At 60.0% G+C, this 47,696-nt stretch carries 43 protein-coding genes and 1 pseudogene; 20 read left to right on the top strand and 24 right to left on the bottom strand.

The window, feature by feature from the left end:
- The 4 genes and pseudogenes from B2M20_RS00665 to B2M20_RS00650 form a co-directional block, all read left to right on the top strand.
- Positions 1-748: hypothetical protein (locus B2M20_RS00665; RefSeq protein ID WP_210189112.1), on the top strand; the 748-nt coding region annotated here is incomplete at its 5' end.
- A 66-nt stretch (positions 749-814) separates the two neighbouring features.
- Positions 815-3,763, top strand: coding sequence for a plasmid replication protein, CyRepA1 family (locus B2M20_RS00660; protein ID WP_079445184.1), 2,949 nt, complete (start codon positions 815-817; stop codon positions 3,761-3,763).
- A gap of 84 nt (positions 3,764-3,847) precedes the next feature.
- Positions 3,848-4,756 (top strand): annotated as a pseudogene (locus B2M20_RS00655) (YifB family Mg chelatase-like AAA ATPase); the annotation flags it as partial.
- A 333-nt stretch (positions 4,757-5,089) separates the two neighbouring features.
- Positions 5,090-7,348 (top strand): response regulator, encoded by a 2,259-nt coding sequence (locus tag B2M20_RS00650; RefSeq protein WP_079445182.1) that lies wholly within the window; start codon positions 5,090-5,092, stop codon positions 7,346-7,348.
- Between the two features lie 64 nt (positions 7,349-7,412).
- Here the strand turns inward: B2M20_RS00650 and coaA are convergent, their stop codons facing one another.
- From coaA to hisB, 7 genes are all read right to left on the bottom strand, one after another.
- Positions 7,413-8,369, bottom strand: a complete 957-nt coding sequence (gene coaA, locus B2M20_RS00645) for a type I pantothenate kinase (protein ID WP_079445181.1) — start codon at positions 8,367-8,369, stop codon at positions 7,413-7,415.
- Between the two features lie 83 nt (positions 8,370-8,452).
- Positions 8,453-8,776, bottom strand: coding sequence for a phosphoribosyl-ATP diphosphatase (locus B2M20_RS00640; protein ID WP_079445180.1), 324 nt, complete (start codon positions 8,774-8,776; stop codon positions 8,453-8,455).
- Positions 8,777-8,854: 78 nt separating this feature from the next.
- Complete coding sequence (gene hisF, locus B2M20_RS00635; protein ID WP_079445179.1) at positions 8,855-9,631, bottom strand: imidazole glycerol phosphate synthase subunit HisF; 777 nt, start codon at positions 9,629-9,631, stop codon at positions 8,855-8,857.
- Positions 9,632-9,646: 15 nt separating this feature from the next.
- Positions 9,647-10,396 (bottom strand): 1-(5-phosphoribosyl)-5-[(5-phosphoribosylamino)methylideneamino]imidazole-4-carboxamide isomerase, encoded by a 750-nt coding sequence (gene hisA, locus B2M20_RS00630; RefSeq protein WP_079445178.1) that lies wholly within the window; start codon positions 10,394-10,396, stop codon positions 9,647-9,649.
- Complete coding sequence (gene hisH, locus B2M20_RS00625; protein WP_079445177.1) at positions 10,384-11,034, bottom strand: imidazole glycerol phosphate synthase subunit HisH; 651 nt, start codon at positions 11,032-11,034, stop codon at positions 10,384-10,386. Before hisH ends, hisA begins: the two co-directional genes overlap by 13 nt.
- Positions 11,031-11,555, bottom strand: a complete 525-nt coding sequence (locus B2M20_RS00620; RefSeq protein ID WP_079445176.1) for a DUF2628 domain-containing protein — start codon at positions 11,553-11,555, stop codon at positions 11,031-11,033. The genes hisH and B2M20_RS00620 overlap by 4 nt, the downstream gene beginning before the upstream one ends.
- Positions 11,556-11,581: 26 nt before the next feature.
- A complete protein-coding gene (gene hisB, locus B2M20_RS00615; RefSeq protein WP_079445175.1) occupies positions 11,582-12,175 on the bottom strand; it encodes an imidazoleglycerol-phosphate dehydratase HisB in 594 nt (197 codons plus the stop codon).
- Between the two features lie 362 nt (positions 12,176-12,537).
- Here hisB and hslV point away from each other — a divergent pair, with 362 nt between their 5' ends.
- Positions 12,538-13,092: an ATP-dependent protease subunit HslV gene (gene hslV, locus B2M20_RS00610; protein ID WP_079445174.1), complete on the top strand. Its 555-nt coding sequence runs from the start codon at positions 12,538-12,540 to the stop codon at positions 13,090-13,092.
- A gap of 147 nt (positions 13,093-13,239) precedes the next feature.
- Positions 13,240-14,541: an ATP-dependent protease ATPase subunit HslU gene (gene hslU / locus B2M20_RS00605; RefSeq protein ID WP_079445173.1), complete on the top strand. Its 1,302-nt coding sequence runs from the start codon at positions 13,240-13,242 to the stop codon at positions 14,539-14,541.
- A 214-nt stretch (positions 14,542-14,755) separates the two neighbouring features.
- Here hslU and B2M20_RS00600 read toward each other — a convergent pair whose 3' ends face one another.
- Genes B2M20_RS00600 through B2M20_RS00590 form a run of 3 tightly spaced genes read right to left on the bottom strand, consistent with a single transcriptional unit; the run spans position 14,756 to position 17,518 of the window.
- Positions 14,756-15,334, bottom strand: a complete 579-nt coding sequence (locus B2M20_RS00600; protein ID WP_079445172.1) for a Smr/MutS family protein — start codon at positions 15,332-15,334, stop codon at positions 14,756-14,758.
- Positions 15,331-16,839: a murein transglycosylase A gene (mltA, locus tag B2M20_RS00595; RefSeq protein WP_244553365.1), complete on the bottom strand. Its 1,509-nt coding sequence runs from the start codon at positions 16,837-16,839 to the stop codon at positions 15,331-15,333. Before mltA ends, B2M20_RS00600 begins: the two co-directional genes overlap by 4 nt.
- Complete coding sequence (locus tag B2M20_RS00590; protein ID WP_079445170.1) at positions 16,817-17,518, bottom strand: Tim44/TimA family putative adaptor protein; 702 nt, start codon at positions 17,516-17,518, stop codon at positions 16,817-16,819. The genes mltA and B2M20_RS00590 overlap by 23 nt, the downstream gene beginning before the upstream one ends.
- Before the next feature lie 424 nt (positions 17,519-17,942).
- Between B2M20_RS00590 and secB the strand changes: the two genes are divergently transcribed.
- Complete coding sequence (gene secB / locus B2M20_RS00585; RefSeq protein WP_079445169.1) at positions 17,943-18,428, top strand: protein-export chaperone SecB; 486 nt, start codon at positions 17,943-17,945, stop codon at positions 18,426-18,428.
- Between the two features lie 49 nt (positions 18,429-18,477).
- Here secB and dnaQ read toward each other — a convergent pair whose 3' ends face one another.
- From dnaQ to B2M20_RS00565, 4 genes are all read right to left on the bottom strand, one after another.
- A complete protein-coding gene (dnaQ, locus tag B2M20_RS00580) occupies positions 18,478-19,212 on the bottom strand; it encodes a DNA polymerase III subunit epsilon (RefSeq protein ID WP_079445168.1) in 735 nt (244 codons plus the stop codon).
- 124 nt (positions 19,213-19,336) lie between these two features.
- Complete coding sequence (gene coaE / locus B2M20_RS00575; RefSeq protein ID WP_079445167.1) at positions 19,337-19,936, bottom strand: dephospho-CoA kinase; 600 nt, start codon at positions 19,934-19,936, stop codon at positions 19,337-19,339.
- Between the two features lie 16 nt (positions 19,937-19,952).
- Positions 19,953-20,561 carry a Maf family protein gene (locus B2M20_RS00570; RefSeq protein WP_079445188.1) on the bottom strand — a complete coding sequence of 203 codons (609 nt, stop codon included), beginning with the start codon at positions 20,559-20,561 and terminating at the stop codon, positions 19,953-19,955.
- A gap of 7 nt (positions 20,562-20,568) precedes the next feature.
- A complete protein-coding gene (locus B2M20_RS00565; protein WP_079445166.1) occupies positions 20,569-21,411 on the bottom strand; it encodes a pyruvate, water dikinase regulatory protein in 843 nt (280 codons plus the stop codon).
- 426 nt (positions 21,412-21,837) lie between these two features.
- On the opposite strand from B2M20_RS00565, the gene hemJ reads away from it, so the two are divergent.
- A complete protein-coding gene (gene hemJ, locus B2M20_RS00560; protein WP_079445165.1) occupies positions 21,838-22,260 on the top strand; it encodes a protoporphyrinogen oxidase HemJ in 423 nt (140 codons plus the stop codon).
- 279 nt (positions 22,261-22,539) lie between these two features.
- Positions 22,540-23,805: a transcription termination factor Rho gene (gene rho / locus B2M20_RS00555; protein WP_009796565.1), complete on the top strand. Its 1,266-nt coding sequence runs from the start codon at positions 22,540-22,542 to the stop codon at positions 23,803-23,805.
- A gap of 171 nt (positions 23,806-23,976) precedes the next feature.
- Here rho and B2M20_RS00550 read toward each other — a convergent pair whose 3' ends face one another.
- Positions 23,977-26,007: a thioredoxin domain-containing protein gene (locus tag B2M20_RS00550; protein WP_079445164.1), complete on the bottom strand. Its 2,031-nt coding sequence runs from the start codon at positions 26,005-26,007 to the stop codon at positions 23,977-23,979.
- 104 nt (positions 26,008-26,111) lie between these two features.
- Between B2M20_RS00550 and mnmE the strand changes: the two genes are divergently transcribed.
- The 6 genes from mnmE to B2M20_RS00515 all read left to right on the top strand — a co-directional run bounded on the left by mnmE (position 26,112) and on the right by B2M20_RS00515 (position 32,843).
- The gene (mnmE, locus tag B2M20_RS00545; protein ID WP_079445163.1) at positions 26,112-27,482 is read left to right on the top strand and encodes a tRNA uridine-5-carboxymethylaminomethyl(34) synthesis GTPase MnmE; all 1,371 of its coding nucleotides are present in this window, start codon (positions 26,112-26,114) and stop codon (positions 27,480-27,482) included.
- Between the two features lie 164 nt (positions 27,483-27,646).
- Positions 27,647-29,521 (top strand): tRNA uridine-5-carboxymethylaminomethyl(34) synthesis enzyme MnmG, encoded by a 1,875-nt coding sequence (gene mnmG, locus B2M20_RS00540; RefSeq protein WP_079445162.1) that lies wholly within the window; start codon positions 27,647-27,649, stop codon positions 29,519-29,521.
- Between the two features lie 258 nt (positions 29,522-29,779).
- Positions 29,780-30,481, top strand: coding sequence for a 16S rRNA (guanine(527)-N(7))-methyltransferase RsmG (gene rsmG / locus B2M20_RS00535; protein WP_173815862.1), 702 nt, complete (start codon positions 29,780-29,782; stop codon positions 30,479-30,481).
- A complete protein-coding gene (locus B2M20_RS00530; RefSeq protein WP_079445161.1) occupies positions 30,478-31,335 on the top strand; it encodes a ParA family protein in 858 nt (285 codons plus the stop codon). The genes rsmG and B2M20_RS00530 overlap by 4 nt, the downstream gene beginning before the upstream one ends.
- A gap of 148 nt (positions 31,336-31,483) precedes the next feature.
- Positions 31,484-32,365 carry a ParB/RepB/Spo0J family partition protein gene (locus B2M20_RS00525; protein ID WP_079445160.1) on the top strand — a complete coding sequence of 294 codons (882 nt, stop codon included), beginning with the start codon at positions 31,484-31,486 and terminating at the stop codon, positions 32,363-32,365.
- Between the two features lie 190 nt (positions 32,366-32,555).
- Complete coding sequence (locus B2M20_RS00515; protein ID WP_079445158.1) at positions 32,556-32,843, top strand: GIY-YIG nuclease family protein; 288 nt, start codon at positions 32,556-32,558, stop codon at positions 32,841-32,843.
- 46 nt (positions 32,844-32,889) lie between these two features.
- Here B2M20_RS00515 and holA read toward each other — a convergent pair whose 3' ends face one another.
- From holA to leuS, 3 genes are read right to left on the bottom strand one after another with little or no spacing between them, the layout of a single operon-like run.
- Entirely contained in the window at positions 32,890-33,918 is a 1,029-nt protein-coding gene (holA, locus tag B2M20_RS00510; RefSeq protein ID WP_079445157.1) for a DNA polymerase III subunit delta, read from the bottom strand.
- A gap of 10 nt (positions 33,919-33,928) precedes the next feature.
- Entirely contained in the window at positions 33,929-34,513 is a 585-nt protein-coding gene (gene lptE / locus B2M20_RS00505) for an LPS assembly lipoprotein LptE (RefSeq protein ID WP_079445156.1), read from the bottom strand.
- Positions 34,500-37,136, bottom strand: a complete 2,637-nt coding sequence (leuS, locus tag B2M20_RS00500) for a leucine--tRNA ligase (protein ID WP_079445155.1) — start codon at positions 37,134-37,136, stop codon at positions 34,500-34,502. The genes lptE and leuS overlap by 14 nt, the downstream gene beginning before the upstream one ends.
- A gap of 142 nt (positions 37,137-37,278) precedes the next feature.
- Between leuS and B2M20_RS00495 the strand changes: the two genes are divergently transcribed.
- Both B2M20_RS00495 and B2M20_RS00490 read left to right on the top strand, forming a co-directional pair.
- Complete coding sequence (locus tag B2M20_RS00495; protein WP_079445154.1) at positions 37,279-37,983, top strand: glutathione S-transferase N-terminal domain-containing protein; 705 nt, start codon at positions 37,279-37,281, stop codon at positions 37,981-37,983.
- Positions 37,980-38,654 (top strand): YggS family pyridoxal phosphate-dependent enzyme, encoded by a 675-nt coding sequence (locus tag B2M20_RS00490; RefSeq protein ID WP_079445153.1) that lies wholly within the window; start codon positions 37,980-37,982, stop codon positions 38,652-38,654. The genes B2M20_RS00495 and B2M20_RS00490 overlap by 4 nt, the downstream gene beginning before the upstream one ends.
- A gap of 42 nt (positions 38,655-38,696) precedes the next feature.
- Here the strand turns inward: B2M20_RS00490 and B2M20_RS00485 are convergent, their stop codons facing one another.
- On the bottom strand, positions 38,697-39,245 hold the full coding sequence (locus B2M20_RS00485) for a L,D-transpeptidase family protein (protein WP_079445152.1): 549 nt from the start codon (positions 39,243-39,245) through the stop codon (positions 38,697-38,699).
- Positions 39,246-39,480: 235 nt separating this feature from the next.
- Between B2M20_RS00485 and B2M20_RS00480 the strand changes: the two genes are divergently transcribed.
- Together B2M20_RS00480 and B2M20_RS00475 are read left to right on the top strand one after the other, a co-directional pair.
- The gene (locus B2M20_RS00480) at positions 39,481-40,167 is read left to right on the top strand and encodes a response regulator transcription factor (protein WP_079445151.1); all 687 of its coding nucleotides are present in this window, start codon (positions 39,481-39,483) and stop codon (positions 40,165-40,167) included.
- 154 nt (positions 40,168-40,321) lie between these two features.
- Entirely contained in the window at positions 40,322-40,771 is a 450-nt protein-coding gene (locus tag B2M20_RS00475; protein ID WP_079445150.1) for a cyclic nucleotide-binding domain-containing protein, read from the top strand.
- 145 nt (positions 40,772-40,916) lie between these two features.
- Here B2M20_RS00475 and B2M20_RS00470 read toward each other — a convergent pair whose 3' ends face one another.
- From B2M20_RS00470 to B2M20_RS00450, 4 genes are all read right to left on the bottom strand, one after another.
- Entirely contained in the window at positions 40,917-41,732 is an 816-nt protein-coding gene (locus B2M20_RS00470) for an exodeoxyribonuclease III (RefSeq protein ID WP_079445149.1), read from the bottom strand.
- A 93-nt stretch (positions 41,733-41,825) separates the two neighbouring features.
- Positions 41,826-42,578 (bottom strand): outer membrane lipoprotein carrier protein LolA, encoded by a 753-nt coding sequence (locus B2M20_RS00465; protein ID WP_079445186.1) that lies wholly within the window; start codon positions 42,576-42,578, stop codon positions 41,826-41,828.
- Between the two features lie 510 nt (positions 42,579-43,088).
- A complete protein-coding gene (locus B2M20_RS00455; protein WP_079445147.1) occupies positions 43,089-45,578 on the bottom strand; it encodes a DNA translocase FtsK in 2,490 nt (829 codons plus the stop codon).
- A gap of 12 nt (positions 45,579-45,590) precedes the next feature.
- On the bottom strand, positions 45,591-46,841 hold the full coding sequence (locus tag B2M20_RS00450; protein WP_079445146.1) for an aminotransferase class I/II-fold pyridoxal phosphate-dependent enzyme: 1,251 nt from the start codon (positions 46,839-46,841) through the stop codon (positions 45,591-45,593).
- Between the two features lie 248 nt (positions 46,842-47,089).
- On the opposite strand from B2M20_RS00450, the gene B2M20_RS00445 reads away from it, so the two are divergent.
- Positions 47,090-47,350 (top strand): hypothetical protein, encoded by a 261-nt coding sequence (locus tag B2M20_RS00445; RefSeq protein ID WP_079445145.1) that lies wholly within the window; start codon positions 47,090-47,092, stop codon positions 47,348-47,350.
- A 65-nt stretch (positions 47,351-47,415) separates the two neighbouring features.
- Here B2M20_RS00445 and B2M20_RS19925 read toward each other — a convergent pair.
- The coding region (locus B2M20_RS19925; protein WP_210189111.1) for a hypothetical protein at positions 47,416-47,696 on the bottom strand (281 nt) is incomplete at its 5' end.

Below are 47,696 nucleotides of genomic sequence, written 5' to 3'. Positions count from 1 at the left end.
TCCACGATCAGCATCCCCGACCACCTGCTTCATGACAAAGCAGGCAGCGCAACAGCCAACCTGTAGGGGGTCAATTTTGGACGCCGATCCCCCGGCTTACGGGGTCAATTTTGCATGCCGAATGACACAAAACGGCATTAGACGAACGATTCCAAAGGGAGAGCCTCCGAAGCGGTTCGACCTAACCGACGCGTTCAGGGCTCAAGCCAGCTGGGGGGATGGTTCTCAAGAGCAAGAGTCAGAACAGGACACGGGTGTGGTAGTCGTCCGGATGATGCGATCCATTGATCCTGAAGATTATAATCGTCGATGCAATTGGCTCGAAGCCATCAATCTCGAACGCACAAAGGAAGATTACTCAGAGTTCGTTCGAGTCAATCGCGAATACATGCGTGATAGACTTTATGAACTGCGACCGCCGGGTCTTGATTTCATTCACGCAGGCCGCGCGATCGTTGAAAGCGCGGGTTTTGAAATCGAATCAGCGTTAGTCCAGCATTGCCTCCACCTCACGGAAGCAGATTCCGATATTGAAAAGGCGTTCTATTGCGCGATCACAGCAGCCGTGAACAGCTGCCCCGGACCAGCAGACTGGGATATGATTGCCCTCGCGTTAGCGACATTCGTGCACACTTTGCCACACTTCAAGTCGATCGTTCAGCCAGGCGAGTTTCATCAGCCGTTTGGAGACAAGACCGGTTGGCGAATGGCAAAGAACCCCTGTAGCTCCACTCGGCTGCAACCCTAAATCCAACCACAACCTCTCTACGAAACTGTCCGGACGCTTTTCCGCGTCCGGACAGAGGGATGTGTCATGTCACAACGAAAAGATATCAAGGCTAAAACCACGCCCGTCATTCCACGGATGAGCCTCAGCATCAATACCGCGCTGATCGATAAGCCTGATCAAGGCGTCATGAAAGCGCACAGCGCAAGTGGCTGGGATTCAAAGGAGCTCAATGTCGCCGAACTTATCCAGCATGTCACCGACGGCCACGCATTTGCACCGCAATTCAAAGATGGGCAGCGAAAGGGAAAAAAGTTTCTCGCCGCTGGCTTTCTCGCCGCGGATTTAGACGGGACTTTGAGGATCAATGAAGCCCGAGATAATGCGTTCATAAACGGAAATGCGGCGTTCATCTACACAACAGCGTCGCACACCGACGCGGAGCATCGCCTGCGGGTTGTCTTTGCGTTGGAACGATCCATCTTAGCAGCACAGGATTGGGCCGATGCCAATCTAGCCCTCGCATTTCGACTAGGTGCAGACCTGTCGATCAGCGATAAGGCGCGATGCTTCTTCGGCTCCAGCAAAGCGTCAACGTGGAGCTATGACAACGTGATGCCTCGTGAGGTTCTCGATGATCTCATCGAGAACGGCAGGGAGCTCCGAAGCGTCCAAAAAAGCAAGCTGGCGATCAACTCGTCCAAGAGAGTCAAGAGCGAAACGCCGCTCATGCTTGCCAGCGGCGATACGGCATTTCTCGGTGACCTTGAGCCCGGGACGAGCGTCCATTGTCCGCATCACGATGATCGCCATGCAAGCGCTTTCGTCGTCCCTTCGTGGACTCGGGGCGGCTTGGGAATTCACTGCCGTGCATGCGGGCTGACCTACTGGGAGCTTGAGCCCGATCAGTATGATTTTGGAGCATTCGAGCGGATGGTTCAGCGGCGGCTTGAAAATCCGGAACGCACGTCGGAACCCAAGACCCTGTTTGAGGAATTCTTCCCGCCAGATTCCCACTGCACCGTGATTCAGGAGAGATTCCTGCCGGCCCTCAAATTTGAACCGGGCATAACCCTGGTTAAGAGCCCAAAGGGCAGCGGCAAAACAACTGCCCTGAAACAGCTTATCCATGAAATCGAGAAGAACGCTGGAAAGAATGGCTTTCCAAAATCCATCCTATTAGTCGGCCATCGACGCGCGCTGCTCAGAGAAGCGGCAAGTCGTCTGGGCCTGGCTTACTATCTTGATCTGGGACATGTCATGAAGAACCCCAGCAGGCTGGCCGTCTGCATCGACAGCCTTCCGAATTTCACCGAGAGCTACGTCTATCGATGTCAGGGTAAGCGACCATTCTTTCGGACAGACCCGCCATTTGAACTCGTGATCATCGACGAATCGGAGCAGCTGTTTTCGCATTTGGTGGGCGATACGATCACAAAAACCAAAGGTGGCTTGGAGCGATGCTACGACGCGCTGGCTTTCGAGATCCAAGGGGCAAAGTCCGTCGTCGCGCTCGATGCCGACTTAGGTATGCTCACCTCCCACGTGCTGGGGTATCTTCGACCACAAGACTGGCGTGACAACACCAGCATCATTTTGAACAAGCCACTTACTCAGAAATCAGAACGGAAGCTGCAACTCTATGCCAGTGAGAAGGTGCTCAGGGAGGAGCTTATCTCCAGCATTCAGAGTGGAGAGCGATGCTTTGTGACCTCAAACTCAAAAAAGCAGATCAAAGTGCTCGCGGAAATACTGCGAGAAAAATGTGGTTCATCCCTCAAGATGAAAGTCATCACCTCGGACAATTCACAGGACCCTGCAGAAATCGATTTTGTACAAAATGTCTGTGAGGAGATTCTCAAGATTCAGGTCTTAATGTGCTCCCCGTCTCTCGGAACCGGTATTGACATCACGTTTCCCGATCCACAGGGCCTTGAGGAGAGCGGTCTATGCAAGGTCGACCGTGTGTTTGGTTTCTTTTACCCCAAGGTCAACACCCACACCGATATGGACCAGCAGTTGTGGCGCGTCCGAAATCCCGGGCAAGTCAAAGTATGGATCAGCCCCACCCGGTTTCAGTACGCGTCCAATTTTGACGTGATTCGCGACGATCTGGCGCGCGCAAGGGTCGTCCCTCGCGCGGTCACCGGCTACGCCCCGGATGGTTTGACAAAATATAATCCCACCGACCCGCTGCTGTTGATTTATACGCACGTGGTGGCAGCACAGCGCGCATCAAAGAATAATCTCATTGAATTGTTCTGCGATCTTAGACGATCCCAAGGTTGGGAGATCGAAAAGAACGACGAACAGTCACTACCCAACAAGGACCGGTCTGAGGCCGAGAAGCGACTTTGGAGCGATCACGTTCGCGGGCTACTTGAGGCTGACGATGTGGATGACGACGAATATTTGGATCTTTGCATTCTCCATGAAAATCAGACGTTGTCTCCCGCGGAGCGCCTCCGCTACGAGCGCAATTTTCTTCAGCGGGCTCTTTCGGTCGACCTGACCTACGACATTTTGGTCTTGAATCACGACAACAGGCTGCTGGAGCGCGTTGAAGCGTTGTCTAAGCTTCAGAACCGCTGGAAAGATCTTCTGAAAACCGTCCGGATGATTCTCGTGAGCCTGGACGATGAGCTTTCTCGCCTCTCCGGGGATAAGACGATTCTCATGGCTGTGCTCGCGGTTGCAGCAGGCATCGCTGACGAATCGGGATTTCGATCTGACGTCCGAATCACCGTTCAACAGCTGTCAGCGTTCGCTGATCTCTGTGAACGGAATCGTAATTTCATTCACGAGCGTACTGGGGTTCCCATTCGTCGGGACGTGCGCTCCAATCCTGTCCGGCAGCTGAATGGGCTCCTCAAGACCCTGGGCCTTAAGGTGAATCCCGTCGCCCGAGAAAAGCGAGCGAAACGGGCCACCCGGTACTACGCGTTGGATCCGGCAAAACTCGAACTCATGGCGCGATTGGCGTCGGCGTATCGCTGCAACAAGGACATCAAGGCTGAAATCGTGGCGGCAGCATAGGGGCCAGTACCCCGATATTTTAGGTTAAGTATCCTCCCTCGATCTATTGGTCCCATTACCCCAAAATGGCTCGGGTTAATTGTTCATAATATCCTGATGGTCGGCTCTCCCGGCAGCGGCAAATCAATGCTCGCGGCACGCCTGCCTTCGATTCTCCCACCGCTGTCGCCGGCCGAGCTGCTGGAAGTGTCGATGATCGCGTCGGTTGCCGGCGCAATCGACGGCGGTGCGCTCACCTCGCACCGGCCGTTTCGCGCCCCGCATCATTCCGCCAGCATGGCCGCGCTGACGGGGGGCGGCACGCGCGCCAAACCTGGTGAAATCTCGCTCGCGCATAACGGCGTCCTGTTTCTCGACGAGTTGCCGGAGTTCGATCCGCGCGTGCTGGATTCGCTCCGGCAGCCGCTCGAGAACGGCGAGATCGCGGTGTCCCGCGCCAATCATCGCGTGACCTATCCTGCGCGTTTCATGCTGGTGGCGGCGATGAATCCATGCCGCTGCGGCCATGCCTTTGAGCCTGGCTATGCCTGCAAGCGCGGCCGCATCGATCGCTGCACCGCTGACTATCAAATGCGCATCTCGGGACCTCTCCTGGACCGCATCGATCTGCGCATCGAAGTGCCGGCTGTGACCGCCTCCGATCTCATTCTGCCGCCTTCGTCGGAAGGTTCAGCCGAAGTCGGCGCTCGTGTTGCCACGGCACGGGACATTCAGGCAGCGCGCTATGCTGCGCTCGGCCTTACGAATGTCCGGACCAACGCCGAAGCCCCGGCGGCCGCGCTGGAAGACATCGCGCAACCGGATGCACAAGGGCTGAAGCTGCTCCGCGACGCCGCGGAAAGCATGCGTTTGTCGGCGCGAGGCTATCACCGGGTACTACGCGTCGCCCGCACGCTCGCGGACCTCGATGCCGCTGACAAGATCGGCCGGCTGCACCTTGCCGAAGCTCTGTCCTATCGCGCGCTCGCCGACGACATCAAACGCGCGGCCTGACATTATAGCGTTTTCGAGCGAAGCATGTCCTCGGACTTGACCCGAGGATGGTGACCTGCTCGCGTGAAGAAAACGCTTCAAAATAACAATACAGTTCGCCTCCGTCCGCGACGGATCCGCAAGTTGCCGCCCCGATCTGCCTCGCGACACCGGTCCTGTGATGTCTCGATAAGACCTCGTTAACCTTGTTCGCATCCGAACCGTTTCCGGTGTGGCCCTCGAGGACTTCCGCAATGTCATGCTTTCATGCTGACAGGGACACACACACGCTGCGCGTACTTTCGTTGGCGGCAACCGCCTCCGACGAACGCTGCAGGAAATTCGGGAAGGTCGATGGCAGCGCGATTATTCTGGATGAGGGCACGCCTGCGTGGGCTGATCCGGCAACATCCCCGGCTGAATGTTGCTTTTCGAGCCTTCATGACCTTTTCAATCGCGTTCGGAGGTGCCTACGGTTTCATTTCCGGAAGCCGAAGCGCCGATTACGACCCTCACGCCTTCGCAATCGGCATCAGCTTTCTGTTCGCGCTCGCTTGTGTCGCGCTGGCGATCCAGAGCATACGCTTGCGCAGGATGCGCAAGAAAATTCGCAAAGTTGCTCTCCACAATGAAGCGCTCGCTGATCGCAATTGGGAGCTGAAGGAAGCGGAGGAGCGCGCGCGCTGCCTTTTCGAGTCGCAGGGCGATCTGATCGTTTTGCGCGATGGGACCGGCGCCATCACCTCGGTCAATGATGCCTATTGCATCCTGGCTCAGCGATCACGGGCGGAGCTGCTTGGAACCCGGTTCGCGCTCCCCGTTCTCGAGCAAAGCGAGAGCATGATTGAATCGAACGGCACGCGAATTTGCGATCAGCGCGTCGAAACCGCACGAGGCCCCCGTTGGATTGCATGGCGCGAAGCCCTGATGCGGATCGACGCCAACCATCCGGCAGAACTACAATGCGTCGGCCGCGACGTCACCGATCGTACCGAGACCGAGCGCGTGCTCGGTGAAGCGCGGGATCACGCGAACGCGGCCAACCAGGCGAAATCGCGCTTCCTGGCGATGACGTCGCACGAGTTTCGCACACCACTTAACGGCATCATCGGCATGAGCGGATTGCTGTTGGAAACCTCGCTCACGCCCGAACAGACGACATATGTCAAGGCAGTGAAGGCATCCGGAGATGCATTGTTATCGCTGATCGAGGAGTTGCTCGACTATTCCAAGATCGAGGCCGGGAAGATCGACCTGGAACGCCGCCCTTTCATCCTGTGCGATCTGATCGAGGACATCACCGAACTGCTGGCGCCGCGTGCGCAGGCCAGGCAGCTTGAAATCGCCGCCTATATCGATGAGACCCTGCCAACCGAAGTGATCGGAGACGCCGCGCGCTTGCGCCAGGTGCTGCTCAATCTTGCAGGCAACGCAATCAAATTTACGGCGTCCGGCGGCGTTGCGCTGACCGTCGCCCCCGGCGTCGGGCACGACGATATTCGCTTCATGGTCCGTGACACTGGAATTGGCATTGCGCCGGATGCGCAGGCTCGGATTTTCCGTGATTTCGAGCAGGCCGACGACCAAATTGCGCGCAATTACGGCGGATCGGGACTGGGGTTAAGTATCAGCAATCGCATCGCTAAACGGATGGGCGGGCGCATCACGCTGCAGAGCAAGCCGGGTGCCGGTTCGACATTCGAGGTCTCAATCCCTCTTCCTGCTCACGAGAGCGCACCAGAACGAAAGCGCTTTGTCACGCCGGATCTGGCGGGACATCCAGTCATGCTCGTGGCGCCTCAGACCATCGAGACATCGCTGCTCGCCCGGCGCCTGGAGCGATGGGGGGCCGAGACTTGCACGACATCGGACCTCGCAGTTGCTCACGCGCTGCTTCCGGAGCGAGCGTGGCACGCCGTGCTTGTCGATCATGCGATGGGCAGAGATGAGATCTGGCGGCTCGGTCAGGTTGCCCGCCAACATTCGGCGCGCCGGATCGTCATGGTCACGCCATCCACAAGGCAGGACCTTCAGGCCACCGGCGCCGCGGCGTTTACGGGCTATCTTGTCAAGCCTTTGCGAGCTGCGTCGATCGCAGCGCGATTGTCTGCGCCGATCGAGGACTCGACCTTCCTTCGCACCACCAACGGCCAACCTGATTGCGACAGGCCTGAACGATCCGAGACATCGACCACGACGTCCGCACCAAGCCTTTCAATTCTCGTCGCGGAGGACAATGAGATCAATGCGCTCTTGACGCGATCACTCCTGACCCACCTCGGGCATGCCGTCATCGTCACCGCAAACGGAGAGAAAGCGCTGGAATCGTGGGACGCCGCCCTAGCCGCGGGTAAGCCCTACGATCTCGTCCTGATGGACGTCCAGATGCCGACCCTCGACGGCATTGAGGCCACCAGGAAAATTCGCGAACGAGAAGCCGCCCAGTTCGGCCGCCGCACGACCATCTTGGCGTTGACCGCCAACACGCTGACTGACGATCGTTATGCCTGCTTCGAGGCCGGCATGGATGGCTTTCTCGTCAAGCCGCTCGATCGCGACAGGCTGGCCGAAGCGCTTGCGGGATTGACGGCCGCTCGTCACGTCCCCGCCTGAGGTAACATGCACCAGTGCGCACGTCTCGTTGCCAATGAGACCTACCTTTGCGCACGAGAAATCTCTAAAGCCGCCTTAGCGCGACCTGCTCGACGACATGATCGGCCCCCTTCTTGAGGATCAGGTTCGCACGGGGCCGCGTCGGCAGAATGTTGTCCTCCAAATTGGCACGGTTGGTGCGCTCCCAGATTGCAATCGCCGTTGCGATCGCTTCATCGTCCGACAGCAGCGCGTACCGATTAAAATAGGACCGTGGGTCCTGAAAGGCCGAATCCCGCAGGGCAAGGAAGCGGGTCACGTACCAGTCGCGCAGCACCGGCTCTTCGGCATCGAGATAGACAGAGAAGTCGAAGAAATCGGAGACGACCGGAACGGCCCTGCCGTCGCGCGGGAGCGGACCGGTCTGCAGAACATTGACGCCTTCGACGATCAGAATATCGGGCTGACTGATCTCGATCCACTTATGAGGGACGATGTCGTAAGTCAGATGCGAGTAAACCGGTGCGCGCACCGGCGCACGGCCGGCCTTGATGTCACTGAGAAACGACAGCAGAACCGGCAAGTCGTAACTCTCCGGGAAACCTTTTTTCTGCATCAAGCCGCGTCGCTCGAGCACCGCGTTCGGAAACAAAAATCCGTCAGTCGTGACGAGTTCGACTTTGGGGCGCGGCGACCATCGTGCGAGCAGCGCCTGCAACACGCGCGCCGTCGTTGATTTTCCAACCGCAACCGACCCGGCAACACCGATGATATACGGCACCTTGCGATCATGAATGCCGAGAAACTGACGCTGAGCAACAAAGAGACGCTGCATCGAGGCCACATAGATCGACAGCAGTCTGGACAAAGGCAGATAAATTTCCTCGACCTCCACGAGATCTAACCGATCATGCATCGACCGTAACGCGGCGATTTCATTCGCCGCCAGCGTCATCGGCATATCGTGGCGGAGTTTTGCCCATTCGGCACGGGGGAAAACCCGATACGGATTATATTGCTGCTGTTCTGCCCGCGAATCCATGAAGCTTGCCTCGGGGCTGGAGCATGATCCCGAAAAGTGGAAACCGGCTTTCGGAAAAGATCATGCTCAAGTTGAATCGGACGCTAGTCGCGATTGCGTGCGGCTTTCTCTTCAAGTCCCGATCTCGTCGTGCGTTGCGCCAAAACAGCTTCGACATCTTCCAGCGTCACATCCCTGGCCTTCAACAGCACAAGGAAATGAAACAGGAGATCCGCACCTTCGGCGATCAAATGATGCCGATCATTCTCGACTGCCGCGATGACCGTCTCAACAACTTCCTCGCCGAGCTTCCTGGCGCAATGTACGGGGCCCTTGTCGAGCAGCTTTCGCGTGTAGGACGCATCGCCCCCGGATGCAGCCCGGGCGTCAATGATGGCAGCAAGATCATGGATCGTGAAACGCGGCATAATCCGTCTACTCGTCCGGTCGCACTTTTAGGCACACGGCAACTGTTGAATACCTAGCACTTATGCGATCCAAAGTCGTTAGGGATCGAGCCGCATGGCCAACCCGGCACGAACCATATGCTCCTTGGCTTCGCGAATGGTAAATTCCCCGAAGTGAAAGATCGATGCCGCAAGGACCGCCGTGGCATGGCCTTCGCGAATTCCATCGACCAGGTGATCGAGATTGCCGACGCCGCCGGACGCGATCACGGGCACGGAAACGCCATCGGCCACGCGCCGGGTCAGCGGCAGATCGAAGCCCTGGCGGGTGCCGTCGCGATCCATCGACGTCAGCAGGATCTCGCCCGCGCCGAGCGACACCACTTCCTGCGCATATTCGATCGCATCGATGCCGGTGGATTTGCGCCCACCATGAGTGAAGATTTCCCAACGGTCCGCGCCACCGGCCCTCGACACCCGTTTGGCATCGATGGCGACCACGATGCACTGGTCGCCAAACTTTTCCGCGGCCTCTTTGACGAACTCACGCCGGCTCACCGCTGCGCTGTTGATCGAGACCTTGTCCGCTCCGGAGCGCAGCAAGGTACGGATATCCTCGATGGTGCGAACGCCGCCGCCCACGGTCACCGGCATGAAGCAGGCTTCCGCGGTACGCCGAACCACATCCAACATGATGCCGCGATTTTCGTGCGTTGCGGTGATGTCGAGAAAGGTGAGTTCGTCGGCGCCGGCGGCATCGTATGCGACCGCCGCTTCCACGGGGTCGCCTGCATCCCGCAGGTCCACGAAGTTGACACCCTTGACGACCCGGCCATCCTTTACGTCAAGACATGGTATGACACGGACCTTGAACATCGTCGCCCGATACTCTCAAGCCGCCGCACGCGCGGCGTGAATCAGCTTCAGCGCTTCAACCGGATCGAGCCGGCCATCGTAGAGCGCCCGTCCAGCAATGGCGCCCGCGAGCTTCTTCGCACGCGGCGCGAGCAGCGCCTTTACATCCACGATGGAGGCGAAGCCACCCGACGCAATCACCGGAATTGAAATGCTGTCGGCAAGCGCAATCGTGGCATCGAGGTTCAGGCCCTTCAGCAAGCCGTCCCTGGCAATGTCAGTGAAGATGATCGCCGCGATTCCAGCGTCCTCGAACCGTCGCGCGATGTCGAGTGCCGACACTTCCGACGTCTCGGCCCAGCCGTCCACCGCGACTTTGCCATCACGCGCGTCGAGACCGACCGCAACGCGTCCCGGAAACGCCCTGGCGGCTTCCTTGACCAGAACAGGATCGCGTACCGCGGCCGTGCCGATGATGACGCGCGCAACACCCTTGCCGAGCCAGGCTTCGACCGTTTTCAGATTCCGAATGCCGCCGCCGAGCTGAACCGGCAGGGCAACGGTTTTCAAGACCCGCTCAACCGCATCCGCATTCACGGGCTTACCGGCGAACGCGCCGTCGAGATCGACCACATGCAGATACTCGAAGCCTTGTGCGGCGAATGAGCGCGCCTGCTCCGCGGGATCAAGATTGAAAACGGTCGCGCGCGCCATATCGCCCTGCTCGAGGCGAACGCACTGACCGTTCTTGAGATCGATGGCGGGGAAGAGGATCACGGTTTCCATCTCAGGAAATTGGCGATTAGAGCCAGCCCGAATCGCTGGCTCTTTTCGGGATGAAACTGAGTGCCGACCGCGGTGTCCTTGCCGACGATCGCCGTCACCGGACCACCATAATCAGCGCGCGCGAGCACGTCGGTCTCGTTGGCGGCGTTCAGGTGGTAGGAGTGCACGAAATAGGCGTGACGGCCCTTCGGTCCCAATGGCAGACGCTCGAGCACCGGATGCTCCCGCACCGGATCAAGCGTATTCCAGCCCATGTGGGGAATCTTCAGTCTCTCGTCACGCGGCGAAATTTTCTCGACGTCACCGGCGATCCAGCCTAGCCCGTCCGTTGTCACGTGCTCCCTGCCCCGTGTCGCCATCAGCTGCATCCCGACGCAAATGCCCAAAAACGGACGCGCTTTATCGCGCACCGCCTCCGTCATGGCCTCCACCATGCCGTCGAGCGCATCAAGGCCCTTGCGGCAATCGGCGAACGCGCCGACGCCGGGCAGTACCACGCGATCGGCCCGGAACACCACATCCGGATCGCGCGTCACGATGATCTTTTCCGAACCTTCCATGTTGCGCGCCGCGCACTCAAATGCCTTGGCGGCCGAATGAAGATTACCGGAGCCATAGTCGATAATCGCGGCCGTCACCGCCTGAACCCGGGTTGAGGAAACAGGCCGACGATGTCGCCGCGCAGCGTCGACGGCGGATGGGAGTGGTCCGAAGCGCCTCGGGTCGGAGGCGGCGCGCCGCGATCGATCGCCAAGGGATCGAAATCCGCGCCCGGCATCGCTCGCCAGCGATCGAAAAAACGCCGCTCAGCGGCTTCCTCGTCGTCTGCGACAACGACGTCGAGCGGACGCCACTTTTGCCGCGACAACGTCCAGCGCCGCAAACTCGCCGCTTCCAATCCCATCAGCACGGCGATCACGGCCATCACCGCAATGCGTGTTCCCCCGCTGACGCGCAGCAGCGTCATCGTGGCTTCCACCGCGATCGACAGAACCAAATACCCACCGAGCGCCAACCAAAGTCGTTGGTAAAGCAGCCACAATGGACCGAACACAAAAGCCCCAAACGAAAAGCCATCGCGAACGAACACGAAATTGTCCGTGGTGCCGCGCACGTCTGGCCCGTCGACCGGTGGCGCATGGACTGTATAGACCGACATTGCACTCTCCGCTGACAACGGAACGGTCAGCCGCCGAGCTGACCCTTTGTTGATGGCACTTCGTCCGCAGCGCGCGGATCGATCGCTACCGCTGCACGAAGCGCTCGCGCCAGACCCTTGAAGCAGGATTCGGCGATATGATGGCTGTTCTCGCCATATAGCGTCTCCACGTGCAAAGTCACTCCCGCATTGACGGCAAAGGCATTGAACCATTCGCGCACCAGTTCGGTGTCGAACTCACCGATCTTGTCGCGGGGGAAATCGACCTTGAACACGAGCACCGGCCGGCCGGAGATATCGATCACGATCCGGGACAACGTTTCGTCCATTGGCATATAGACGCTGGCATACCGGCTGATGCCAACCATCGAGCCGAGCGCCTGCTTCACAGCCTGGCCCAGCGCGATGCCGACATCCTCCGTCGTGTGGTGGTAATCGACGTGGAGATCGCCGACGGCTTTGACCGTGATGTCGATCCGCGAATGGCGGGCGAGCAGATCCAGCATGTGGTCAAAAAAGCCGATGCCGGTTGCAACCTTCGACACACCGGAGCCATCGAGGTTGACCGCGACCTCGATGTCCGTTTCCTTGGTCTTGCGCTTGATGCTCGCCGTGCGCATGAAAAGCTCTCTGCCTCGCGCATGATCCGCCTCCGCCAGAGTGTAAGCGGTTGGGCAACAAGATCACGCGCCATCTAACGATCTGAGCGCGTCGGACACAAATCGATATCCACTCCTGCTGACCGCGCTCTGATAGAACGCGGCTCTTTTAACAGGCTCAGGTCCCCTTCGCTACTGCGGGATGATGCATTTTGCTAGTGTTCTTCGAGCATGGTGACTAGTGGAGGGATTTGACATTCGCCACCCATTTGCCGCGGGCACCGAGATGCGAATGTTGGAATCGGACCACTGGAACGGAATCCAACGCCGATTGCAACGCGGCGCGGCAATGCCTAAATCTGGCGGGTCATCAAGGGGTTCATATGCAAGCATCACAGCCGGAGGTGTGGCACGGCACCACGATCCTGACCGTCCGCAAGGGCGGCAAAGTGGTCATTGGCGGAGACGGTCAGGTGTCGATCGGACAGACCGTCATCAAATCCAACGCGAAGAAGGTCAGGAAGCTCGGAAAAGGCGACGTCATCGGCGGCTTCGCCGGCGCCACCGCCGATGCCTTCACCCTGTTCGAGCGGCTGGAAAGCAAGCTCGAACAGTATCCCGGCCAACTCACCCGCGCCGCCGTCGAACTCGCCAAGGACTGGCGAACCGATCGCTATCTGCGGCGGCTGGAAGCCATGATGCTCGTTGCCGACAAAGACGTCTCGCTGGTGCTGACCGGGACCGGAGACGTGCTGGAGCCCGAATCCGGCGTGATGGCGATCGGCTCTGGCGGGAATTACGCGCTTGCCGCCGCGAGGGCCCTGGTCGACTCCGACAACGACGCCGAGACCATTGTCCGCCGTTCTCTCGATATCGCCGCCGATATCTGCGTTTATACCAATCGAAACTTGACGGTCGAGATGCTGTCCACGGATTGAGCACGACGGCTCCTGCAGGAGGCTCTTGTCGGAGTATTCGTGACAACCGTCGTCGTGCCAATCTATCCAGCTCGGCGTCACTGGCAGGCCGGGCCGCCCATCATTTGACCGCTTGTTCCCCCAACGATCCAACATATCTTCGAGAACATGATGAACTTCTCTCCTCGCGAAATCGTCTCCGAACTCGACCGTTTCATAGTTGGCCAGACCGACGCCAAACGCGCCGTCTCCATCGCGTTGCGCAATCGCTGGCGGCGCCAGCAATTGACCGGACCACTGCGCGAGGAGGTGTTGCCGAAGAACATTTTGATGATCGGCCCGACCGGCGTCGGCAAGACGGAGATCGCGCGACGGCTGGCGAAGCTTGCAAACGCCCCCTTCCTCAAGGTGGAGGCCACGAAATTCACCGAAGTGGGATACGTCGGACGCGACGTCGAACAGATCGTCCGTGATCTCGTGGAAGTCGCGATCGGCCAGACCCGCGAGCGCAAGCGCAAGGATGTTCAAGCACGCGCACAGCTTGCCGCCGAGGAGCGCGTTCTGGACGCCTTGGTCGGCGCCAATTCGAGCGCCGCAACGCGTGATTCCTTTCGCAAGAAACTGCGGGCAGGTGAACTGAATGACAAGGAAATCGAGATCGAGACGCAATCATCCGGCGGAGCACCGATGTTCGAGATTCCCGGCATGCCGGGAGCACAGGTCGGTGCGATCTCGATCGGTGATATTTTCGGCAAGATGGGCGGACGAACCAAGACCCGAAGGCTGACCGTTTCTGACTCTCATGAAATCCTGATCAACGAGGAATCTGACAAGCTGCTCGATAGCGATCAGCTCACGCTGGAAGCGATCGCTGCGGTCGAAAATAACGGCATCGTGTTTCTCGACGAGATCGACAAGATCTGCGTGCGTGACGGGCGCAGCGGCGGCGACGTCTCGCGCGAAGGCGTGCAGCGCGACCTGCTGCCGCTGATCGAAGGAACGACGGTCTCGACCAAGCATGGCGCGGTGAAGACCGACCATATCCTGTTCATCGCGTCAGGCGCGTTTCATATTGCCAAGCCTTCCGATTTGCTCCCCGAATTGCAGGGCCGGCTGCCGATCCGCGTCGAACTGGAGGCCCTGACACGCAATGACTTGCGGCGCATCCTGACCGAGCCAGAGGCCTCGCTCATCAAACAATACGTCGCGTTGATGCAGACCGAAGAGGTCACGCTCGACATCACCGATGATGCCGTCGACGCACTCGCGGATATCGCGGTTGCGGTGAATTCAACCGTGGAGAACATCGGTGCGAGACGGTTGCAGACCGTCATGGAGCGGGTGCTCGACGACATCTCGTTCACGGCTCCTGACCGCAAAGGCGAGACGGTCCGCATCGACTCCGGATATGTCCAGAAGCATATCGGGGATCTGGCCAAGAATGCCGATTTGAGCAGGTTCATCCTCTAGAGTCTGTCACCGCGTCACGGAAACGCTGAAAGATTCTATTTTTTTGACGCGTTTTTTCCCGCGAACCGGATTCCATTTTTGGGTCAAGCCCAAGGACGTGCTTCGCTCGAAAACGCTATGGAGACTGATTCCGACATCAGACTCGAGCGCTGGCTTTTGATCGCACCTTTTGATCGCGGATGATCCAATCCCGAAAACCGGTTCGTTTTCGGGATTATGCTCTGACTCGGCGTCGCAACCGCACGTAAAGCGCGCCCTCGCCGCCATGGCCGGAGTGGGCCTCGTCGAAACCCACGACCAGCGAGCGAAACTCGGGGAGAGCAAGCCATTGCGGGACCTGCCGGCGCAGTACGCCCCGCTCGGAGTCCAGCCCCCTCGCGCGGCCCTTGCCGGTAATGACAAGCACGAAGGTGAGGCCATCGCCCGACGCGTTTTGTAAAAATTGCAGAAGGGCTCGATATGCCCGCGTTTGCGTCATGCCATGCAGGTCGATCCGGGCATCGATGTCTTTCCGCCCTCGTGACAATTGCGATCGCTCGCGGCGGGTGAGCGGCGCTGGCTGCGGGCTATTGAATCTGGCCGTTTTTTTGATTGAGCTTGATTCGGACCACGTCGCGGGGTTCGCAATCCTGGCGGACTTCACTTCAAGCCGGAGTTGCAATGGATCTGGCCGAGGCCGTTTGCGCAATGGCTTGGCTTGCCCCGCAACGCCTTCCCACAAACGGCGCTCTTCCTCCGTAAGTACGCGCTGGCGGTTTGGCCGCGCGGATGCGTCGGGCGACAAGCGTTTCATCGCGCCCAGCGATGCCAGCGGCGGCGGTAATGGGTGCGATGCCGCCGGTTGTGCATGGATCTGACCTCAGGCCGCGCCGAGGGCAGCGGGGTGGCGTTCGATGGTGCGGCTTTCGCCGCTGGCGTCGGAGCAGCCCCGGCTTGTTCACCCGCGGGAAAAGAAGAGGGCGCGGAGGTATGCGGGGTGTTGGCCGGCTTCTGATCCTTGGGCGGAAAAAGCTTTGCTATTCTTGCCGAGGGTCGTGTTTGCGGAAGCGGCATGGTTCTGGCGCGAGCGACCGGATCAAGGCTGTTCGGGACGAGCATGACGAAGTGCATATGGTGTCGCAGACGGCCCGACACCCGCCCCGCTTCCGAACCGGCGCCGAAGTAAAGGTCCGCGCGGGCCGGACCAACAATGGCAGAGCCTGTATCTTGCGCAATCATCAGTCGATGAAAAGGCGTTTTCGCCTGTTCGGATTCGATCGGCAACTCGCCTTCGATGAAGAAAGGCGTGCCATAGACATGCAGCGATTTGTCGACCGCAATCGACCTGCCCGGCGTCAAAGGCAGACCCTGTGCTCCGATCGCCTCGTCGTTGTCCGAGAGCTTCACCTCGTGAAAGAACACGTAGGAGCGGTTCTGACGGCGCAATTCCTTGGCGCCATCCGGGTTTTCATTCATCCACTGCCGGATGCGTTGCATCGACATCTGATCCTTCGGGACGATGCTGCGTTCGATCAGAATACGACCGACTGCGGTATATGGATATCCGTTATAGGAATCATAGTTGATGCGTAAGGTGGAGCCGTCCTCGAGCCGAACGCGCGCTGAGCCCTGGATTTGCGTGAAGAGCAGATCGGTCTGGCTCTTGAGCCAGCAGATTTCGAGGCCGCGGCCTTCGATCGCGCCATCCTCGATTTCGGCGCGATCGTAGTAGGGGACCAGCTTTCGGCGGCCAATCTTGCGATACACCGGCCCGCTGTTGGGCAGGCTCGGCGCGCTTTGCGTGAATCCCCGGACAAAAAGGTTCGAGGGGCGCCGGTAAACCGGGACGGTGTAGACATCCGTTCTGGCGCGCGACCCGTCGATGATTGGCTCGTAATAGCCGGTAACGAAACCGTCCGTTTCGCCGAGACGTGAAATGCGCACGGCCCGGAAATGGTTTTCGAAGAAGGCTTTCGCTTTGGCGTCGTCTGAGATGTTGGCCGTCTTCGCCGCTCGGCACGGCTCCCACAAGGTTGCGCCGAGCGCCTTCTGACTGACGGCCGTTATACGCCGCACAGTGACGGCGCGGCAGCTGGCGCGAAAAGCCTTGAACGCGTCAAGATGATTGTCGTTGTTCCAGCCAGCGATGCCAGCCCAGGAAACCGGCGAGTATTTACCATCAACGATCTCGAGCGGCCCGGCCGAACGATGATGGCTATCGTGAGCTTGGGCGGCGACAGGCGCAATCGCGGCGGCGACGCATAATCCGACCGCGCACCTTCTTAACCGATAGAAGTCAGCTGACGCTTCCGGTGCCAACCAGTTTCCAGTTCGGATCGCGCGACGAGATATCGCGGGCAAACGTCCAAACATCGGTAATATCGGAAATCTTCTCAGGGTTTCCGTCGACGATCACTCCGGTCCTGTCGCGGGTGACAGAAATCATCTGCGAAATGAAGCGGACCGTCAGTTGCTCGGCGCCGTCTCGCAATTCCGCACCGATCAACTCGGCTTTATCAATTGATACAAATCGCGTTTCGGTCTTCTGCTCGAGTCTCTCTCTATCCTTGATAGCCGCATCAAAGCTTTCATAGACATCCGACGACAGCAGGTCCTTCAAAGTCCGGCGATCCCCGTTGGCGAATGCCAGTACGATCATCTCATAGGCACTGCGTGCGCCGCTCAGGAAATGCCCGGGATCGAAGGAGGAATCCTGGGCTGCAATAGCATCGAGCCCTAAAGCGAGTGTCGTGCCCGGTTCAGCCAAATTCTTCCAGCGATCGGAATTTGGCCCCACATCGGCGGTGGGCGTCGCGGATGACTGATTGATCACGGTTCCCGGCACCGGAACGACGTTGTTGTCCTGGGTACCACGCAGGACTTCCCGCGTAGCATCGTAAGGCGGACGCTCACTTCCTGTCCGCTGCCCGAGAACACTGCGCAGACGCAGGAAAATAAAGACCGCCAGCGCCAGGAAAATGATGGTGTAAATATCCACGTCGTCTTCACTTTCTGATCGGCTAGGATCACGGCCTGCGAACAAACGTCCAGCCGTGGGCCAGGTTCGCATCGGACGGCCGGATTTATTTAAGTACGAAACATAGTCCGGCCAAGGGCGGATTTTAGCATAACGAGCGGACCAGGGAGGGTGCCTCCTTTGCCAAGTTGACCAAACATAGCGCGTTTCCGATCAAAGGGGAAAGTCCGATTGCAGGCAGAAAGCGCATTCCCTCAACAGTTTGAGGGCACGGGCGAAAGGCCTGTGGTGCGGCCGAGGGACGCCCCCGGGTTCACTGGCGCGTCCGCCGTCCTTGTGGACAGCGGCAGGCTTATGTTAGCCACTCGCCCCGACGCGGCACTTCGCTCTTCAAGCAGGCGCATCGTCTGACAAGTCGGCTTGAAGTTTTAGGAGAGAGAGATCCATGACCAACGGCAACGGCACGCCTCCCGAGGCAGCCCCTTCACCCCAATTGAACGTGCTGGCCCAGTACACCAAAGATTTCTCTTTCGAGAATCCCAACGCGCCCGCCTCCCTCGCGCCTCAGCAACAGCCTCCGTCGATCAGCGTTCAGATCAATGTGGGCGCCAGCAACGTGGCGGAGAACGACTATGAGGTGGTGCTTAAAGTCGAAGGCAAGGCTGAACATACCGGCAAGCTGATGTTCAGTTTCGAGCTCGCCTATGCGGGCGTGTTCCGAATCGTCAACGTCCCCCAGGAAAATCTTCACCCCCTGGTCATGATCGAATGCCCACGGCTGCTGTTCCCATTCGCTCGCGAAATTGTCGCCACAACCGTTCGTGGCGGCGGATTTCCGCCACTGATGCTCGACCCAATTGATTTTGTAAGCCTGTATCGACAAAACATGGAGCGTCAGGCCGCCGCCGCGGCGCAACAAAAGCCAAGCTAATCCACGGCGAGCGAGGCCGTCGCCCTTAAAGGCGATTCATATACGTGAATCAGACGCCATCCCGTTCCAGGACTGGATTCAGCTTTTCGGATTCCTGGGCCAGGAATTCTGTCCAGATCGCCTTCTCGCCGAGCGTAGCGACGAAATTCCGATGCGCAATGCGGTCGGCCTCGGTCACGCGCGAGGACAGCGGCACCGTTCGCTGACGTCTTGGCAGTTCCAAAGTTCCGCCGGATTGACGGGGCGTGGCTTCAGCCAGGATTAATTGCGACTGGCGCGCGCCAATGAGATCAATATAGACTTCCGCAAGCAGCTCGGCGTCCAGCAATGCGCCGTGTTTGGTTCGGCGGCTATTGTCGATGGCATAGCGCGAGCACAGGTCGTCCAGCCGGTTCGAGACGCCGGGATGTTTTCGACGCGCCATCAATAGCGTGTCTACCAACCGCTCGCGGCCGATCGCCTGCCTTTTGAGGCGATCAAGCTCGGCATTGATGAAGCTGATATCGAACGATGCGTTGTGAATGATCAGAGGCGCATCACCAATAAATTCCAGAAACTCATCAACGACGTGCGCAAACAGCGGTTTGTCGGCAAGGAATTCGCTCGACAGGCCATGTACCGCGAACGCCTCTTGTGGCATATCGCGTTCCGGATTGATGTAACGGTGGAACGTTTGCCCCGTCGGCATGCGGTTGAATATCTCAACGCAACCGAGCTCAACCAGACGATCGCCTCGCAGCGGATCCAGGCCGGTGGTTTCGGTATCGAGAACGATTTCGCGCATGCGCTTTCGTGATATTAGAGCGTTTTCCAGCGAAGTGAATGTCAGTTCGCGTGAAGAAAACGCGTCAAATCAAAATCATAGTGCTCGCTTCTGATTCCCTCAGAAGCGGACCGGCTCAGGAGAATCAGAGCCGCCGCCGCGGCATCTTAGCAGCTGCTGCCAAGATTTCCCGGATTTGCGCGCGCACGTGATCAAGACCGTGCGAGGTATCCACTACGAAATCCGCCCGCGTGCGCTTTTCGGCATCCGGCAACTGCCGGGCAAGGATTGCTTCCAGCTTTTCGCTCGTCATGTTGTTGCGAGCCATGATGCGCTTGCGCTGAATGTCAGGCGTTGTCGTGACGACAACGACCGCGTCGACATCCTGCTCGCCGCCGGTTTCAAACAGCAACGGCACATCAACCACCGCTACCGCTGCACCTGACCGCTCAGCCTGCTCGAGAAACGCGCGACGGTAGACATGCAGCATGGGGTGCACGATCTCCTCAAGCCGCTTCATGGCTGCGGTATCGTGCACGACCTTTGCCGACAATTTCTCACGGTCGACTTTGCCGTCGACGGTCGTGCCGGGAAACGTGGCCTCAATCACCGGGGCCGCCTCTCCTTCATAGATGGCGTGAACGGCCGCGTCCGCATCGTAAACCGGAATCCCCGCTTCTGAAAAAAGTCGGGCGGTGGTCGATTTCCCCATTCCGATCGAGCCGGTCAGCCCAAGCACCAGCATATCCGAACATCCGCTGTTACAGCGATAGCAACTCTTGAGAGCGCAGAAAAGCAAGCAGCGGCAACAGCGGCAAGCCTAGAATGGTGAAATGATCTCCTTCGATCAGGCTAAATAGATGGATGCCGAGGCTTTCGAGCTGATAGGCGCCGACACTGGAGGAAGCCGCATCGCCAGCCGCGTCCAGATACACTCTGATCGTGTCCTCGCTCAGTTCCCGCATCGTCATCCGCGCGACTGAGACATTTTCAAACAGCGGCTTACCATCGCGCACGACCGAGACGCCGGCGTGCAAAAGATGAGTCCGCCCAGAAAGCGCACGCAGATGTGCGGCCGCCCCCGCGCGCCCGACCGGCTTGTTGAACAGACAGCCATCGCATTCGAGCGTCTGATCCGCCCCGATGACGTAGCGGCCGGGCGAGCGCAACGAAACGTCACGTGCTTTTTCACAGGCCAAACGGGCCGCGATCTCACCGGCGGTCGTGAGGCCGGAACTTTGCTGGACGGTTCGCTCGTCGATCGCAGCCGGGACTGTCTCGAATGACAGACCTGCATTGGCGAGCAATAGTTGTCGCACCCGGCTTTGCGACGCCAGTATCAGGGGTTTTGATTCGCGCCATATCGCCATTTCCGGCCTACCCCGGACCACGCTGCCGGCGCCTGTCGGCAAACAGCTTCATGATCGCCGCGGCCGTCTCCTCGATCGACCGGCGAGTGACATCCAGTTGAGCCCAGTCGTGTTTCATACTCAGGCGGCGGGCGTGGATCACTTCGTCCGTAACAGATTGGCGATCGATATAGGCCTCATTGCCTGGTCCTGCCCCGATGCTCAACAACCGGTTCTGCCGGACCTGAATCAGGCGCTCGGGTGTTGCATGAAGACTGACAACCAAGGGGTTCTTCAACGATTCGAGTTGACGTGGAATCGCGATGCCCGGCACTAGCGGAACGTTCGCAGTGCGGATGCCGCGGTTGGCAAGGTAGACCGACGTTGGTGTCTTCGAGGTGCGCGACACACCGACCAAAACAACGTCCGCCTCCTCCAGACCTTCGACGTGCTGCCCATCGTCATGCATCATCGTGTAGTTCAAGGCGTCGATACGCTTGAAATAGTCCGCGTTCAGCGTGTGTTGGGCACCAACGCGGCCGGTCGTATCAGCGCCAAGGTAGGCCTGAAACAGCTGCATGACCGGGCCGATAATCGAAAGGCTTGGACTGTTAATCGCCTGGCACTTGGCCTCGAGGCGCGCCACCAGATCCTTTTCCAGCAGTGTGAACAGAACGATTCCCGGCGCTTCCTCGATTTCCGCAAGAATGCGATCGAGCTGCTTCTGGCTGCGAACCATAGGGTAGACGTGTTCGATAGGCGTGACATCGGCATATTGGGCGGCCACCGCGCGTGAAACGGTGATCAGCGTCTCGCCAGTCGAATCGGAGACAAGATGAAGATGAAAATCGCGGCCGGTCACGGGTGCCATGGACCTGCATACCCTGTGTATCGTTGTGGAGACCTAGCCGCAATTTCGCTTATTCTGCGACAGCTACGGGATAACCTTGATTTTTCTTCACAGGTCTCCTGAAGGCAAAACTCTGTCCGCCGTCTCGGAAGATAGTAGGGCTGTGTGGACTTGTCTCTTGATAATCACGTACGAATGCGGGGTAAGTACCTGGCTCCACGATGATCTTTTGATTGATCGTGAATGCCTCGGAATCTCGTGCCTATGTGGGCAAGGTACGGAAAAGACGGGGACGACATTGTGTTCGCCCAATTCACCGTCACTTAAACTCAAACTGAAGAATCTTAAGATTTTCTTTAGAAAGAGTCGCTTGCGGATATCGCTCCGATTCTGGCAGGTACTGGACGCGCGGCAGATCGTAAGACCGAGACCTGAACGAGACGATCGATGTACGAATGGATCAAAGCCTTTCATGTCATTGCGATCATTTCCTGGATGGCGGGAATGCTTTATCTGCCGCGGCTGTTTATCTATCACTGCGATGCGGAGATCGGCTCGAAGCAATCCGAGACGTTCAAGATCATGGAGCGCAGGCTCTTCAAGGCCATCATCAATCCGGCGATGATGGTGGCTTGGGGACTCGGTCTTTATATGATGTGGGAGCGTCAGTGGTATTCGGTCGGCTGGTTTCAGGGTAAATTGGCGCTCGTCATCCTGATGTCCGCCGTTCACGGCTATTTCGCCCGCCGCGTGCGCGATTTCGCGGCCGACCGCAATGTGATGAGTCAGAAATTCTATCGTATTATCAATGAGGTTGTAACAGCCCTCATGATAGGCATCGTTATTCTGGTCATCGTCAAGCCATCTTAGGCCGGAAAACGACCGGCAAGAGTCTGTCAGCACCTCCTTGCGCGGAGGCAATCAATTTTCTATATTGTGCGCATCCCACCCTACGCAGGCGGATGTGGTCGCGTCCCGGTTTCTAAATCGAACCGGTCGCCACGTCAGGTTTGAAGCCTTTCGGTGCCCTTCCTCGCTCGAGGTTTTTCCCGGTACGGGCAGGACTGCGGACTTTTCTTTCGGTCGTCGTCCGCATCTTCACGAAACCGCCTGGCAATCCTCCTCAAGCATTCCACAGGACTTCTCCCAATGCGGGAAATGAAACTTCAAGACCTCAAAGCCAAGACTCCAGCTGAACTCGTCTCGTTTGCGGAAGAGCTTGGGGTTGAAAATGCCAGCACCATGCGCAAGCAGGAGCTGATGTTCGCGATTCTGAAGCAGCTTGCCATCCAGGAAACCGATATCATCGGCGAGGGTGTCGTTGAGGTGCTCTCGGACGGCTTCGGCTTCCTGCGCTCGCCGGACGCTAACTATCTGCCTGGTCCGGACGATATCTATGTTTCGCCATCGCAGATTCGCCGCTTCGGTCTGCGAACCGGAGATACCATTGAAGGGCACATTCGTAGCCCCAAGGAGGGCGAGCGCTACTTTGCGTTGTTGAAAGTCAACACGCTCAATTTCGAGGATCCCGAGAAGTCCAAGCACAAGGTCAACTTTGACAACCTGACGCCTTTGTTCCCCGATCAGCGGTTCCGGCTCGAGCTGGAAGATCCCACTCGTAAGGATCTGTCGGCGCGGGTTATCGATATCGTCGCTCCGATCGGCAAGGGTCAGCGCGCCCTGATCGTGGCGCCGCCACGGACCGGCAAGACCGTGCTGATGCAGAACATCGCGCACTCCATCACCGCCAATCATCCCGAATGCTATCTGATCGTTCTTCTGATCGATGAACGTCCCGAGGAAGTCACCGACATGCAACGCTCGGTGAAAGGCGAAGTCGTGTCTTCCACTTTCGACGAACCGGCGGTGCGCCATGTCCAGGTTGCCGAGATGGTGATCGAAAAGGCCAAGCGTCTGGTCGAACACGGTCGCGACGTCGTTATCCTGCTCGATTCGATCACGCGTCTGGGCCGCGCCTACAACACCGTGGTGCCCTCCTCCGGCAAGGTGTTGACAGGCGGCGTCGATGCTAACGCCTTGCAGCGGCCAAAGCGGTTCTTCGGCGCAGCGCGCAACATCGAGGAAGGCGGCTCACTGACCATCATCGCTACCGCGCTGGTCGATACCGGAAGCCGTATGGACGAAGTGATCTTCGAAGAGTTCAAGGGTACCGGCAATTCGGAGCTGATCCTCGACCGCAAGGTCGCCGACAAGCGAACCTTCCCGGCGATCGACATCGCCCGCTCCGGGACGCGCAAGGAAGAGCTGATCACCGATCCGCAACTGCTCAAGAAGATGTATGTGCTGCGGCGCATCCTCAACCCGATGGGTACCATGGATGCGATCGAGTTCCTGCTCGACAAGCTGCGCAACACTAAGAACAACGGTGAGTTCTTTGAGTCGATGAATACTTGATCATTCGGGCTTGGGTGCGCGGCTCTCGCGCAAGCGAAAGTGTTTGGCTTCTCAACCCGCTTTCGAGTCTCCTAGAGCATTATTGCTTCTGATTGAATCAGAAGCGAAGCTCTGGATTATCGTTTTGACGTGGTTCCTTCACGCGAACCGGTCACCACTTCGCTCGAAACGCTATAAAATCCCGCTAAGGGCCTCGGGATGGGTCAACGGCAGCGAGCAGGACTGACCGCGGCAGATGAAAGCGGCGCTTTGCGTCACCGCCGTAATCTTTGCTCGCGCCGAATGATCCTGCGGCAGCGCATCGGCATGCGGCGCGTGCAGCACGATGCTTGTCGCGTGCGGCAGTTTTCGTGCGGCGCTGAGCAACGCGTCGGCTTGTGCGCCCTCGCCGACCACGACGATCTCCGCGCCGCTGAGGCGAAGATCAAGCGCATTCATGAGCGACAGCTGGCCAAAGCCGTTCTCGGTCGCGCTCGGCAGCAAGGCAGCGAAGAGGTTATCGATGCAGTCGCGCCATTTTGTGGCGCCGGTCAGCGCGGCGAGCCGTACCAGGTTTTGCGCGATTAGTCCGTCGTGGTTGGGGATGGCGTCATCGGCCGTCGAATGCGGCCGCACGATCAGCCCTTCGGCGTCGTCGGCCGTTAGGTAATAGCCGCCATGGTCGACATCGGCGTAGTGCGTGTCCAACGTGGATTGCCAGCGTAACGCCTGCGCAAGATATGCGTTGTCGCCGGTCGCTTCGAACAGAGCGAGCGCGGCGCGTCCCATCGCGGCATAGTCGGACGCGAGCGCCGGAATCAAAAGCCTTCCCTCGCGCCAGGAATGTCCAAGCCGCCCGTTGCGGGTCATGTTGGTCCGAACGAACTCGAACGCCGTTCGCGCGGTTTGCAGCCAGTCAGGCTTGTCGAAGACGCAAGCGGCGTGAACGAGAGCGGCGATCATCAAGCCGTTCCAGTCGGCGAGAACTTTATCATCGAGTCCCGGACGAACCCGGCTTTCCCGGTGCGCCAGTAGCTTTTCGCGCAGCGCCCGCATGTGAGCGATGTCGTCGCTGGCCACATCGATGCTTCTGAGGCGGTTGGGAATATTGTGACCTTCGAAATTGCCGTTTGCGGTGATGTCATAGCGCGCGGCAAAATCGGCGGCGTCGGCAGGGCCGAGCACCTCATTGACCTCTTTCAGAGACCAAACGTAGAACTTGCCCTCCTCGCCTTCGGTGTCCGCATCGAGTGAAGAGGCAAAACCGCCCTCGGCCGCCAGCATTTCCCGGCGCAGCCAATCGACCGTCTCGATCGCGCGTTCGCGGTACAACTGATTATTGCTACGTGCATAGTCGAGCGCGAGCAGATCAAGGATCTGTGCGTTGTCGTAAAGCATCTTCTCGAAGTGCGGCACCAGCCATCTGTTGTCGACCGAATAGCGTGCATAGCCGCCGCCAAGGTGATCGTAGATACCGCCCTGGCTCATTCGGGTCAGGGTCAGCGTTGTGGCCGAGAAGAAGCGGTCGTCGTGGGTGCGCGCACCGGCGCGCCAGAGAAATTCCAGCACCGAACACTGCGGGAATTTTGGTGCGCCCTGCAGGCCGCCGTGCACCGGGTCGGTTGAACGTGTGATGGCGACGGCTGCGTTATTGAGTTCGGCAACGCCGAGATTGGCCGGGTTTTTCGACTTGGCGCGTTCGGAAAGCCGTGCGATCAGCGCGTCGCGGTTGCGCGAGATTTTATCAGGCTGATCGCGAAAGACCTGCGCCACCGATTGTAGAACGTCGGTGAATGCCGGGCGGCCGAAGTCCGGTAGCTTCGGAAAATAGGTGCCGCCCCAAAACGGCGATCCATCGGGCAACAGGAACATCGTCAGCGGCCAGCCGCCCTGCTCGCCGAGATGGTGCAGCGCGCTCATGTAGATCTGATCGATATCAGGCCGCTCCTCGCGATCGACCTTGATGCAGACGAACAGTTCGTTCATCACTGCGGCGACCTCGTCGTCTTCGAAGCTTTCGTGCGCCATGACATGGCACCAGTGACAGGCTGCGTAACCGATTGAGAGCAGGATCGGACGGTTGCTGCGCTGCGCCTCAGTGAGCGCCTCGGGTCCCCAGGGCCACCAATCGACGGGATTGTGCTTGTGCTGCAGCAGGTAGGGACTGGTTTCCGCGGCCAGACGGTTCTCTGGGCGGTCTGACCCCGTAGCGACGTGATTCATATCGGAGTGCCCTTCTGCGAATCTGCGATAGCGGAAAACGTACGGCGGGGTTCGTTGCAATTGCTTTGAAGTTCAGATCATCGAAGTAGTCCAAGACATAAGTCATGCATCCGCGAGAACAAACGATCTTTGCGCTGTCGTCGGGCCGGCCGACGTCGGCGATCGCTGTTGTGCGTGTGTCCGGCCCAGAGGCTGGCACCGCACTTCGAGACATCGCAGGTGCAGTTCCCGTTGCGCGTATGGCGACGCGCGTATTGCTGCGCGACCGGGCCGGTGAAGCAATTGATGATGCTATTATCTTGTGGTTCCCCTCGCCTGCGAGCGCAACCGGTGAAGACGTTGCGGAGTTTCACATTCACGGTGGCCGAGCCGTGCTGAATGCCTTGTTCGCGGCGTTGTCGTCGATCGACAATACGAGAACTGCGGAACCGGGAGAGTTTACCCGGCGCTCCTTCGAGAATGGCAAGATTGATCTCACTGAAGCCGAAGGTCTCGATGATCTGGTTCATGCCGACACCGACCGGCAGCGCCGTCAGGCCTTGCGTCAGTTGCAGGGCCTGCTTGGCGATCGCGCGCGAGGTTGGCGCAAGGAGCTGATCGATGCCTCGGCCCTGATCGAAGCCGGAATCGATTTCGTCGATGAAGGCGATGTACCGGAAGACCTGCTGAAACCGGCGCTGGAGAAGATCGCGCAGCTCCGTCGCGAGATCGAACAAACCCTTGCGACATCAGTACAGAGTGAACGCCTGCGCGACGGTCTGACGGTCGCGATCGCCGGTCCGCCGAATGCCGGCAAGTCGACGCTGCTCAATCGTCTTGCCCGTCGCGAAGCGGCGATCGTGTCGCCGCACGCGGGAACGACGCGTGACATCATCGAAGTCTATCTCGATCTCGATGGCTATCCGGTGACGCTCATCGACACGGCCGGCATTCGCGAGACGGACGATCCCGTCGAGCAGGAGGGCGTGCGGCGGGCCCGCGACCGGGCGGCGTCGGCCGATCTGGTGCTGTGGCTTTCGGCCGATCACAGCGCCGAGCCGGATGGATCAATTGTCAACGGAGACGTTTCACTCTGGCTGATACGAAACAAGATCGACCTTTCTAACCCGGAGAACGGTGGGGCGAACCTGGGGCAGGTCGAAACCAAAATGGAGCAACGCGCCCCGACGCGGCAATTTCGCATTTCGGCGGCGCGGGGTGATGGCGTCGATGAACTGGTGGCCGCGCTCACGGCTTTCGCGGGCATCTGGCTTGGACGGGGTGAGACGGGCGCAATCACGCGATTGCGGCATCGCAGCATATTGCGGGATGCTGCAGCATCGCTTGTAAAGGCAGAGGCGCTGGCCGGTCGGGGCGACGAACTTGTCGCCGAGGAGGTGCGAATTGCAGTTCATTTTATCGGGCGGCTGCTTGGTCGTGTCGATATAGACGATATTCTTGATTCACTCTTTTTAGAATTCTGCGTCGGTAAATAGTGAATAATATTTCATTTCTTAGTGCAAGATCAAGTGTGCCGGGAGGTTTGGGGATGCGGTGTTTCACGTGAAACACCGAGCCTTGTATCCCGAGTCCGAACTTTCGGATTCTGCGAGCCTGAGATAGAAGTCGCACCGGGTATTGGCGAGAAGCCGAGAAGCTTATGGCATCAGCATTCGATGTGATCGTGATCGGGGGTGGCCACGCTGGCTGCGAGGCCGCGTCTGCGTCCGCGCGTACCGGCGCGCGAACCGCGCTGGTCACCCATCGGTTTAGCACCGTGGGCGCGATGTCCTGCAATCCAGCGATCGGTGGACTCGGCAAGGGCCATCTGGTCCGCGAGGTCGATGCCCTCGACGGTCTGATGGGACGTATGGCCGATGCTGCCGGCATTCAGTTCCGAATGCTCAATCGTCGCAAGGGCCCAGCCGTCCGCGGTCCGCGAGCCCAGCAGGATCGCAAGCTTTACGCCGCGGCCATGCAGGCTGCGATTCGCGAAACCGCGAATCTTGAGGTGATCGAAGGCGAGGCGGATGACCTGATTGTTTCCGGTAGCAGGATCGCCGGCATTCGACTGATCGATGGCCGGCACTTCACCTCCGCCGCCGTCGTGGTCACCACCGGCACCTTTCTGCGCGGTTTAATCCATCTTGGCGAAAAGAGTTGGCCGGCAGGGCGGGTCGATGAAGCACCTGCACTTGGCCTATCCACGTCGTTCGAGCGGATCGGCTTCGCCCTTGGCCGACTCAAGACCGGAACCCCGCCGCGGCTCGATGGCGCGACCATCGACTGGGCTGCGGTCGAGATGCAGCCTGGGGACGATCCGCCGGAGCCGTTCTCGGTCATGACCGAGCGGATCACAACGCCCCAGATCCAGTGCGGCATCACGCGCACCACGCCGGCGACGCACGAGGTGATCCGCGCCAACGTGCATCGTTCGCCGATCTATTCCGGCCAGATTACGAGCTCGGGTCCGCGCTATTGTCCTTCGATCGAGGACAAGGTGGTCCGCTTCGGCGATCGTGACGGACATCAGATCTTTCTCGAGCCGGAAGGCCTCAACGACAGCACGGTTTATCCCAACGGGATTTCGACCTCGCTGCCGGAAAACGTGCAGCTCGCGATACTTGCGACCATTCCCGGCCTGGAGAAGGTCAGGATGACCCGTCCGGGTTATGCCATCGAATATGACCATGTCGATCCTCGCGAACTTGAACCGACCTTGCAGACCAGGCGAATGCCCGGGCTGTTTTTGGCTGGCCAGATCAACGGCACGACAGGTTACGAGGAGGCGGCGGCACAGGGGCTTGTTGCGGGGCTGAATGCAGCATTGGCCGCGGGCGACGGCGATTTGGTCGTGTTCGACCGCGCTGACGGTTATCTCGGTGTGATGATCGATGATCTTGTGACGCGCGGAATCGCCGAGCCCTATCGGATGTTCACCTCCCGAGCCGAGTATCGGCTGACGCTCCGCGCCGACAATGCTGACCAGCGGCTGACGGACAAGGGCATTGCCATCGGATGCGTCGGGGCAGGGCGCGCGGCTCATCATCGGGGCAAGATGGCGGCCTTGCGCGCGGCAAAGGCGTTGGCGATGTCGCTGTCGGTGACGCCGAACGAGGCTGCCCGCTACGGACTCTCGCTGAATCGCGACGGCCATCGGCGGTCTGCGTTCGAGTTGTTGTCTTATCCGGAGATCGGCTGGCATGACGTGGCCGCGATCTGGCCGGAGCTGTCGGCCGTGGATTCGGGAATCGCTGTGCATCTCGAGATCGATGCCAAATACGACGTCTATCTGAAGCGCCAGACCGCCGATGTCGAGGCGTTTCGTCGCGACGAGGGGCTGATTCTCACCGGGATCGACTACAGTGCGGTTCCCGGCCTCTCCAATGAAGCCCGAAACCGGCTGGAAAACGCTCAGCCGCGCACTGTGGGGCAGGCAGGCCGTCTCGACGGACTCACGCCGGCCGCTCTGGGGATTCTCGCGGCCTATCTCCGTCGGGAAACGCGGAAGAGAGCGGCTGCTTCCGCGCGATGATCCGGTTCACCGATTGAAATGTTTCACGTGAAACATCGGACAAACGAGTCCTGCATTTCGACGAAAATGATTCCGAGCCGACGACTTGTTTCACGTGAAACAATTTCTAACCGGATCCGCACTCGGCGCACGAGCTAGCGGAGGATGATCGGGCGGTATCTCCCGATTCGTCGACTGCTGTCGGCCAATGGCCGACCAATCCCAAACCGGGATCCACCAAACGTCTGGCCAGGAATCAGAGGGCCGTCTATGTTGGCCATGATGCCCACGCCCGAACGAGAGAGCTCCCCAATCTCGGCTACCGACAAGATAGCCGCGCTGGCGCTTACCCCCATTTCACGTCAAATCGAAGCGCGGCTGGACGCCTATGTCGATCTGCTGGTCCAATGGCAGACAAAAACCAATCTCGTCGCGTCGTCGACGATGCCGCAGCTCTGGACCCGCCACATCGCGGATTCCCTTCAGCTTCTGACGCTGGCTCCGAATGCAAAACGCTGGGCTGATTTCGGCAGCGGCGGCGGCTTTCCCGGTGTCGTGCTTGCTTGCGCGCTTGCGGGCGTTGAGGACGCGCGCGTCGATCTAATCGAGCGCAACGCTAAAAAAGCGGCATTTCTGCGCGAGGCCGTGCGGGTCACTGCGTCACCGGGCGTTATTCACCTGATGGATATCGGGGATTATGTGGACAGAGTGGAGGATCGGATCGATTGCGTGACCGCGCGTGCGCTGGCGCCTCTACAAGTGCTGCTCGGCTTCGCAGAACCCTTCGTAACAAAGGGCGCCACCGCGCTTTTTCTCAAGGGCCAAGATGTAGAAGCTGAATTGACGGAAGCTACTAAATATTGGAATATTAAGCCTCGGATTCATTCTAGTTGCACCGGCGGACAAGGCTGGATCGTGGAACTCGATCATATCGAGCGGCGTGATCGTCCTCAGGCAAAACAGGCATGGCGTGGTGCATGACGGTAATTGATGAAGTCTCCCGACACGAAGACGGAGGCGAATCTCACGTCCGCCATCCCCGCATCATTTCGCTCGCCAATCAGAAGGGTGGTGTCGGCAAAACCACGACCGCGATCAATCTTGGCACTGCACTGGCCGCGATCGGGGAGCGCGTCCTGATCGTCGATCTCGATCCGCAAGGCAACGCCTCCACGGGTCTTGGCATCGACCGGCGCGATCGCAACGTCTCCACTTATGATGTGTTGATCGGCGAAGCACCGCTGCGTGACGCGGTCGTGCCGACCGCGGTGCCGCGCCTGCACATCGCGGCCTCGACCATGGACCTCTCCGGTCTGGAACTTGAGCTCGGAACCACAAAGGACCGTGCCTTCCGTCTGCGGGACGCGATCACCGCGCTCAACGGCAATGCCGCCGATGCTGCCGATTACACCTATGTGCTGATCGACTGTCCGCCGTCGCTCAATCTTCTCACTGTCAACGCGATGGCGGCGTCGGATGCGATCCTTGTGCCGCTGCAATGCGAGTTCTTCGCCCTCGAAGGTCTGTCGCAGCTGTTGCAGACTGTCGAGCAGGTGCGTTCCACGCTCAATCCGAATCTGTCGATCCACGGCATCGTGCTCACCATGTTCGACTCGCGCAACAACCTGTCGAACCAGGTGGTCGCCGACGTGCGCCAGTTCATGGGCTCAAAAGTCTACGACACCATGATCCCACGCAACGTGCGGATTTCAGAAGCGCCGTCCTATGGCAAGCCGGTGCTGGTCTATGATCTCAAATGCAGCGGCAGCGAAGCCTATCTGAAACTTGCGACCGAGGTGATTCAGCGCGAGCGCGAGTTGCGCACGGCGCATTGAGAATCGGAAATCGGGTCGTGGGGCGCGTGAGTAACTCGATGAGTGCTGCCACGATGCGCAACCTGCTCTCTTCCACAAGGGGAGAGAAGAGTGACCTTACGTTTCCTTCAAGTCTGGAGTACAGCGCGTGAATCCAAGGGAGCTGGCGATGGCCGACGAAGCGCGTTCTCGACTGGGACGCGGTCTTGCAAGTTTGATCGGCGACGTCGGTGGCGAGGCCGCCCATGCCGAGCGTCCGCGCGTGCAGCGCAAGGTGCCGATCGAGTTTTTGAAACCGAATCCGCGCAATCCACGCCGCGCGTTTTCCGATGTCGAACTCGGCGAGTTGTCCGACTCCATCAAACAGCACGGCGTCATCCAGCCAATCGTGGTGCGGGCCGTGAAGGGGACGCAGGATCGCTTTGAGATCATCGCAGGCGAGCGCCGCTGGCGCGCGGCGCAGTCCGCGGGGCTGCACGAGGTTCCAATCGTTCCGGTCGAGGTCAGCGATCATGTCGCGCTCGAAATCGCGATCGTCGAGAACGTGCAGCGCGAAGATCTCAATGCGATGGAAGAAGCGCAGGGCTATCACGCGCTCGCCAATGAATTCAAACACACTCAGGATGACATTGCGAAGATCGTCGGCAAGAGCCGCAGCCATGTCGCCAATATGATGCGGCTGACAAAACTGCCGGACGATGTGCAGGCGCTGATCACCTCCGGCGAGTTATCGGCAGGCCATGCGCGCGCGCTGATCGGCATGCCCGATCCTTCCGCGGCGGCGAGGCGCATCGTCACGGAAGGTCTCAATGTGCGGCAGGCTGAGGCGCTTGCGCATGAGGAGGGCGTTGTCGAGCGCAAGCCGCAGAAGGCCCGCGCTGACAAAGCGCAGAAGGACTCCGATACGTTGGCGCTGGAAAAGCGCGTTAGCGACGCGCTCGGCCTTGCGGTGACGGTCGATCACAAAAATCCCGGCGGCGTCGTGCAGATACGCTATCGCGACCTCGAACAGCTTGACGAGATTTTGAAAAGGCTGGATTCGAAGGGGTAACGGGCTCTTTTAGAGCGAGATGAAATGAGTTTGAATCATCGTCATTGCGAGGAGCGCAAGCGACGAAGCAATCCAGTCTTTCGGAGTGGCTCCTGGATTGCTTCGCTCCGCTCGCAATGACGGGGAAGCCGAGCTGGCCTCAATCGTCACGATCTCGCGTCGTTGTGAGCGAAGCAATCCAGACAGCGGCATGAAACAGCCCTGCGTCTATATTATAACAAGCGGTCGGAACGGGACCCTTTACACCGGTGTAACGGCAGATTTACCGCGTCGTATCTTTGAGCATCGAGAAGGCCTGATTGCAGGATTTTCGAAGAAATATGGATGCAAGAGCTTAGTTTGGTACGAATTGCACGAGACCATGACAAACGCAATTACACGCGAAAAGCAGATAAAAGCCGGCAGCCGTGTAAAGAAACTCGTATTGATTGAAGGCCTCAACCCGGCTTGGACCGATCTGTTTGAATCGCTTTTCTAAGAGCTGGATTGCTTCGTCGGCCTTGCCTCCTCGCAATGACGACCTGTCATCCTCTCCGCCGTGCATTCACCGCGATCGACATCAGAGCGCGTTGCGCGATCGCGGAGGCCAGCGCCGCTTGCTTGCGGGTTTCCAATGCGGCGCCGGCAAGCTGATCCATCACCTGAATCAGCCGCGCGGCGCTGAAATTGCTCAACGCCGTTTCCACGGTCGTCTTGCGCGAAAAATGCAATCGCGGAAATCCGCTATCGGCGGCCGATGAGGCGGACGCGCCGCCTTCCATCAAAAGCGCAGCCTTGTGCAGGGCGGCGACCTGACGCTGCGCGGCCAAAATGACGAGGCCCGGATAGGTGCCAGCGACCATGGCCTTGGCGAATTCGGTTTCGACCACCGCCGGCTGTCCGGCGAATGCGGCGTCGATGACGGGATCGAGTTTGAAGTCGGATGCGTCAGAGACCACGGCCATGACGTCGATGAGCGTGATCTCGCGTTGCCCATGAGCATAGAGCGCAATCTTGCGCAGCTCATTGCGCGAAGCCTGACGATCACCGCCGAGCAGGGACATCAGCGCCGCGCGGGCATCGGGCGCGATCTTCAGGCTCGAGAGGCGCAACTCCTCGTCAATCAACCGCGTCAGATCGCGTTCGGTGTCGGGATAGCAGGCAATTGCCACCGCGTTCTTCGCACGCTCGCAAGCCTTGCGCAGCGGTGATTCCGGCCTCAGCTCGCCGGCTTCGATCACGATCCGGCAATCCTGGATCGTGGAGTTCGCCAGCACATCGACGCCGCTGGCAAAGCTGCGTGACCCCGCCTTGATCCGGATCGCGCGGCGGCCGCCGAACAGCGGCACCGTCATCGCCTCATCGACGAGACGCGACGGCTCAGTTGCGAGATCGTCGCCGTCGAGCCGAACCACCGAAAACGGATCGTTGGGATCTTCCACGGCCGACGCCATCAACGCGTCAGCGCGCTCACGCACCAGACCAGCGTCGGGACCGTAGAGCAGGATGATCGGGCGGGCCGGATCGGGCCGGGCGAGAAAGCTGTCGATGTCCTTTCCACGCAGCGCGACCATTCGCCGGCGATCAGGTGCCGGCGTAAAAGAACGCCGCCAGCCGGGTATTGATATTCTCGGCGATTTGCTGCGCGGCGCGGTCTTCCGCATCGCGATAGGCACGCGCGCGGGCGAAACGCTGGAGCTGGCCGGGAATGTCATAGGAGGTGCGGGAGAAGGTGGACGCGTTCAGGACGGTCTTGCCGGTGGCAACCTCGATCAGCTGGTAGCTCGCATTGATACCGTATTGCTCGTTGGAGGGCAGCGCGGTGTTTGGGTCGAGCATCAGCGACGAACGGTTAGTGGTGAAGCGGATCTGAAGCTGGTGTGTCGGGGGCGCTCCGGTGGCGCCGCCGTAAAGTTTGAATGCAAGCGCGTTGCGAAGGGTGACACCGATCCGCGCATCCGGAGACCCATTGGGTTTATCGATCGGCAGGAGTTCGACGCCCATCAGCCTGTCGCGAAGCGCCGGGCTGCCGTCGGCGTGTTCGGCATACATCGGACGGAAGCAGCCGGCCGTCAGCGCGGCCAGCACTGCAATGATGCTTAGCCGGGCTGCGATGCGCGGATTGGCCCATTTTCCAGCCCGGCGACCCGACAAACTACCCCACCACATTCACGATCCTCTGCGGAACGATAATGATCTTTCGAGCCTGCTTGCCGCCCAAGGCCTGCTTTACCGCATCGAGCGCCAAAACGGCAGCCTCAATTTCCGGATTTCCCGCGCCGCTCGCCACGGTCACCTCGCCCCGCTTTTTGCCGTTTACCTGCACGGGCAGCGTGAGGGCGTCTTCAACCAGCAAATCGGGCTCGATTTGTGGCCAACGGGCTTCCGAGACCAGGCCAGCCTGGCCGAGCGCCTGCCAGCATTCCTCGGCGAGGTGCGGCATCATCGGGCTGAACACCTGCACCAGAATGATGGCTGCCTCGCGCAGGCTCCAGCTCAGATCCGGTGCGGGGGCGGACTTGTTGCTGCGGGAGCGGGCAAGGGCGTCGGCCAGTTCGTTGGCGAACTCGCGGATATTGGCGAGGCAGACGTTGAAGTGCAGCCGCTCTATTCCCGTAGAGACCTTGTCGAGCGCGCCATGGGCCGCCTTGCGTAGCGCCAAAGCATCGGTGCCAAATGCCGCTGGTCTCTCTTGCGGCGCGGTCTTGCCGGCTTCGGCGGATTCATTGACCAGTCGCCATAGCCGCTGCATGAAGCGCGCCGCACCCTGTACGCCTTCCTCGCTCCAGATCACGTCGCGATCCGGCGGCGAATCCGACAGCATGAACCAGCGTGCGGTATCGGCGCCATAGCTGCCGATGATATCGTCGGGATCGACGGTGTTGCGCTTCGATTTCGACATCTTCTCGACCGCGCCGATCTCGACCGGCTCGCCGGTTGCGATCAACGTGGCGCGGCGGTTGTTGCCGTCGACCTCGATCCGCACCTCCTCGGGCGAGGCCCAGCCGCCGTCAGGCTTGCGGTAAGTCTCGTGCACCACCATGCCCTGCGTGAACATGCCCTTGAACGGTTCGTCCATGCTGACATGGCCGGTGGCCTTCATCGCGCGGGTGAAGAAGCGCGAATAGAGCAGATGCAGGATCGCGTGCTCGACGCCGCCGATATACTGGTCCACCGGCAGCATCCGGTCGACGACTGCGCGCGTGGTCGGTGCGTTGTCGTTCCACGGATCGGTGAAGCGCGCGAAGTACCACGACGAATCGACGAAGGTGTCCATGGTGTCGGTTTCGCGGGTGGCCTTCGCCCCGCATCGTGGACAACTGACGTGCTTCCAGGTCGGGTGATGATCGAGCGCGTTGCCGGGCTTGTCGAAGGTGACATCCTCCGGCAGCGTCACCGGCAAATTCTCGTCCGGCACCGGAACGACGTCGCAGGCCGGGCAATGGATCACCGGGATCGGACAACCCCAGTAGCGCTGGCGTGAAATGCCCCAGTCGCGCAGACGGAAGTTCACCTTGCGCTCGGCGACCGGGGCTTTGCCGCGCGTTTCGCCTTCCAAGCGCTTGGCGACTTCTTCCTTCGCCGCATCAGCGGTCATGCCGTCGAGAAAACGCGAATTGATCATGCGGCCATCACCGTCGTAAGCGGTGTCAGTGATGACGAAGCTCGACGGTTCCTGTCCCTCGGGGCAGACCACCGGCGTGTTGCCAAGTCCATATTTGTTGACGAAGTCGAGGTCGCGCTGGTCGTGCGCCGGACAGCCGAAGATGGCGCCGGTGCCATATTCCATCAGGATGAAGTTGGCGACGTAGACCGGCAGCTTCCAGGTCGCATCGAACGGGTGCACGGCCTTGATGCCGGTGTCGAACCCCATTTTCTCCGCGGTGTCGATCTCGGCTTGCGCGGTGCCGCGCCGCTTACACTCGGCGATAAAGTCGGCGAGCGCGGAGTTATTCTTCGCTGCCGCTTGCGCGAGCGGATGATCCGGCGCGATCGCCATGAACTTCGCGCCGAACAGGGTGTCCGGCCGCGTGGTGAATATTTTCAGCTCGTTCTCACCGTTTGGCGTGGTCGCCGGGTCGAGTGCGAAGCGGATCAAAAGGCCCTCGCTGCGGCCGATCCAGTTGCGCTGCATCAGCCGCACCTTGTCGGGCCAGCGATCGAGCGTGCCGAGCGCGTCGAGCAGCTCCTGCGAATACGTCGTGATCTTGAAGACCCACTGGTTCATCTCGCGCTGCTCGACCACGGCGCCGGAGCGCCAGCCGCGTCCGTCGATCACCTGCTCGTTGGCGAGCACGGTCATGTCGACCGGATCCCAGTTGATCTTGCGCTTCTCGCGCTCGGCGAGACCGGCGCGCAGGAAGTCCAGAAACATCTTCTGCTGGTGTTTGTAATAGGAGGGATCGCAGGTCGCGAACTCCCTGGCCCAGTCGAGCGACAGCCCGATCGAGCGGAGCTGCTTCTTCATGGCCTTGATGTTGTCGTAAGTCCACGCCCTCGGCGCGATCTTGCGCTCGATCGCAGCGTTCTCGGCCGGCAGGCCGAAGGCGTCCCAGCCCATCGGATGCAGCACGTTGTAGCCCTTGGCGCGCATGTAGCGCGCGATCACATCGCCAAGGGTGTAGTTACGGACATGGCCGATGTGGATGCGCCCGGACGGGTACGGGAACATCTCCAGCACGTAGTATTTTTCGCGCGAGTCATCGTTTTTGGTGGCGAAGATCGCCTGCCTGTCCCACTCGGCTTGCCAGCGCGGTTCGGCGTCACGGGCGTTGTAACGTTCTGAGGTCATGGAATTGCAATGTTTTTCGTGATTTGCAGTCGCTCGACTAGGCCATGAAGCGGACCGGGGGTCAACGGGTCGGACGGGCGGTTTGCAAGCGGTGTGGTTTTGCGGTGTAAGCAGGGAACGTTTCCCGCCTTCCGGAGTGACGATGGCCGACCTTTCCGCTTTTTCGATCACCCGCCGCTGGCCGGCGGCCCACCCGGAACGTCTGCAGCTCTATTCGGTGCCGACGCCCAACGGGGTGAAGGTCTCGATCATGCTGGAAGAAACCGGATTGCCCTATGAGCCGCATTTCGTCGATTTCGGCAGGGATGAACAGAGGAGTCGTGAATTTCTCTCACTCAATCCCAACGGCAAGATTCCCGCGATCCTCGATCCCGATGGGCCCGGCGGCAAGCCGCTCGCTTTGTTCGAGTCGGGCGCCATCCTGCAATACCTCGCCGAGAAGACCGGACAGTTTCTGCCAGCCGATCCGGCGCTGCGCTGGCAGACCCTCCAGTGGCTGCACTTCCAGATGGGCGGCGTCGGGCCGATGTTCGGGCAGGTGGGATTCTTCCATAAGTTCGCCGGCAAGGATTTCCAGGATAAGCGGCCACGCGACCGCTATGTGACGGAATCGAAGCGGCTGCTTGGCGTGATGGACGCGCATCTGACGACGCATCGGTGGTTTGCAGGCGACGACTACACCATCGCGGATATCTCGATGCTTGGCTGGGTGCGCAACCTGATCGGGTTTTACGATGCGCGCGATATCGTCGGGTTCGATCGTTTCCGTCATGTCGGCGGCTGGCTGCAGCGAGGCCTGGCGCGGCCGGCGGTGCAGCGCGGTCTCGCGATTCCGGCGCGACAATGACCACTGGTGAGGCGGCGCCGATCGATGGCTTTGCTTCCGTGGAAGCCGGGATTGTTCGCGCGTGCCGGGACGCACAACGCGAACGCTCCTCGGTGACGCTGGTGGCGGTGTCCAAAACCTTCGATGTCGGCGCGATTATGCCGGTGATCGCAGCCGGCCAGCGCGTGTTCGGGGAGAACCGCGTGCAGGAAGCCAAGGGGAAGTGGCCTGCATTGATCGCGGCGCATCCCGGTCTCGCGCTGCATCTGATCGGCCCGCTGCAGTCCAACAAGGCGAAGGACGCCGTCGCCCTGTTCGATGCCATCCATTCGGTCGACCGCCCGAGCCTTTGCGAGGCGTTGGGAAAAGAGATCAAGAATCAGAACCGGCGGCCGGATCTGTTCGTGCAGATCAACACTGGCGAGGAGCCGCAGAAGGCCGGCGTCGCACCTGCGGATGCCGACGACTTCATCGTACGCTGTCGCGATACTTATGGCCTCACGATCTCAGGCTTGATGTGCATTCCACCGATGGATGATGCGCCTGCGCCGCATTTCGCGCTTGCCGCCAAGATCGCCAAGCGCAACGGGCTCACGCAGCTGTCGATGGGGATGAGCGCGGACTTCGCCATAGCGATTGCGCTCGGCGCGACGCATGTGCGGATCGGCTCGGCGATTTTCGGGACGCGGTAATTCTTCCTATCTTCCGCAAGGGAGAAGGAAAGCCCTTCAGCTTCACCCGATCATGATTTTCGTGCGTGGACCGATCCGCCGCAACAGCCGCAGCATGGCGGGTTGCGTCATCGCCACGCATCCAGCGGTCGGGCCAAAGTTGTCGCGCGCCAGATGCAGGAACACAGCGCTGCCGCGCCCTGCGATACGCGGGCGGGTGTTGTGATCGATTTCGATGATGAAGTCGTAGAGATGATCCTCGCGCGTCAACCGGTCGCCGGTTGCGCTCTGCGTCAGCCGAATCGGTCGATTGTAGCGCCGGTCGGCCGGATCCTCACACCAGGCATCAGTAGGTGTGATCGCGCGAACCGGCAGAAACGTCCTTGGCCGTGGATGCCGATCGGGCCGCCACCACAGCCGTATGGGCCGAAAAATCCCCTTTGGGGTGCCGCCATCGCCCTCGCGTTTGTTGGCCCGGATACCGCCGCGGCCGAGCGCCACCGCAATTGTCCGCCCTTCCGCGATCAACCAACCTCGCTGCGGTCGTCCGGCGGCGGCCCGAACGTGGATCGCCGCGAGCGGTCGATCACAGGAATGTGTCGTGCAAGGCATTGAAAAGTCTTAGCTTTGTGTGGAATGAGGAAGCCCCGCGCATTCTCTCAGCCGAGACGTCGATCCTGTATGTCATGACAGGGAACATTCATCCAAATTCTCCCCAGTTCTGGAGTACTCTGTTTGGACGATGAATCGCTGCAAATTCATGCGCCCGACGAATCGGGACTTAAATACCTGATGAAGGTAGCTGGCGCGCCCGCCGGGTGTTTCAGCCGCCAGGAGGATTGCATAAATGGCCAACGCCCGCAAAATCCTGATCGTGGACGACGATAACGATCTGCGCGATACGCTGGTCGAGCAACTGTCGCTGCATGAGGAATTCGAGGCGTCCGCCGTTGATACCGGCGCAAAGGGCGCCAGCGCGGCCAAAGCCCATTCGCCCGATCTCGTGCTGATGGACGTCGGCCTGCCCGACACGGATGGTCGCGAAGTGGTGCGCAGTTTGCGCAAGGGCGGCTTCAAGGCGCCGATCATCATGCTGACCGGTCACGACACCGATTCGGATACGATTCTGGGCCTTGAGTCCGGCGCCAATGACTATATCGCCAAACCGTTCCGCTTTGCGGTGCTGCTGGCACGCATCCGCGCGCAGTTGCGTCAGCATGAGGCCAGCGAGGACGCGGTATTTTCGGTCGGACCCTATAGTTTCCGGCCCGGCGCCAAAATGCTGACGACCGCCAATGCCAAGAAGGTGCGGCTGACCGAGAAGGAAACGGCGATTTTGCGCTTCCTCTACCGGGCCGGGCAGATTCCGGTGTCACGCGAGACCCTGTTGCAGGAGGTCTGGGGATACAACTCCGGAGTCACCACGCATACCCTGGAAACTCACATTTACCGGTTGCGCCAGAAGATCGAGAATGACGCTGCCAATCCGGAGATTCTGGTGACCGAAGCGGGTGGCTACAAGCTGGTGCCCTGATTCGGATGGAGTCAGAAGCGAGACTCTATGGTAGTTTCGAGGCGTTTCTTTCCGCGAGCCGGTATCCACTTCGTCCAAAAACGCTATAGGTTGACGACTCGTATCAGCTCCCGTCAAAACAGCCTTTGGGTGATCCGGAGCCGACCGGTTTTGCATGTCGATCGACGATGACGTTGTCCTGCTTGAGCGCGTCCCGACCCTGCGCTTGCTGGGCGCCGAGGCTTTGCGCGTGCTTGCCATCGGCGCAGAACAGCAGCAGTTCGCCAGCGGCTCGATCCTGTTTCGCGCGGGTGACGAGGCGGATGGGGGGTACGTCGTTCAGGAGGGCAGCTTTCGTATCCACGTCCCGGACGGCCACGATCGGGAAGTCGTCGCCGAGTGCGGCACGCTGATCGGGGAACTCGCTTTGATCGTCCCGATATCGCGGCAGGCCACCGCGATTGCGCGGGAATATTCGATGGTGATCCGCGTTTCACGCACCCTGTTTCTGCGCGTGCTTGACAGCTATCCCGCCGCCGCCCACCGCCTTCGCGACGAACTCGCCAACCGCACCCGGCAAACGACCAGCGACATCCTGATGGCATCGGCGAAACTGAGTAGTTAAAGCGTTTTCGAGCGAAGTGGATACCGGTTCGCGTGAAGAAAACGCGTCAAATCAAAAACACAAAGTCTTTGATCCCGACCCGACGGGCTGTGCCATCGCAAAGTGGAAACCGGCTTTCGGATAAGATCCGCCGTGGCGTCGGCACTCACACCTCGATCACCGCCGTCACCGGCACATGATCGGATGGACGCTGCCAGCCTCGGGCGTCGCGGGTGATGCGGAAGTCCCGGATTCCGCCGCGCAGCGCTTCGGAGACCCAGATATGGTCAAGTCTGCGGCCGCGGTTGGCGGCAACCCAGTCAGCGGCGCGATAGCTCCACCACGTATAGACTTTCTCCGACATCGGAATCCGCGCGCGAGCGATGTCGATCCAGTTGCCGTGATTCTGCACGCCGAGCAGCTTCTCGCATTCGATGGGCGTATGCGAGACGATTTTCAGGAGTTGCCTGTGCGACCAGACGTCGTTCTCATGTGGCGCGACATTGAGATCGCCGACCAGCACATGCCGGTCGCCGTTGCCCGGATGCAGCGGCGCACAGGCTTTCATCTCGTCGAGAAATTGCAGCTTGTGGGCAAACTTCGGATTGAGCACGGGATCGGGAATGTCGCCACCCGCGGGCACATAGAAGTTATGGAGCACCAGCGGCGCGGCGAGACCCGCTCTTCCGCCGAAGATCACACTGACGTGGCGGGAGTCGATCTTGTCGCAGAACGTGCGGATGTTGCTGGCGTCAAATGGCAGCTTCGAGACCACCGCCACCCCGTGATATCCCTTCTGCCCGTTGAGCGCGACGTGCTCATAGCCGAGTCGGCGGAAGCGTTTCAGCGGAAAGGCGTCATCGGGGCATTTGGTCTCCTGCAGGCACAACACGTCCGGCCGTTGCGCTTTCAGAAACTTGGCGACCAGATCGATGCGCAGCCGCACCGAATTGATATTCCAGGTGGTGAAGGTGAGATGCATGAATTCCGGTGAAGACGTCGACAGGTCTATGTGCCGTCATACGCGGGCCTGACCCGCGTATCCATCAATAATCGATCTGCGCGTTGTAGCGCCTCAGTTATTCGTCGAGGTCGGATAATTGGTATAATCGATCTTGAACAGAGCGGGATCGAGCTTCGCCGTGGCATTGAGATTGTAGATCGCCACCGTGGTGTCGTAGCCCTGCGGATCGGTTATGGTCCACTGCTTGAGCTTGCCGTCCTTGACGCCGACCATCAGCATGAGGCGGGAGGTGCCGACCAGCGCCTGCTTCTCTTCGATGGTGACGCTGATGTAGAGATCGTCCGACGTCACGGCGACGACGTTGGTATCCCTCATCAGGTCGATGCGGTCCGACAACAGATAGCGCAGCGGCGTTTGCGCCAGCGGGTACACATCCTGGGTCGCGAGCTTGGTGTCACGAACAACGAGCGACGAGCCGTCGGAAATCATCGCGATCGGTGACGGAGGGTCGTATTCGAACCGTACTTTGCCCGGCTTCTGGATGTAAAATTCGCCGGTTGATCGGCTGCCATCAGGGCCGACCTGTACGAAATTTCCGGCAAGCGTCCGCAGCGACGATAGATAGGCACTGACTCGTGCCGCCGCCGCTTTCTGATCCGCGCTGAAAGTTGCAAAAATATTGGCCGGTACGTTGCGGCGCGGATCGGGAATGATCGGGTCCGGCGGTCGCGTGGTTCCGGTCACCTCCGGCTGGGCCGTCTGCACCACCATCGCCGCGGGTGCTCCGTTGCGGGCCTTAGGGGCCGGTTGCGGGAGCGGAACGGCCTCGGCGAGGGCAGGCGTAACAAGAACAAGAAGACCCATGGTCAGCGCCGCCGCGAGCCGGACCACGCCGAGGCGCGCGCGGATCGGACGACTGGCCGCGGATGAATGTGTCACGTCTCTACTCAATGTTTCGTCCTGTCCGCCGGAGGCGTTCCTTCTACAGTGCTTCGCGGCGTTGCGGATATCGCTTTTTTCCCCGACCGGATCCGAGGGATGGCCGCCGCGCGGGAGTTCGCCTCAACTGCGCTGAACCCGATACCATCGCATCTCTCTGATCGAGCGTGATCTCGTCTGAAAATCTGCTTCCAGTTTTCAAAAATCATGCTCAAGCGGAAGGTGGCTGCAACGATATGCAAGTTTGAACCGGGCCCCTAGAAGCGGAATGAGGAAAAGTGTCGTGCGGTTTTCCGCCCGCATTCCGCTTCTCATAATCGGAATCGATCACGTTGATGATTTTGGATCGATTCGATCCAGAATCATCGTGATCTAGTTTGGTGCTGTGGCGATTTCGCGGCTCCGGAAACTCGATCATCGTCATACCGTCATGGATCAGAAGTGGCCTTCTTCTTCCTCGATCAGGATTTCGCGCTTTCCTGCGTGATTGGCCTGCCCGACGATGCCTTCGAGTTCCATGCGCTCCATCAGCGAAGCGGCGCGGTTGTACCCGATCTGAAGACGGCGCTGGATATAGCTGGTCGAAGCCTTACGGTCGCGCTTCACGATCGCAACAGCCTGCGCGAACAGATCGCCGCCGCCGTCGCTGCCCATGCTCGTGCCGTCGAACACCGCGCCGTCCTCGCCCTCAGCGGGCTCTTCGGCCGTGACCGCCTCGAGATATTCGGGAGCACCTTGCGTTTTGAGATGGCGAACCACCTTCTCGACTTCTTCGTCGGATGCGAACGGCCCGTGCACGCGCGAGATGCGGCCGCCGCCGGCCATGTAGAGCATGTCGCCCTGGCCGAGTAGTTGCTCGGCGCCCATCTCGCCGAGAATGGTGCGGCTGTCGATCTTGGACGTCACCTGGAAGGCGATGCGGGTCGGGAAGTTGGCCTTGATGGTGCCGGTAATGACATCGACCGACGGACGCTGCGTTGCGAGGATGACGTGGAGGCCGGCGGCGCGCGCCATCTGCGCAAGACGCTGGACCGCGCCTTCGATATCCTTGCCCGCGACCATCATCAGGTCGGCCATTTCATCCACGATAATGACGATGAAGGGCAGCGGCTCGAACTCGAGCTTCTCTTGCTCGTAGATCGCCTTGCCGGTTTCCTTGTCGAAGCCGGTATGCACCGTGCGCGTCAGATCCTCGCCCTTGGCCTTCGCCTCGAGGAGGCGGGTATTGTAGCCGTCGATATTGCGCACGCCGAGTTTGGCCATCTTCTTGTAGCGCTCTTCCATCTCGCGCACGGCCCATTTCAGCGCGACGACCGCCTTCTTCGGATCGGTCACCACCGGTGTCAGCAGATGCGGGATGCCGTCATAGACCGAGAGTTCGAGCATCTTTGGATCGACCATGATGAGACGGCACTGATCGGGCCGCAGCCGGTACAGCAGGCTGAGAATCATGGTGTTGATTGCGACCGATTTGCCGGAGCCGGTGGTGCCGGCGATCAGCATATGCGGGGTGCGCGCGAGATCGATGATGACCGGGTCGCCGCCGATCGTCTTGCCGAGGCAGAGCGGCAGCTTGGCGACCGAGTCGGTCGCCTCCCTCGCGGTGAGCAATTCGCGCAAGTAAACTTTTTCGCGGTGCGCGTTCGGCAGTTCGATGCCGATGGCGTTGCGGCCGGCGACCACCGCGACGCGCGCCGACAGCGCGCTCATGGAACGCGCGATATCGTCGGCAAGGCCGATGACGCGTGACGACTTGATGCCGGGCGCGGGCTCGAGTTCATACAGCGTCACCACCGGTCCGGGATTGGCTTTCACGATTTCGCCGCGCACGCCAAAGTCGCCAAGCACGCCTTCCAGCGCCCGCGAATTGGTTTCCAGTTCGGACTTGCTGAGCGGCTGGCGGTCGGAGGCGCGCGGCGCGCTCAGAACGTTGACCGAAGGCAATTCGAACTTGCCGGGTTTCTTCGCTGGCTGACGGGGAGCGGCCTTCCGGCGCGGCGCGCTGACAACCGGCGCATCATCGCTCTCCTCCTCGTCGTCCGCTTCGTCCTCGTCATCGTCATCAAGGTCATCGTCAAGGTCGCTCCGGGTCGGCGCCAGGGAGGGAGCGATATGTCCGCCGCCGAGGTTCGGTTCCTGACGCTCGAACGCCAGCGCCCCCGACTTCTGCGGCGCGCTCGACACCAGCGACTTATAGGCCAGCGCGAGCAGTGCCCCGAGCCTGAGGCGCTTGAATCGCGCCTTCGCGCTCATCATCGCGTGAACCGCCCAGCCCAGCGAGACCGAGGCGTGGTCGCCGCTCTCATCAAACGGCAGGTCGTCCTCGATTTCGCGCGACTCGTCGGCGGGCTGCGATCTGATTCCGCTGGCCCAAAGGAATGTCGCGGCCATGACCGGCAGGAAGATCGCGCCGAGCACGATGCTCTGCACCACGCTCGCCGGGCCGAACAGAATCGCGGGCGCCCGCACCAGCGCGTCGCCGACCACGCCACCGAGACCGGTGGGCAGCGGCCATGCGCCGTTGTGAGGCCAGCAACTGGCGAAGCCGGCGGCGGTTATGGTGCAAAGAATCCAGCAGCCGAGACGCGTGGCCTCGCGATCGAACGGGCGATGAGTCAGCATCCGCCATCCCCAGATCGCCACCGGCAGGATCAGCATGATCGCGCCGAGACCGAGAATCTGCATCAGAAGATCTGCGCCGATCGCGCCGGGATAGCCGAGGACGTTGTGGATCGCGCGCGAGGTGGCGTGGCTGAGGCTCGGGTCCTGTACCGACCACGTCATCAGCGCGGCCGCAGCAGCGCCGGACAAGGCGATCATGCCGAGCCCGGTGAGTTCGCGCAAGCGCCGGCCGAGCGGCTCGCGGATCGACGGCGGTATATGATCGACGATGGGAAAAAGGCGTTCGATCGCTGCCATGCTCATGGGATCCCGCGATTAGTCGAGAGTTTTCACCAGCCGATGCAATGCCTCGGCCGTTGTTTCAGTGTCCGCTACGAGCGCCAGACGGATATAGCCCGCGCCGGGATTTAAGCCGTCGGCTTGCGGACGCGCCAGATAGCTTCCGGGCACGACGCGAATGCCGGCTTCCTTGTAGAGCCTGACGGCCACGGCCTCGTCGCCGCCATAAGCGGAGACATCCAGCCAGATGCAGAAGCCGCCGGCCGGGCGGCTGTAGCCGAAGCGATGGCCGAGGATCTGGTCGGCGAGGTCGAATTTGAGCCGGTAGAGCCGGCGGTTCTCCTCGACATGCGCTTCGTCGCCATAGGCCGCCACCGCGACATGCTGCAGCGGCACCGGCACCTGAGGCGACGCGACGTTGCGCAATTCATGAAACGCGGAAAGGAATTTGCCATCGCCGGCCGCGAAGCCGACCCGTAGCCCCGGCAGGTTCGAGCGTTTCGACAGCGACTGGAACGCGACGACGTTGGCGAAATCCGGCCCCGCGCATTCCAGCGCGCTGCCGGGCGCGTCCCGCGTGTAGATTTCCGAGTAGCATTCGTCCGAGAACACGAGGAAGCCGTGACGGCGCGCCAGCGCGATCAGGCGCGAGAGGTAATCGCGCGAAGCCGTCGTTCCTTGCGGGTTGGCGGGGGAGGCGAGATAGATCGCGACCGTCCGCGCCAGCGTGCTCTCATCGATGGAATCGAGGTCGGGCAGGAAACCGTTGGCGCGCGTGGTCGGCAGGAAGATGGTTTCGCAATGGGCAGCGCGTGCGCCCGCGCCATAGGCCGGGTAAAACGGGTTCGGCATCAGGATGGCCGGCGTGCCCATGCGGGGCGCGACGTAGCGGGCGGCGGCGATCGCGGCGAAAAACAGCCCCTCACGGCTGCCGTTCAGCACCAGAATCTCGGTCTCGGGATCGACGGCACGGGGCAGGGCGAAGCGCCTCGACAGCCAGTTCGCGGCCGTGCGGCGGAACGGCTCGATCCCCCGCGCCATCGGATAACGTCGGAACTCGTTGATATATTGAGACAATATCGGAGCGACGAAGTCGGGCGGCGGGTGCTGCGGCTCGCCCAGCGACAACGTGATCAGAGGTTGTCCCGGCTCGTAGGGCGCAAGCAGCTCCGCCGTCCGCGCGAACGGGGACCGCTCGGCCGGCGTCGTGGACGCAGCTCTGCTGGCGGCGGACTCGGCCGGACTGACGGCGTCTGGCGCCGCGCACGATGAAGCGGTGGTTGCCATCGGTTAAGCGTCAACACTTTCAAGACGTTCGGCCGCACCCAATAGCCGGACGAAAGACAGTTGAGTACCATAGGTACGGCGAGGTTAAGACGCGATTAACCATCGGCGGGAGAGCGTGTTTTCGCACTCTGTTCTGATGCCTTCATGGGGACTGTGTGCTTTCCACACCCATCCTCCATTTGGACTCCCGAGTCCGCTTGCGACTCGCTTAGGTTGTAATTCTTCCAATCACGACCAAGGAAAGTTCAATGTTCGGTTCTACCAAATGCGGAAAGTGTGAAGGCGCTGCGTTCAAATTGCAGGAAGTGAACGTGAACGGTGCCGCATACAGGATGTACGCAATCCAATGCACGAGTTGCCAGACGCCAATTGGCGTTACTGAATATTTCGACAACGGTTCTCTTCTGAAGAAGCAAGAGAAGGCGATTGCTGATTTGGGCCAGAAGATTAGTCACATTGAAAATGCGGTGAATCAAATCGCTTACGCCCTGCAATCGTTGCGGCGATAGCTGCTCGGTATTAATCGTTAACGCACATCCCAACGGTTGCTCTAACTGTAGTCGTAGCGCGGCCGTCAATAATAGCGCGGTCTTCGATTTTTTTGCAGGAGCGCGCGGCTTCCTTGAAGGTGTCTAGCCTGCATGCCGGTATCTTTCGTTGTGTACATTGATGAGTCTGGTGATACGGGACTCGAACAAATCAAAAAACCGGATGATCCAAAAGGGGCGACCGAATGGCTCGTTCTGTCCGCCTTTTTAGGGTCGGGACCCATAAAAGTGATTCCTTCGGCGCTGAGTTTGTGATTCACGGTCTCGGACAGGAGGCCTTTGATGAGTCGCGATTGCTTTTGGCTAA

The organism is Nitrobacter vulgaris (assembly GCF_002028545.1).
Taxonomy (GTDB): Bacteria; Pseudomonadota; Alphaproteobacteria; order Rhizobiales; family Xanthobacteraceae; genus Nitrobacter; species Nitrobacter vulgaris.
The sequence above is the reverse complement of the archived record's forward strand: the minus strand, read 5'-3'. Positions and strand labels throughout refer to the sequence as shown.

Coding starts and splice junctions, on each gene's coding strand:
- B2M20_RS00660 (WP_079445184.1), top strand. CDS start 815: ATGTCACAACGAAAAGATATCAAGGCTAAAACCACGCCCGTCATTCCA.
- B2M20_RS00650 (WP_079445182.1), top strand. CDS start 5,090: ATGGCAGCGCGATTATTCTGGATGAGGGCACGCCTGCGTGGGCTGATC.
- coaA (WP_079445181.1), bottom strand. CDS start 8,369: ATGGATTCGCGGGCAGAACAGCAGCAATATAATCCGTATCGGGTTTTC.
- B2M20_RS00640 (WP_079445180.1), bottom strand. CDS start 8,776: ATGCCGCGTTTCACGATCCATGATCTTGCTGCCATCATTGACGCCCGG.
- hisF (WP_079445179.1), bottom strand. CDS start 9,631: ATGTTCAAGGTCCGTGTCATACCATGTCTTGACGTAAAGGATGGCCGG.
- hisA (WP_079445178.1), bottom strand. CDS start 10,396: ATGGAAACCGTGATCCTCTTCCCCGCCATCGATCTCAAGAACGGTCAG.
- B2M20_RS00620 (WP_079445176.1), bottom strand. CDS start 11,555: ATGTCGGTCTATACAGTCCATGCGCCACCGGTCGACGGGCCAGACGTG.
- hisB (WP_079445175.1), bottom strand. CDS start 12,175: ATGCGCACGGCGAGCATCAAGCGCAAGACCAAGGAAACGGACATCGAG.
- hslV (WP_079445174.1), top strand. CDS start 12,538: ATGCAAGCATCACAGCCGGAGGTGTGGCACGGCACCACGATCCTGACC.
- hslU (WP_079445173.1), top strand. CDS start 13,240: ATGATGAACTTCTCTCCTCGCGAAATCGTCTCCGAACTCGACCGTTTC.
- B2M20_RS00600 (WP_079445172.1), bottom strand. CDS start 15,334: ATGAAACGCTTGTCGCCCGACGCATCCGCGCGGCCAAACCGCCAGCGC.
- secB (WP_079445169.1), top strand. CDS start 17,943: ATGACCAACGGCAACGGCACGCCTCCCGAGGCAGCCCCTTCACCCCAA.
- dnaQ (WP_079445168.1), bottom strand. CDS start 19,212: ATGCGCGAAATCGTTCTCGATACCGAAACCACCGGCCTGGATCCGCTG.
- coaE (WP_079445167.1), bottom strand. CDS start 19,936: ATGCTGGTGCTTGGGCTGACCGGCTCGATCGGAATGGGGAAATCGACC.
- B2M20_RS00570 (WP_079445188.1), bottom strand. CDS start 20,561: ATGGCGATATGGCGCGAATCAAAACCCCTGATACTGGCGTCGCAAAGC.
- B2M20_RS00565 (WP_079445166.1), bottom strand. CDS start 21,411: ATGGCACCCGTGACCGGCCGCGATTTTCATCTTCATCTTGTCTCCGAT.
- hemJ (WP_079445165.1), top strand. CDS start 21,838: ATGTACGAATGGATCAAAGCCTTTCATGTCATTGCGATCATTTCCTGG.
- rho (WP_009796565.1), top strand. CDS start 22,540: ATGCGGGAAATGAAACTTCAAGACCTCAAAGCCAAGACTCCAGCTGAA.
- B2M20_RS00550 (WP_079445164.1), bottom strand. CDS start 26,007: ATGAATCACGTCGCTACGGGGTCAGACCGCCCAGAGAACCGTCTGGCC.
- mnmE (WP_079445163.1), top strand. CDS start 26,112: ATGCATCCGCGAGAACAAACGATCTTTGCGCTGTCGTCGGGCCGGCCG.
- mnmG (WP_079445162.1), top strand. CDS start 27,647: ATGGCATCAGCATTCGATGTGATCGTGATCGGGGGTGGCCACGCTGGC.
- rsmG (WP_173815862.1), top strand. CDS start 29,780: ATGATGCCCACGCCCGAACGAGAGAGCTCCCCAATCTCGGCTACCGAC.
- B2M20_RS00530 (WP_079445161.1), top strand. CDS start 30,478: ATGACGGTAATTGATGAAGTCTCCCGACACGAAGACGGAGGCGAATCT.
- B2M20_RS00525 (WP_079445160.1), top strand. CDS start 31,484: ATGGCCGACGAAGCGCGTTCTCGACTGGGACGCGGTCTTGCAAGTTTG.
- B2M20_RS00515 (WP_079445158.1), top strand. CDS start 32,556: ATGAAACAGCCCTGCGTCTATATTATAACAAGCGGTCGGAACGGGACC.
- holA (WP_079445157.1), bottom strand. CDS start 33,918: ATGGTCGCGCTGCGTGGAAAGGACATCGACAGCTTTCTCGCCCGGCCC.
- lptE (WP_079445156.1), bottom strand. CDS start 34,513: ATGTGGTGGGGTAGTTTGTCGGGTCGCCGGGCTGGAAAATGGGCCAAT.
- leuS (WP_079445155.1), bottom strand. CDS start 37,136: ATGACCTCAGAACGTTACAACGCCCGTGACGCCGAACCGCGCTGGCAA.
- B2M20_RS00495 (WP_079445154.1), top strand. CDS start 37,279: ATGGCCGACCTTTCCGCTTTTTCGATCACCCGCCGCTGGCCGGCGGCC.
- B2M20_RS00490 (WP_079445153.1), top strand. CDS start 37,980: ATGACCACTGGTGAGGCGGCGCCGATCGATGGCTTTGCTTCCGTGGAA.
- B2M20_RS00485 (WP_079445152.1), bottom strand. CDS start 39,245: ATGCCTTGCACGACACATTCCTGTGATCGACCGCTCGCGGCGATCCAC.
- B2M20_RS00480 (WP_079445151.1), top strand. CDS start 39,481: ATGGCCAACGCCCGCAAAATCCTGATCGTGGACGACGATAACGATCTG.
- B2M20_RS00475 (WP_079445150.1), top strand. CDS start 40,322: ATGTCGATCGACGATGACGTTGTCCTGCTTGAGCGCGTCCCGACCCTG.
- B2M20_RS00470 (WP_079445149.1), bottom strand. CDS start 41,732: ATGCATCTCACCTTCACCACCTGGAATATCAATTCGGTGCGGCTGCGC.
- B2M20_RS00465 (WP_079445186.1), bottom strand. CDS start 42,578: ATGGGTCTTCTTGTTCTTGTTACGCCTGCCCTCGCCGAGGCCGTTCCG.
- B2M20_RS00455 (WP_079445147.1), bottom strand. CDS start 45,578: ATGAGCATGGCAGCGATCGAACGCCTTTTTCCCATCGTCGATCATATA.
- B2M20_RS00450 (WP_079445146.1), bottom strand. CDS start 46,841: ATGGCAACCACCGCTTCATCGTGCGCGGCGCCAGACGCCGTCAGTCCG.
- B2M20_RS00445 (WP_079445145.1), top strand. CDS start 47,090: ATGTTCGGTTCTACCAAATGCGGAAAGTGTGAAGGCGCTGCGTTCAAA.